Source organism: Hymenobacter negativus (assembly GCF_017571495.1).
Lineage (GTDB): Bacteria > Bacteroidota > Bacteroidia > Cytophagales > Hymenobacteraceae > Hymenobacter > Hymenobacter negativus.
Genome location: NZ_JAGETZ010000018.1, coordinates 1 through 57,671 on the forward strand (window position 1 = coordinate 1; position 57,671 = coordinate 57,671).

The 57,671-nt window shown below is 58.6% G+C and carries 47 protein-coding genes; 35 read left to right on the top strand and 12 right to left on the bottom strand.

Going from position 1 to position 57,671, the window contains the following annotated elements; genetic code table 11:
- Window positions 1-189: 189 nt before the first annotated feature.
- The 4 genes from pnp (at window position 190) to J4E00_RS25810 (ending at window position 5,750) form a co-directional block, all read left to right on the top strand.
- Window positions 190-2,361, top strand: coding sequence for a polyribonucleotide nucleotidyltransferase (gene pnp / locus J4E00_RS25795; RefSeq protein ID WP_208178233.1), 2,172 nt, complete (start codon window positions 190-192; stop codon window positions 2,359-2,361).
- Between the two features lie 120 nt (window positions 2,362-2,481).
- The gene (locus tag J4E00_RS25800; RefSeq protein WP_035566352.1) at window positions 2,482-3,345 is read left to right on the top strand and encodes an RNA polymerase sigma factor RpoD/SigA; all 864 of its coding nucleotides are present in this window, start codon (window positions 2,482-2,484) and stop codon (window positions 3,343-3,345) included.
- Window positions 3,346-3,551: 206 nt separating this feature from the next.
- The gene (gene trxB / locus J4E00_RS25805; protein ID WP_208178234.1) at window positions 3,552-4,487 is read left to right on the top strand and encodes a thioredoxin-disulfide reductase; all 936 of its coding nucleotides are present in this window, start codon (window positions 3,552-3,554) and stop codon (window positions 4,485-4,487) included.
- A 141-nt stretch (window positions 4,488-4,628) separates the two neighbouring features.
- Window positions 4,629-5,750: a peptidoglycan DD-metalloendopeptidase family protein gene (locus J4E00_RS25810; protein WP_236050169.1), complete on the top strand. Its 1,122-nt coding sequence runs from the start codon at window positions 4,629-4,631 to the stop codon at window positions 5,748-5,750.
- A 76-nt stretch (window positions 5,751-5,826) separates the two neighbouring features.
- Here the strand turns inward: J4E00_RS25810 and J4E00_RS25815 are convergent, their stop codons facing one another.
- Window positions 5,827-6,171, bottom strand: a complete 345-nt coding sequence (locus J4E00_RS25815; RefSeq protein WP_208178235.1) for a winged helix-turn-helix transcriptional regulator — start codon at window positions 6,169-6,171, stop codon at window positions 5,827-5,829.
- A gap of 121 nt (window positions 6,172-6,292) precedes the next feature.
- Here J4E00_RS25815 and J4E00_RS25820 point away from each other — a divergent pair, with 121 nt between their 5' ends.
- Both J4E00_RS25820 and bshB1 read left to right on the top strand, forming a co-directional pair.
- Window positions 6,293-7,303 (top strand): zinc-dependent alcohol dehydrogenase family protein, encoded by a 1,011-nt coding sequence (locus J4E00_RS25820; protein ID WP_208178236.1) that lies wholly within the window; start codon window positions 6,293-6,295, stop codon window positions 7,301-7,303.
- A gap of 336 nt (window positions 7,304-7,639) precedes the next feature.
- Entirely contained in the window at window positions 7,640-8,359 is a 720-nt protein-coding gene (gene bshB1 / locus J4E00_RS25825; protein ID WP_208178237.1) for a bacillithiol biosynthesis deacetylase BshB1, read from the top strand.
- 55 nt (window positions 8,360-8,414) lie between these two features.
- Here bshB1 and J4E00_RS25830 read toward each other — a convergent pair whose 3' ends face one another.
- The 3 genes from J4E00_RS25830 to J4E00_RS25840 form a co-directional block, all read right to left on the bottom strand.
- The gene (locus J4E00_RS25830) at window positions 8,415-9,518 is read right to left on the bottom strand and encodes a hypothetical protein (protein WP_208178238.1); all 1,104 of its coding nucleotides are present in this window, start codon (window positions 9,516-9,518) and stop codon (window positions 8,415-8,417) included.
- A gap of 186 nt (window positions 9,519-9,704) precedes the next feature.
- Complete coding sequence (locus tag J4E00_RS25835) at window positions 9,705-9,893, bottom strand: hypothetical protein (protein WP_208178239.1); 189 nt, start codon at window positions 9,891-9,893, stop codon at window positions 9,705-9,707.
- Window positions 9,894-10,223: 330 nt separating this feature from the next.
- Window positions 10,224-11,093 carry a class I SAM-dependent methyltransferase gene (locus J4E00_RS25840; RefSeq protein ID WP_208178240.1) on the bottom strand — a complete coding sequence of 290 codons (870 nt, stop codon included), beginning with the start codon at window positions 11,091-11,093 and terminating at the stop codon, window positions 10,224-10,226.
- A 256-nt stretch (window positions 11,094-11,349) separates the two neighbouring features.
- Here J4E00_RS25840 and J4E00_RS25845 point away from each other — a divergent pair, with 256 nt between their 5' ends.
- Window positions 11,350-12,171, top strand: a complete 822-nt coding sequence (locus J4E00_RS25845) for a helix-turn-helix domain-containing protein (RefSeq protein WP_208178241.1) — start codon at window positions 11,350-11,352, stop codon at window positions 12,169-12,171.
- 93 nt (window positions 12,172-12,264) lie between these two features.
- On the top strand, window positions 12,265-12,723 hold the full coding sequence (locus tag J4E00_RS25850; protein ID WP_208178242.1) for a hypothetical protein: 459 nt from the start codon (window positions 12,265-12,267) through the stop codon (window positions 12,721-12,723).
- A gap of 20 nt (window positions 12,724-12,743) precedes the next feature.
- On the opposite strand, the gene J4E00_RS30125 is transcribed toward J4E00_RS25850, so the two are convergent.
- Window positions 12,744-14,240, bottom strand: a complete 1,497-nt coding sequence (locus tag J4E00_RS30125; protein ID WP_208178243.1) for a tetratricopeptide repeat protein — start codon at window positions 14,238-14,240, stop codon at window positions 12,744-12,746.
- Window positions 14,241-14,497: 257 nt separating this feature from the next.
- Between J4E00_RS30125 and J4E00_RS25860 the strand changes: the two genes are divergently transcribed.
- On the top strand, window positions 14,498-14,695 hold the full coding sequence (locus J4E00_RS25860; RefSeq protein ID WP_208178244.1) for a hypothetical protein: 198 nt from the start codon (window positions 14,498-14,500) through the stop codon (window positions 14,693-14,695).
- Window positions 14,696-14,853: 158 nt separating this feature from the next.
- Here J4E00_RS25860 and J4E00_RS25865 read toward each other — a convergent pair whose 3' ends face one another.
- Window positions 14,854-15,402, bottom strand: a complete 549-nt coding sequence (locus tag J4E00_RS25865; RefSeq protein ID WP_208178245.1) for a 2'-5' RNA ligase family protein — start codon at window positions 15,400-15,402, stop codon at window positions 14,854-14,856.
- An 11-nt stretch (window positions 15,403-15,413) separates the two neighbouring features.
- A complete protein-coding gene (locus tag J4E00_RS25870; RefSeq protein ID WP_208178246.1) occupies window positions 15,414-15,953 on the bottom strand; it encodes a DUF4136 domain-containing protein in 540 nt (179 codons plus the stop codon).
- A gap of 138 nt (window positions 15,954-16,091) precedes the next feature.
- Here J4E00_RS25870 and J4E00_RS25875 point away from each other — a divergent pair, with 138 nt between their 5' ends.
- Entirely contained in the window at window positions 16,092-17,015 is a 924-nt protein-coding gene (locus tag J4E00_RS25875) for a hypothetical protein (RefSeq protein ID WP_208178247.1), read from the top strand.
- A 159-nt stretch (window positions 17,016-17,174) separates the two neighbouring features.
- Here the strand turns inward: J4E00_RS25875 and J4E00_RS25880 are convergent, their stop codons facing one another.
- Together J4E00_RS25880 and J4E00_RS25885 are read right to left on the bottom strand one after the other, a co-directional pair.
- Window positions 17,175-17,888 (bottom strand): ferritin-like domain-containing protein, encoded by a 714-nt coding sequence (locus J4E00_RS25880; protein ID WP_208178248.1) that lies wholly within the window; start codon window positions 17,886-17,888, stop codon window positions 17,175-17,177.
- Between the two features lie 208 nt (window positions 17,889-18,096).
- Window positions 18,097-19,653: a PQQ-dependent sugar dehydrogenase gene (locus tag J4E00_RS25885; protein WP_208178249.1), complete on the bottom strand. Its 1,557-nt coding sequence runs from the start codon at window positions 19,651-19,653 to the stop codon at window positions 18,097-18,099.
- Between the two features lie 486 nt (window positions 19,654-20,139).
- Between J4E00_RS25885 and J4E00_RS25890 the strand changes: the two genes are divergently transcribed.
- The 8 genes from J4E00_RS25890 to trmB all read left to right on the top strand — a co-directional run bounded on the left by J4E00_RS25890 (window position 20,140) and on the right by trmB (window position 30,934).
- Window positions 20,140-23,397: a tetratricopeptide repeat protein gene (locus J4E00_RS25890; protein WP_208178250.1), complete on the top strand. Its 3,258-nt coding sequence runs from the start codon at window positions 20,140-20,142 to the stop codon at window positions 23,395-23,397.
- Between the two features lie 44 nt (window positions 23,398-23,441).
- A complete protein-coding gene (locus J4E00_RS25895; protein ID WP_208178251.1) occupies window positions 23,442-25,235 on the top strand; it encodes a TonB-dependent receptor in 1,794 nt (597 codons plus the stop codon).
- A 112-nt stretch (window positions 25,236-25,347) separates the two neighbouring features.
- Entirely contained in the window at window positions 25,348-26,547 is a 1,200-nt protein-coding gene (locus J4E00_RS25900) for an SPOR domain-containing protein (RefSeq protein WP_208178252.1), read from the top strand.
- Between the two features lie 8 nt (window positions 26,548-26,555).
- Entirely contained in the window at window positions 26,556-27,251 is a 696-nt protein-coding gene (locus tag J4E00_RS25905; RefSeq protein WP_208178253.1) for a MotA/TolQ/ExbB proton channel family protein, read from the top strand.
- 112 nt (window positions 27,252-27,363) lie between these two features.
- Complete coding sequence (locus J4E00_RS25910; protein ID WP_208178254.1) at window positions 27,364-27,783, top strand: ExbD/TolR family protein; 420 nt, start codon at window positions 27,364-27,366, stop codon at window positions 27,781-27,783.
- Window positions 27,784-27,865: 82 nt separating this feature from the next.
- Entirely contained in the window at window positions 27,866-28,750 is an 885-nt protein-coding gene (locus tag J4E00_RS25915) for a hypothetical protein (protein WP_208178255.1), read from the top strand.
- Between the two features lie 117 nt (window positions 28,751-28,867).
- On the top strand, window positions 28,868-30,178 hold the full coding sequence (locus tag J4E00_RS25920; RefSeq protein ID WP_208178256.1) for a bifunctional folylpolyglutamate synthase/dihydrofolate synthase: 1,311 nt from the start codon (window positions 28,868-28,870) through the stop codon (window positions 30,176-30,178).
- A 90-nt stretch (window positions 30,179-30,268) separates the two neighbouring features.
- Window positions 30,269-30,934, top strand: a complete 666-nt coding sequence (gene trmB / locus J4E00_RS25925) for a tRNA (guanosine(46)-N7)-methyltransferase TrmB (RefSeq protein WP_208178257.1) — start codon at window positions 30,269-30,271, stop codon at window positions 30,932-30,934.
- Between the two features lie 74 nt (window positions 30,935-31,008).
- On the opposite strand, the gene J4E00_RS25930 is transcribed toward trmB, so the two are convergent.
- Window positions 31,009-31,602, bottom strand: coding sequence for a hypothetical protein (locus tag J4E00_RS25930; protein ID WP_208178258.1), 594 nt, complete (start codon window positions 31,600-31,602; stop codon window positions 31,009-31,011).
- A gap of 172 nt (window positions 31,603-31,774) precedes the next feature.
- On the opposite strand from J4E00_RS25930, the gene rpe reads away from it, so the two are divergent.
- From rpe to cobA, 10 genes are all read left to right on the top strand, one after another.
- Window positions 31,775-32,485 carry a ribulose-phosphate 3-epimerase gene (rpe, locus tag J4E00_RS25935; RefSeq protein WP_208178259.1) on the top strand — a complete coding sequence of 237 codons (711 nt, stop codon included), beginning with the start codon at window positions 31,775-31,777 and terminating at the stop codon, window positions 32,483-32,485.
- 28 nt (window positions 32,486-32,513) lie between these two features.
- Complete coding sequence (locus tag J4E00_RS25940; RefSeq protein ID WP_317196673.1) at window positions 32,514-35,123, top strand: TonB-dependent receptor plug domain-containing protein; 2,610 nt, start codon at window positions 32,514-32,516, stop codon at window positions 35,121-35,123.
- A 359-nt stretch (window positions 35,124-35,482) separates the two neighbouring features.
- Window positions 35,483-37,987: a nitrite reductase large subunit NirB gene (nirB, locus tag J4E00_RS25945; protein WP_208178260.1), complete on the top strand. Its 2,505-nt coding sequence runs from the start codon at window positions 35,483-35,485 to the stop codon at window positions 37,985-37,987.
- 154 nt (window positions 37,988-38,141) lie between these two features.
- Window positions 38,142-38,498 carry a nitrite reductase small subunit NirD gene (gene nirD / locus J4E00_RS25950; RefSeq protein ID WP_208178261.1) on the top strand — a complete coding sequence of 119 codons (357 nt, stop codon included), beginning with the start codon at window positions 38,142-38,144 and terminating at the stop codon, window positions 38,496-38,498.
- A 67-nt stretch (window positions 38,499-38,565) separates the two neighbouring features.
- Entirely contained in the window at window positions 38,566-39,831 is a 1,266-nt protein-coding gene (locus J4E00_RS25955) for an alginate export family protein (RefSeq protein WP_236050171.1), read from the top strand.
- Window positions 39,832-39,891: 60 nt separating this feature from the next.
- The gene (locus tag J4E00_RS25960; protein ID WP_208178263.1) at window positions 39,892-41,202 is read left to right on the top strand and encodes an MFS transporter; all 1,311 of its coding nucleotides are present in this window, start codon (window positions 39,892-39,894) and stop codon (window positions 41,200-41,202) included.
- Between the two features lie 111 nt (window positions 41,203-41,313).
- Window positions 41,314-44,883: a nitrate reductase gene (locus tag J4E00_RS25965; protein ID WP_208178264.1), complete on the top strand. Its 3,570-nt coding sequence runs from the start codon at window positions 41,314-41,316 to the stop codon at window positions 44,881-44,883.
- A 19-nt stretch (window positions 44,884-44,902) separates the two neighbouring features.
- A complete protein-coding gene (locus J4E00_RS25970) occupies window positions 44,903-46,402 on the top strand; it encodes a rubredoxin (RefSeq protein ID WP_208178265.1) in 1,500 nt (499 codons plus the stop codon).
- Between the two features lie 35 nt (window positions 46,403-46,437).
- The gene (locus J4E00_RS25975; protein WP_208178266.1) at window positions 46,438-47,145 is read left to right on the top strand and encodes a bifunctional precorrin-2 dehydrogenase/sirohydrochlorin ferrochelatase; all 708 of its coding nucleotides are present in this window, start codon (window positions 46,438-46,440) and stop codon (window positions 47,143-47,145) included.
- Between the two features lie 27 nt (window positions 47,146-47,172).
- Entirely contained in the window at window positions 47,173-47,910 is a 738-nt protein-coding gene (gene cobA / locus J4E00_RS25980; RefSeq protein ID WP_208178267.1) for a uroporphyrinogen-III C-methyltransferase, read from the top strand.
- A 1-nt stretch (window position 47,911) separates the two neighbouring features.
- Here cobA and J4E00_RS25985 read toward each other — a convergent pair whose 3' ends face one another.
- Window positions 47,912-48,511, bottom strand: coding sequence for a DUF4202 domain-containing protein (locus J4E00_RS25985; protein WP_208178268.1), 600 nt, complete (start codon window positions 48,509-48,511; stop codon window positions 47,912-47,914).
- A gap of 448 nt (window positions 48,512-48,959) precedes the next feature.
- Here J4E00_RS25985 and hisG point away from each other — a divergent pair, with 448 nt between their 5' ends.
- The 7 genes from hisG (at window position 48,960) to hisIE (ending at window position 56,289) form a co-directional block, all read left to right on the top strand.
- On the top strand, window positions 48,960-49,811 hold the full coding sequence (gene hisG, locus J4E00_RS25990) for an ATP phosphoribosyltransferase (RefSeq protein WP_208178269.1): 852 nt from the start codon (window positions 48,960-48,962) through the stop codon (window positions 49,809-49,811).
- A gap of 2 nt (window positions 49,812-49,813) precedes the next feature.
- Window positions 49,814-52,234 carry a histidinol dehydrogenase gene (hisD, locus tag J4E00_RS30130; RefSeq protein ID WP_317196674.1) on the top strand — a complete coding sequence of 807 codons (2,421 nt, stop codon included), beginning with the start codon at window positions 49,814-49,816 and terminating at the stop codon, window positions 52,232-52,234.
- 42 nt (window positions 52,235-52,276) lie between these two features.
- Window positions 52,277-53,383 (top strand): bifunctional histidinol-phosphatase/imidazoleglycerol-phosphate dehydratase HisB, encoded by a 1,107-nt coding sequence (hisB, locus tag J4E00_RS26000; protein ID WP_208178270.1) that lies wholly within the window; start codon window positions 52,277-52,279, stop codon window positions 53,381-53,383.
- A gap of 69 nt (window positions 53,384-53,452) precedes the next feature.
- Complete coding sequence (gene hisH / locus J4E00_RS26005) at window positions 53,453-54,040, top strand: imidazole glycerol phosphate synthase subunit HisH (protein ID WP_208178271.1); 588 nt, start codon at window positions 53,453-53,455, stop codon at window positions 54,038-54,040.
- A 25-nt stretch (window positions 54,041-54,065) separates the two neighbouring features.
- On the top strand, window positions 54,066-54,782 hold the full coding sequence (locus tag J4E00_RS26010; RefSeq protein WP_208178272.1) for a HisA/HisF-related TIM barrel protein: 717 nt from the start codon (window positions 54,066-54,068) through the stop codon (window positions 54,780-54,782).
- A gap of 40 nt (window positions 54,783-54,822) precedes the next feature.
- The gene (hisF, locus tag J4E00_RS26015; RefSeq protein ID WP_208178273.1) at window positions 54,823-55,578 is read left to right on the top strand and encodes an imidazole glycerol phosphate synthase subunit HisF; all 756 of its coding nucleotides are present in this window, start codon (window positions 54,823-54,825) and stop codon (window positions 55,576-55,578) included.
- Window positions 55,579-55,620: 42 nt separating this feature from the next.
- Complete coding sequence (gene hisIE / locus J4E00_RS26020; RefSeq protein ID WP_208178274.1) at window positions 55,621-56,289, top strand: bifunctional phosphoribosyl-AMP cyclohydrolase/phosphoribosyl-ATP diphosphatase HisIE; 669 nt, start codon at window positions 55,621-55,623, stop codon at window positions 56,287-56,289.
- A gap of 79 nt (window positions 56,290-56,368) precedes the next feature.
- On the opposite strand, the gene J4E00_RS26025 is transcribed toward hisIE, so the two are convergent.
- Window positions 56,369-57,391 carry a hypothetical protein gene (locus J4E00_RS26025; RefSeq protein ID WP_208178275.1) on the bottom strand — a complete coding sequence of 341 codons (1,023 nt, stop codon included), beginning with the start codon at window positions 57,389-57,391 and terminating at the stop codon, window positions 56,369-56,371.
- Between the last annotated feature and the right edge of the window lie 280 nt (window positions 57,392-57,671).

Here is a 57,671-nt window from a genome sequence, read left to right on the forward strand (position 1 = left end):
GAGTAGGGAGCCTTCCAACGAAGGTTCCCTACTCTTTTTTTGTTCGGGTTGGTTTGGCGCCGAGGCCGCTCCCGACGGTTGGTTTTATCGGCGCACTGCTGTTGTCATTTATTACGAGTAACGAAGGCCGCTGGCGGCACTCGTTTTTGGTTGCTCGCCCGCTGTCGCTTTTCTAAGCAAACCCCGCTGATGTCCCAACCCCACGCCATTACCAAAACCCTGGCGCTGCCCGACGGCCGCGTCATCTCCATCGAAACCGGCAAGCTGGCCAAATTCGCCGACGGCGCGGTTGTGGTTCGCCTCGGCGATACCATGCTGCTCGCTACGGTGGTATCAGCCCCGAGCCAGCGCGAAGGCGTTGACTTCCTGCCGCTGTCGGTGGACTACCAGGAAAAATTTGGCTCGGCCGGCAAGATTCCCGGTTCGTTTCAGCGCCGTGAAGGCCGCCTGAGCGACTACGAAATCTTGATATGCCGCCTTGTCGACCGTATCCTGCGGCCGATGTTCCCCAAGGACTACCACTACGAAGTGCAGGTGATGATTACCCTCATCTCGGCCGATAAAGAAGTACAGCCCGATGCGCTGGCCGCGTTGGCTGCCTCGGCTGCGCTGTCGATTTCTGACATTCCGTTTGCTGGCCCGATTTCCGAAGTGCGCGTGGCGCGCATCGATGGCCAGTTCCAGATTAACCCCAAGACTTCTGACCTGGAGCGCGCCGACATGGACCTGATGGTGGGCGCAACTGCCGACTCGGTGGCCATGGTGGAAGGCGCCATGAAGGAAGTGAGCGAAGAGGAAATGGTGGCGGCCATTGCCTTCGGCCACGAAGCCATTAAGGCCCAGTGCCAACTGCAGAAAGAACTGGCGGAGGCCGTGGGCCGCACGCCGGAGTCGGCTCCCCGTGAGTATCCGAAGTACGAAGAAAACGAGGCGCTCAAGAAGCTGATTCACGAAGGCATTTACCAAGGCGCTTATGATGTAGCCCGCTCGGGCAACACCAAGAAGGCCGGCCGCAAGGAAGGTTTCTCGGCGGTGAAAAAGGCATTTCTGGACAAGCTCGTGGCTGAGCAGCCGGAGTTGGACATGAAGATGTTTGGTCGCTACTATGGCTCGGCTGAAAAGAAGGCTATCCGCGACATGATGGTGAAGGAGCGGGTTCGTCTCGACGGTCGGCAGCTTACCGAAATCCGTCCTATCTGGTCAGAAATCAACTATCTGCCCGGTGCTCATGGCTCGGCTATCTTCACCCGTGGCGAAACCCAGAGCTTGACCACAGCCACGTTGGGCACCAAACTCGATGAGCAAATCATCGACCAGCCGTTGACCAAGGGTTACTCAAAATTCATGCTGCACTACAACTTCCCTGGTTTCTCAACTGGTGAAGTGAAGCCTAACCGGGGCGCTGGCCGCCGCGAAATTGGCCATGGCAACCTGGCGTTACGCTCGCTGAAGCAGGTGCTGCCGGCTGAGGAGGAAAACCCTTACACCATCCGCATCGTGTCGGATATTCTGGAGTCGAACGGTTCCAGCTCGATGGCCACTGTTTGCGCCGGCTCGCTGGCGCTGATGGATGCCGGGGTGAAAATCACGGGTGCCGTGGCGGGTATCGCCATGGGCTTGGTGCAGGACAAGGAAACCGGTGAGTACGCGGTATTGAGCGACATTCTCGGCGACGAGGACCACCTTGGTGACATGGACTTCAAAGTAACTGGCACAGAGAAAGGTATTTGTGCCTGCCAGATGGACATCAAAATCCAGGGCTTGAGCAATGAGATTCTGACGGCCGCTTTGCATCAGGCGCGTGAAGGCCGTTTGCACATCCTGCGTGAGATGGCAAAGACGATTTCGGCCCCAGCGCCGGAGTTGAAGCCTCACACCCCGCGCTCGCACAAGATGCTTATCGACAAAGAGTTTATTGGTGCGGTAATCGGGCCGGGTGGCAAAGTCATCCAGCAGATTCAGAAGGATACCAATGCCACGGTGATTATTGAGGAGAAGGACGAGAAGGGACACGTAAGCATTTACGCCTCTAACCAGGAGGACATGCAGGGTGCCATCGACCGGATTCGCGCCATCGCGGCGCAGCCTGAAGTAGGCGAGGTGTACAAAGGCAAAGTGCGCAGCATTCAGCCCTACGGCGCTTTCGTGGAGATTATGCCGGGCAAAGACGGCCTGTTGCACATCTCGGAAGTGACGCACGAGCGGATTCAGACACTGGAAGGCTTGTTGGAGGTAGGGCAGGACATTGACGTGAAACTGGTGGAAATCGACAAGAAAACCGGCAAGTACCGGCTCTCGCGCAAGGTGTTGTTGCCAAAGCCCGAAGCTGCTGCGGCCAGCAACGGCGAAGCGAAAGCCTAGCCAACGTGTTGGGCCTAGAACTTATCTCAGAGGAAGCCTGTTGGCTTCCTCTGACTTAGGGACTGCCCGGACGGACTTTTCTTACGTATAACCCCCCAGATATCGTTCTTACCTAGTCCCATGAGACAGCTAAAAATTAGTAAGCAGATTACCAACCGCGAAAGCCAGTCGCTGGACAAATACCTCCAGGAAATCGGCAAGGTTGATTTGCTCACGCCCGACGAGGAGGTAACGCTCGCGCAGCGTATCCGTGACGGGGACCAGCAAGCCTTGGAGAAACTGACGAAGGCCAACCTGCGCTTCGTGGTATCGGTTGCAAAACAGTATCAGAACCAAGGTCTTAGCCTTGGTGACCTCATCAACGAGGGCAACCTTGGTCTTATCAAAGCTGCCAAGCGTTTTGATGAAACCCGGGGTTTTAAATTCATTTCCTACGCTGTATGGTGGATTCGTCAGTCCATTCTGCAGGCCCTTGCCGAGCAAAGCCGTATCGTGCGTCTGCCTCTGAATCGGGTGGGTTCGCTGAATAAAATCAGCAAGTCCTTCTCGGAGCTGGAGCAGAAATTTGAACGTGAGCCTTCGCCCGAGGAAATTGCGGAAGTACTGGAATTGACCACTTCGGAAGTAGTGGATACCTTGAAAATCAGTGGCCGCCACGTGTCCGTTGATGCGCCGTTTGTGCAGGGCGAGGAAAACCGGCTGCTCGACGTGCTCGAAAACGAGGACGAAGAGTCGCCGGATATGGCCCTGATGAACGATTCGCTCCGCAAGGAGGTGCAACGCGCCTTGAGCACGCTAACTAAGCGTGAAGCCGACGTTATCACGTTATACTTCGGCCTCAATGGCGAAGCGGCCCTGACGCTGGAAGAAATTGGCGAGAAATTTAACCTGACCCGTGAGCGCGTTCGTCAGATTAAAGAGAAGGCTATCCGTCGTTTGCGGCATACGTCGCGCTCGAAAGCGCTGAAGCCTTATCTCGGCTAATCAATTAGTTTTGCAGAATGAAAAACCCCGACCGTTAGGTTGGGGTTTTTTGTACGGTTTCGCGCTTATTGGCGGCTATCGGACTGCATTCGCAGCCTTGGTTGTGCGTGCCGGTTGCGCCGTTAGCTATTGACTATTCATCGTTCAACGATACGCGAAGCAGAGCTTGGCCATGCCGAACTTCGTTTCGCACTACCTCACCTGAAATGTCTGAACACATCAAATGCCTGATTATAGGCTCTGGTCCGGCTGGTTACACGGCGGCCATTTATGCGGCCCGTGCTAACATGGCGCCTGTTATGTACATGGGTTTGCAGCCTGGCGGGCAGCTTACCATCACCAACGACGTCGAGAATTTTCCCGGCTACCCAGACGGGATTATGGGCCCGGAAATGATGGAGGACCTGAAAAAGCAGGCCACCCGCTTCGGCACGGATATTCGCTATGGCATTGCGACGGCAGTGGATTTCTCAGTGATGCCGCGCAAGGTAACCATCGACGAAACTATTGAGCTGACAGCTGACGCGGTTATTATTGCCACGGGTGCCTCGGCCAAGTGGCTGGGGCTGCCTTCAGAGGCCAAGCTCAACGGCTCGGGCGTATCGGCCTGCGCGGTGTGCGACGGGTTCTTCTATCGCGGGCAGGAAGTGGCCATCGTGGGTGCCGGCGACACGGCGGCGGAAGAGGCTACGTACTTGGCCAACCTGGCAAGCAAGGTGACCATGATTGTGCGCAAAAGCGAGATGAAAGCCTCGCGCATTATGCAGCAGCGCGTGTTGGACAACCCCAAGATTGAGGTGTTGTTTGATACGGTGACGGATGAGATTCTGGGCGAGCACAGTGTAGAAGGTGTGCGCGTGAAGAACCTAATGACCCATGAAACCCGCGAAATTCCGCTGACGGGCTTCTTCGTGGCCATCGGGCACGAGCCGAATTCGAAAATCTTCCAGCCTTACCTGCACCACGACGAGCAGGGTTACCTGAAAACCATCCCTGGCAGCAGCAAAACGAATATTGACGGCGTGTTTGCGTGTGGCGATGTGCAGGACTACACCTACCGCCAGGCCGTGACGGCCGCCGGCTCCGGCTGCATGGCTGCGTTGGATGCGGAGCGGTATCTGGCTGCACTGGGCATACACTAATTTTGTGTTGCTGTGTTCGTAATGACGTGTTAGGAAAGACGAGCTTTGCAGTCCGTCCTTTCTAACCGTTTTGTTTTAGACCAAACGGCCCGGTAGCTGAGGGGATAAGTTCCTGGGCTGCCGGCCTTTTTCTGTTTGCTTTTGACCTTCCTGAAAACATCTTATTGGCGCCCAGCCCTGCTATTGCTGGCGCTGTTGCTGCTGCTGGCGGGGCTAAACCCGGCACAGGCCCAGCGCCGCAAGCCGCGCACCAAAGCCAAGACTGGCAGCACGACCGGCAAGTCGGATTTCTTCCGCATTAAAACGCCCAAGATGCGCTACGTGCGCCCGGATACCACCACGGTTATTGAGACGGAGGAAATACCGGATGACAACTCGGACGCCGCGAAATCCATTTATTTCAACCCGGCCAAGAAGCTCAGCATCGTGAGTGAAGACACGACGACGCTGAACGAGGGCGGGCAGGAAATCGTGGAGATGTCGGAAGAGGTGCTCATTGATTCGTCGTGGGTGAAGGTGGCGGGCTACTATTCCATCTGGGACACCCACCGCGTGAACCCTTACCGCGTGGACGGCCGCAGCTACCGCGACTCGCTGAAGCTGCACCTCACCGACCCGCCCCGGCAACGCTACGCCAAAATGCCGCTCAACACCACGCCCATTACCTCGGGTTTTGCCTTCCGAGGCTACCGCTGGCACTACGGCATGGACCTGGATTTGGAAACCGGCGACTCAGTGAAGGCCGTGTTTGATGGCGTGGTCCGGATTCAGGCCTGGGACGGTGGTGGCTACGGCAACTACATTCTGGTGCGCCATTACAACGGCTTGGAAACCGTGTACGGCCACTTGAGCAAGGCACTGGTACCGGTGGGCACCTTTGTGAAAGCTGGCCAACTTATCGGGTACGGCGGTAGCACGGGGCGCAGCACGGGCTCCCACCTGCACTTTGAAGTGCGTTATCAGGGCAACCCCATCAACCCGGTGCTGATGTATGACTTCCCAGGCTACAAGCTGCGGAAGGACAACTTTACCATTACAGCGGCGCTGTTCAACTACTACAGCCGGGCGCTGGGGCGCAGCCGGAGTAGCGGCAGTAGGAGCGGAGGGCCCTCACGGGCGCGCCAGACGGTGACGCACCGGGTGCGCTCAGGCGATACGCTTTCGGAAGTAGCCGAAAAATATGGGGTGCGGGTAAGCACCTTGCGCAAGCTGAACCCAGGCGTGAAAACCCTGCAGCCCGGCAAAAGATTACGGATTAAGTAATGAACTTTCGGAGCGACAGTCGCCCGTCATGCAGAGTCAAACTCTGCGTGACGGGCGACTGTCGTTTTACTGCAGGTCAAGCCAGCTGCGGTACGGCCTGCTGCTCTTTGAGCTGGCGGCCCCAGGCGCCGATGGCCTTGAGCACCGGCAGGAGGGAAAGGCCCATTTGCGTGAGGGTGTACTCGACCCGGGCGGGCACTTCGGCGAAAACCTGGCGGTGCAGCAGGCCGTCGCGCTCCAGCTCGCGGAGCTGCTGGGTGAGCATGGTTTTGCTGATGGTGGGAATGCGGCGCTGCAAGCTGCCAAAGCGCGGCGCCCCGGAGTAGATGTGGTATACCACCAGCGGCTTCCACTTGCCGCCGATAACCTCCAGGGCCGGCACGATGGGACAATAGTCTAAATCAAACAGCGGAGGGTTCATTTTTTAAGACTTGGTTTTCAGCAGAAGTGCGGAATCCGGACCTATGACCGGAAAGCCAAACTACTTGTTTGGGCTACGGGGCGACGGTTGCTTTGCGGTACACTTACTCAGTTGATTACCCATGAAAAAATATGAATTGTTACCCGTTGCCGCCCCTGCTAGCCCTCAGGGCTGGCAGCTCACCGAAACGGAGATGCCGCAGCCTGGTCCCGGCCAGGTGCTGGTGCGGGTGCGGGCCGTGTCGTTGAACTACCGCGACCTGGGCGTGGCCCAAAGCCCCAGCCGCCAGAAACCCGTAATACCCTGCTCCGACGGCGCCGGCGAAGTTGCCGCCGTCGGAGTAGGCGTGACGCGGGTGCAAGCCGGTGACCGGGTTGCGGGCATCTTCTTTCAAACCTGGTTCGATGGTCCCCTGGTAGCCGAAGTGCACGCCCAAGCCCTTGGTGGCTCGGCCGATGGCATGCTGGCCGAATATGTGGTACTGAGCGAGCAGGGCCTGGTGAAGCTGCCCGATTTCCTAACCTACGAAGAAGCCGCCTGCCTGCCCTGCGCGGGCGTGACGGCCTGGAACAGCCTCTTCGAACAAGGCCAGCTCAAGCCGGGCCAGACGGTAGTGCTTCAGGGCACAGGTGGCGTATCCATTCTGAGCCTGCAGCTGGCCAAGGCGGCGGGGGCCCGCGTCATCATCACCTCCTCATCGGATGAGAAGCTGGCCCGCGCCCGCGAGCTGGGGGCCGACGAAACCATCAACTACCGCACCACACCCGACTGGGAAAAGGAAGTGCTGCGCCTCACCCACGGCCTCGGAGCCGACCATGTGGTGGAAGTGGGCGGCGCGGGTACCCTCGACAAGTCATTGGGGGCTACCCGGGCCAGCGGCCATATTGCCTTTGTGGGCGTGCTCACGGGCGTTGCAGCGCCCATTACCACTGCCCAGATTCTCAGCAAAAGCCTGCGCCTGACGGGCATCTACGTGGGCAGCCGCGCCATGTTTGAGCGCTACCTCCAGGCCCTCACCCAAATGCAACTCCGCCCGGTTATCGACCGAGTATTCTCGTTCGACGAAGCCCCGGCCGCCCTGGCCCATCTCAAGAGCGGTGCGCATTTTGGCAAAATCGTAGTGCGGATGTAAGGCTGCAAAAGAAGGCGGAATGGGTTGAAAACGCAATAGGTGGGTCTCGGCGTTGGGTAGTGCCATCCGAACAGCGCGAACCCCGCCGTGCGATGACAAGACGGGCAGGGGGCAGTGATACATCATTCAACAACTGCTAAGCGGGGCGCTTCTCCGCGTTTTACCGTTCCTTTGTCGTCCCGTTCGGGGCTTGCAACTGCTGCTTCGGCAGGTAGGGCAAGCCCCGAATTTGCTGCCAGTTGTTGGTTTGGTATTGCCAGTTGATTAGCAGCAGGCTACCAACCCGTTCCCCAATAAAGTCCTCCAATAATCAAATGCTGCCTTGAGCAGAATTGCATGAAACTTGATGTTCTGGCCCTTGGCGCCCACCCCGACGACGTAGAAATGTCCTGCACCGGCACGCTGCTGGCCAGCATGACCATTGGCAAGAAGGTCGGCATTGTTGACTTTACACGAGGCGAACTGGGCACCCGCGGCACGCCCGAAATCCGGGCGGCCGAAGCGGCGGCTTCAAATAAAATCCTCAACATCGACATCCGCGAGAACCTGGGCTTGCCCGATGGCTTCTTTCGCAACGACCGGGAACACCAGCTGCCACTCATTGCCGCCATCCGTCGCTATCAGCCCGATGTGGTGCTGGCTAATGCCATTGATGACCGGCACCCCGACCACGGGCGGGCTGCCCAGCTGGCCATTGATGCCTGTTTCCTGGCTGGCCTGCGCATGATTGAAACCCTCGGGCCCGACGGCCAGCCCCAGGAAGCCTGGCGACCCAAAAACGTGTACCACTACATCCAAGACCGGCAGCTGCCGCCGGCTTTCGTGGTCGACATCACACCGCATTGGAAGAAGAAATGGGAGGCCATTCAAGCCTTCAAAACCCAGTTCTTCAACCCGGATTTGGATGCGCCCCAAACCTACCTTTCCAGCCAGGCCTTTGGCAGGTTTATGGAGGCGCGGGCGCGGGAGTTCGGCCACATCATCGGTGTGGAGTTTGGCGAAGGCTTCACCGTGGCGCGCCCGGTGGGTGTGCGCGAGGTGGGAGATTTACTGTAGCAAGGAGCGCAATTATTCTCTGCACGCTGAGCTACAGGCCGCTACTTTCCCTTGATTAGGGTTTGAGCTTGAGGCCCCGGTCCCGGAGTAGCGCGGTCAATGGAGACCGGGGCCTCAGTAGGGGCAGTAATTCCGCATATGGAACGATAACCTCCTGACCTGGACAGGGCCACGAAGCCACTCCATCTCCTTCATCGTACGAGAATGACATGCCCTCGCTGGTGAGGCCAAAGCCGACTTGGGGCAGCCGTGGCTCCCAGTCAAGCTTGCGGATTTCCCGGTCCTCAAAATCGGCCATGTAACGCTCTAATCGAGGAATAAGGAGCTGCAGTAGCAACGAATCCGTGGCGGGGCGTAGGAAATCAGACAGCGCCAATGCCCGGCCGGTGTGTAGGTCGTATACCGTTTCCATTCCACTGTAAGACGGGTGGGGACGCCCAAATCCTTCTTCGGTTTTGAGCTTGTAAGTGGAAAGTAGGCCGTAGCCATTCAGCCGCACGCCTACTTCTTCGCTGAGGTACACGCAGTCTGCCTGCCGCACGTCCCGGCGGAGCTGCGCGTGGCGGCGAGCGGGCCCGGGGCATTGCAGGCGGCGCAGGCCGGGGCGGATGGTATCGGGGCCGAGGAAGTGCAGATAGTCGCGGTGCAGGGTTGCATTAGGGCCGTTGACTCCTCCCTGCAAATCGTCGGGGTCGCAGAGGCGGCCCGTCGCAGATGCCGCTGGCAGCACTTCGTACCGCACAGCATCCTCGTAGTCTTCCCGCAACACAAAAGGCAACTTTCGCTTGCCGTCGACGCTGGTCCAGGTCCCTGATATTACCATCCCAACCGGCTGAAGCGCCTGCCACCGGCCCGTAATGGCCTGGCGGTCGAGGAACTGTGTTTCCTCCAGCACCAGCGGCTTGCCGGGCGAAAAGGCCTTGGCGTACATGGAAAGTAGTTTTCCGCTGTGGTCGTAAGAATAACTTCCCTCACATGCCAAACTGTCGCCGTGCAGAAACGCCCATTGCGACCCAATCGTTAGCTCTACAGTCACCGGCAGGTTACCCACCGTGCCCCGGTAACGGCGGTAACCCCGGAAGTCGGGCAGCGCAACGGGCTCATTTTGCAATGCCGGAGCCGTATGCTGCCCGACTGGGGCGGCAGGATGCTCAGCCACAGCCTGCTCCGGCTTCCTGGCGTCACACCCCGCCAATACCCATACGGTTACGGTTAACCCTAGCCACGACACCGTTTTTTTCATAGCCGAAGCTACGCCTTCGTATCCCTCATTTTTGCCTTGGCAGTTAAAAAATGCCCCGGTCGCAAGCACGGCCGGGGCGGTTTTTCATTCCAGCTGCCGCGCTTACGGATTAGAAGTGGCCTCTGGCTTACCGGCATGGCCCGCGTCCACTAGGCGGGCTTTGTGGTAGGAAGCTACCAGCTCCGGCAGGGCGCTTTTCAGGTTGGGCACGCGCACGCCGAGTTGGTCGCGGCCCGCGCGGGCTTCGCCGAGGTAGCGCACCGCGTCGTCGCGTAACAGGGTGCCGCCCATTGTGTCAGCCGCCAGCAGTCATTCCAGCCTTGCCAGTAGGATATCTGCGGGTGTCAGTAAGATATCTGCAGGGCAGAGCACGTGTCGGAAGCTGGCAGTAGGATATCTTTTAGGGGAAGTAGGATATCTGCGGCTACCAGTAGCGCGTCGGCGGACGTTAGGGCTGTGTCGGCGGGTGGCAGCACCGTGTCGGCGGTATAACTGGCTACTGCCCGCCCAGTTTTCGGTGGGACGGCTTCCACTTTTTCTTCTATACGCTACCACGCACCTGACTTGGCGCGGGATGCGTTAAGCCTTCCGCGCCCTCCCAAGTGTTGTGGAGCAGGAAAATCATACCGCCCGTAGCATCCAGGTAGCCTGCACTTTGGGGGGCTGTTCCTGACGGTTGCGTGCTTCTTCCGGCAATACCTGCAGCAGTTGAGGCAGCACCGTCAGGCTCTGATAGTCCGGCACCGCTTCGGCGGCTACCTCAAAGCCCTGCGCCGCGAAGAAAGCGCGGGCGGCATCGTAGTCGTCAAACTTGTTTTCTTCGATGTGGTGCTGCTCAAAAAAGCGGCGCTCCCCTTCGCGTTGAGGCAGCTCAGCTTGCATGTCGGCCGGCCGTTTTACGTAGATATCGGCCGTTATCCAGCAGCCGCCCTGCTGCTGCAGCACGGCGTGGATGGTCCGGCACAGGCGTACTTTTTCGTCGAGGTTCAAGTACATCAGCAAGCCCTCGTTAACGATGCTGAGCGGCCCAGCGCCAAACTTCTGAACGACGCTACGAAAGGCTGACTCGTCTAAGGCATTCAGGGGCAGCAACTCGAATTGCTGGTTTGGATGCTGGTCCAGGTGCAGCCGCGTCATCATGTCGCGCTTGGTGGCCACCACTTCCGGCAGGTCGGTATCGATGTAGTGAAGGCTATTGTCGTGCTCACACAGGGCGAGACCTCGGAACGAGTAGCCGGATGACAGCTCCAGAATGTTCTTATTATCCGCCTGCCGCAGCAACTGGTCGATGCTCCAGTAGCGCAACTCAAAATGCACCACCCGCATCCAGAACCAGAAGTCTTTCGTCCCAAAGTCTAAGTCGAATACTTCAGCGCCTTGCATAAGCGCCGCCGTTTCCTTGGCGTACGGGATGCCGGTATGGCCTTTTAGCAGCAGGAGCGACTTAGCCGAGGGACTGATGCTGCTGTAATCTTTGGGTTGCTGGTCCATGAGTGAAGCTTGGGGTTGTGGATGCGCCCCGAAGTTATTTATGACAGCGCCAACCAAGGAAGTTGTTTGCTGTATAATGCAAAGCGGCTGCTTCCAGTGCAGTTACAGGCAGAAAATCTAGCCCCTACCCAATGTCTTGGTCGCTGTGCTCCGGAGGCATATGGAGCGGGAGCGGACGTGTATAAAATAACTGTTGCTGCTTAGCTTGTGGTATGGAAAGCACGAAGGCTTCTCCATTCTATTTAACGCCGGGAGCATGAAGCCGGAATATTATCAAGTGCAACGGGCTTTGCAGCCATTTGTAAGCCACATTATGGTGGTTGATGTTCGGCTTGACGGCGCGGCATATGGTCGGGTGGCCCCGTTCCCGCCCACACCTCAAAACTGCCTCAACTTCTATCCCGCCGACGCTACCCGCAGCCGGCAGGGCCAGCAGGCGTTTCAAGACCTGCCAGTTTGCACCATCGTGGGACCCCAAACCACCAAAGTCGACTTGGCGATGGGCCCACGGCACCGGTTTGTGTCGGTGGCCTTCCATCCCGGCGGATTGTTTCGCCTGCTGCGCCTGCCCCTGCACGAACTGCTCGATACGCCCCTTGACGGGGCCGACGTACTGGGCCCGGAGCTGCGCGAAGTAAGCGAACAGCTTCAGGCGGCCACCCAGCCCCTGGCCATGAAAAACATTGTGGAGGCTTATCTGCTGCGTAAAATGTGTCTCGATGCCACCATTCCGTTTGAGCACGCCCTCCGCGTAATGCTGCGCAGAAATCCGGCGCCTACTATCGACGAACTCGCGGCCTTGGCGTGCCTCAGCAACCGGCAGTTTGAGCGCAAGTCGAAAGATGTGCTGGGGTATTCGCCCAAACTCTTCGCCCGCTTGGTACGCTTCTCTAAAGCCTACCGCCTGAAAGTGAACCACCCGCACGCCCGCTGGACCACCATCAGTCACCAAAGCGGCTACTACGACCAGATGCACCTCATCCGTGACTTCAAAGCATTCACCGCAACCACCCCCAAGCTGCTGGCCTTGGAAATACAGGGTTCCCCAATGAAAATCCAGGACGACCTCTGGCTGTAGCGTCGGCCCTGGACTCAGAAAAACGTCGTTTTCATACTATTTCCGGCCTTCAGTGTCCGCTACTTTTGGCCCACACCAATGCCACAATCAGTAATGAAAACAACTATAGCCACGACGCTCTTCCTGCTAGCTACCACCAGCGCTTTCGCCCAGATGGATACGGTGAGCTACGCCAAAGAGCGGCGGGAAATAAAGGCCCTGCTGCACACCCCTAGCGGTGCCAATGGCCCAGTTGCCTGCAACGACCTCATCATGGTGGGCGCCAAAGGCGATATTTCCTTTTCGGCGCAAGCGCACAAAGCAGTGCAGACCAAGGAAAAAATCGTGTTCAAATCCGTAAAGCCCGTGCCTGGTACCGAAATCATCCGCGTCTACGATGGCACCTCGGCCGTTGTCAACTGGCTAGCCGACGTGCAGTTGAACGTGGATGGGCGCGACATTGCCCTCAAAGTTCGCCGGCTCGAAGTGTACGTCAAGAAAGCCGCAGGCTGGTGCCGCGTCGCCGGCCAGGGGACCGAAGTAGATGAAAAGATGTTTCCCATCCGCCCCTGAGTCGGACAGGCCCTCCCAGTTCAGGCAAACCGCTGCCGGATGCGCGTTAGGTACAGCTGCGCCACTTGGCTACCAGGCACCAGCCGGAGCAGTTTCTCGCCCAGGCCACGGGCCTGCCAGTAGTCGCCTTGTTCCATAGCCAGGCGGAGTTGGCTTTCGGAAGCATCTATTGTGCGGGCCCGCACCACCGGGTCGTTGGGATTTTGCTGGCTGAGGAAGGTCAGGTATCTTTTATAGTAAATACCGGCCGGCGGGTATTCGGCCAACTCGTAGAAATAGGCATCGGCTAGCTCCTTGTATAATTCATTCACTTCCAGCACCCGCACGCGGGCGGCTGGGTCGTACCAGCCCCAGGCGTTGGGGTAGGTGTCCAGTTTTTGCGGCCCGGGGTTGGCGGGGTCGTAATGGAAGTAGCTGCCGATGCCCATCATGCGGCTGCCATAGTGGTGCACCACGGTTTGGGTGCATGCCTCGGCCTTGCGTGCCAGCCAGGGCAGGGCGGCCGCCGGTTCGCCCTGCGCGCGCAGCAAATGGGCTATGCGCTCATAGGGCGCCTGGAAATTATCGGGCCGCAGGGCAATGGCCTGTTCGAAGGCAGCGCGGGCGGCTGGCAGTTGCCCCTGTTGCAGGTAGCAGTTGCCCATTTCCGTGCGGGCTTCCTGGGTGCTGGGCGGGTAGCTGCGTGCGGTAGCGTCGCGTTCGAAAAGGTAAAACCGGTTGTCGGGCAGGCAAGCAGGCTCGGCGGCCAGAAAGCGCTGGTAGTACGTTAGGGCCGTGGCGTAGTCTTGGCGGTGATACTGGCAGTACTGCGCGTAGTAGAAATACGTGAGCCCGAGCCCCGACTGCAATGCCAGTTCCTGCCCGGTGCCGGCCGGCTCGGCTTCGCCGTACACCGGCAGCTGCCGATAGAAGTAGTAATACTGAATAGGGTAGGGTGACTGCAACGTCACGGCGTGCGCCAGCAAATAATCGCAAGCCGGCTCGCTGAATGTGCCGTAAAACCAGTCGTCGGCCTGCCAGCGGAAGTGTGACCAGTAAACCTGCGCCAGTGTAATCCACTCGCGCCGCAGGCCTTCCGACAGTGGTAGGGCCTCGGCAAACCATTCCCGGTAGGGCGCAAAGTCCTGCCACAGCCGCTGGCAGTCGAGGGTGTAGCCGCCGGTATCGCCGTTGCCGATGTACACTTCCACCGGAAAAATGCCGTTGAAAATGGCCGCTGCCGCCACCAATCCTTCCCACTGCGTTGGCAACTGCGCCCGCAACACCTCGGCCAGCTCTGCTTGGATGTCATCAGCCGCCGTCCAATCGTCGGCCGTACGCCAGCCCAGTCGGTTCACCTGAAACAACTGAAACCGGTGGCTCCGCCGGCTAGCGGGGTCGCCGCTGGCCCAGCGTTGCCAAGCTACCGCACACAAGGCTAGCGCCGGCTGCGGCAGGGCCAGCGACGCTAATCCGGCCACCGCCCCACGCATCAACTGGCTTTCGGGGCATTCCAACGCTTCCAAGAGTGCTTTCACCATGCAATAATAGGTGGCCTGCGGTCAAGGAGGGCAGCACAGCTTTTGCCTACCCCCAACGCTACGGCATGCGCATGGAAACCCGCCCATGTGGCCTTTGAACAACAAACTTCTGTCTTCATGCCTGACGCTGAATTATAGAACGGGCCCTGGCATGGAGGAGTAACAACTGCAGAACGTCAAAGGAACATAAAAGCAACATCATCGCCCGGCCGACCGTAAAGAACCGGGTGTTTCACCCTAAGCCTATTTTACTCATGAGCCAAGAATTTGAAAAGCCAAGTGGCACGTTGGGCGGTATGTTGTCGAGCCTATTCAGGGGCGGTTCCGCGCCGGTCACTTCCAGTGGTTCCGGTATCTCTCGTAAGGTGATAGGCGGTGCGCTGCTGGCCGCCGGTGCTGCTTACCTATACAACCGCTCCAAGGGCCGTAGCGCCGCTGAGATAACTAAATAGCGTAGGTCAGTTCTGACCTGATTACAATACGCCCGCTTACCTGTGCCGCCAGTCCGGCCCTTACAGGTAGGCGGGCGTTTTTACAATGGTCATTTGGGAGAATCAGTCACTAAATGCGATTCCTCGCATGGCCACTCCGTCGGGCCGGGAAACAGACATCAACTGGAGAACTGGTCTAACTCAAACGTGGCCCGGGCCTGCCATTGCTGCCCATCGTGCCGAAATAAAGTGAGGTTGTCTACCATAAACGTGGCGGCGTAGGAGCGGGCTGCAAACTGCTCCCGAAGTGCGGGCACCTGCGCCGGCGGCAGGTCGCGGGTGGCCAGCGTAAGGTGTGGGGTGAAAGCGCGGGTTTCCGGTGGAACTTCAGGCAAATGCTTACTGCACCACGCCATGAGCGCCGCATGGAATTGCTTTAGCGCCGCTGCTTCGCTGACGTGTATGAATAGCGTACGGTCGCCAAACCAGGCAAAGCCATCGAGGCCTACTTGAAAGCTGGCCTGAGTAGCAGCAAAAGCGGAAAGAGCGGTCGTGCAAGCGGCTTCAAACTCATCGGACTGCAATAGAGGGGGAATGAGCGTGATGTGGGGCGGTAGACGCACCGCGTTGCGGCTCCCGGTGAGCTGATGCACTTCCTGCTTAAGGGCCCTGGTCTGGGAAAAAACCGGCTCTGGAGGCAGCAGAGCAACTAAATAACGGGGTTTCATTAGCGAAATGCTTATTGCGCAGGCGGTACCGGATACTTCTCAAACAAAGCAGCTACAGCCTCATCAATGCGTTTGGTAAGCTTGCTTGCATCGGGCGTCAGGACGCTGTTGACGGCACCCTGCCAGATGAGGTCCTTGCGGGCAGCGTCGACGATTTCCACGGTAGCGGTACCTTCTTCGTAGTGACCCACTACTACGTTTTGGCTTTGCCAATGGTAGTTGCGCTGCCCAATGTAGAGCGGAGCGTCGCGCAGGGTCGTCTCACGAGTCTGCACCTTATCCTTGGTCACCACACCAATGTTCACCCACAAGTCCGGGGTGTCCGACTGCTGGTAGCCCCGACGACCCATTTCCCGAACAATGGCCTGCTTTAGTGTTTCTACACCCGTGCCGGGCCCTTGGAAAGCGGCTTCGTTGCGGGCCGTCACATCCATAAAGTTGAAGGTCTTATAAGCTCTAAAGTTGACATTCGGTTCGGCATTGGTGTATTGGACCTGTTCCGAGGCACAAGCCGAAAGGCCCAGCAGGAGTAGCAGAAGGAAGGATTTCATGGCAAGGAATTGTGGTGGCTTTTCTATACGCTTGCTAGCGTCAGGAGGCTGCGGTCGTGCTTAAGGCAACTGCTGAGCTAAGAGCAGAAATACATGGTAGTTGCCGTCGTTATTTGCTTTTATATCAACTCGTTTTATATGAAAGTCTGCATCTTATACTGGGCAATTGGGCTGGTGGCGCTAGGGCTGGGCAGCTGGAAATACTGGCAGCAGCAACAACGAATGCACACGTACTTGCAGCTACTGGATGCGACGCTGCAAGTGGCAAATGAGCGGGCGCAGGCCGATGCTGGGGACGTTTTGCACGACATCCAACAGGCAATACGCCATAACCAAAATCAGCCCCGAGACCTGCTGGTGCTACACCAAACGGAAGGGATTTGTCAACGCGCAGATTCAGCCATTGAGCTTATTCAACACTTACGCAGGGGTTTGTTAAAAAGAGGGTCCAGCGTAAATCAAGTCGATGATGCGTCGGTTCAGGGAGCTTCTGAAAAAGTAGCTGCTGCGAATGAGCAGGCAGAAAACGTGGTATTATCGGTTACTGCTTATGTAAAGCAATTGAGCCCTATCGATGAAGAACTGGCTCATCTTTACTACGTTCCTGTTGATGGGGGCCATTCGCAAGGCTTGTTTTATCAGAGGCTTTCCGTGCCCGAAACACTGGCGCTGCTAACGCAAAAAGAAGCCGTGATACGTGACTATGAATTGATGGCACTGGCAATCCAAAACCAAAAAATCGGCTGTGGCTTAAATACAACCTTTGATAGGGTAGGCGCTTTTGCCTCTGCAGAATCCAATGTCGTTTCAGCTGGAGAAACCTATAAAGCCGAGCTGTTTCTGACCTCATCGAGCGCGAATCTTTCTTCCCAAATGGCCGTCAATGGCAAGCCCATTTCAGTTGGCCCCGACGGGCATGGTCGTGTCGAGTTCATTGTGCCTGGCAATGCTGGAAAAGCATCACCAGCCCAAGCCTACTGGACCGGAACCATCCGGACGCGGGTGAGTGGTCGGGACTCAACGTTCAAAGTTCGCGTAAGCTACACCATCCGTCCGAACTAAGTGCCGTATGCCCGCTGCCGGGGCTGCTAGCGCGTGCCTTGTAGAGGGAGCATTATAGTGGACCTCCGATTGGTGGCCGGAGCAGCTCACAAGGCTGGACATGAAAAAGCCCTGCCATTTGCGAAACGGCAGGGCTTTGGAAAGCAAGGCAGGCGCGGGCTATTGCTGCGCCTCCAGTTGCTTCAGGCGCTTGTAGGTGCGCTGGGCGGTGTCGTACTGGTGCTGGATGGCCTGGCGGATGATGCTCGACAAGTTGTGGTTGCGCAGGGCATCTTGGTAGGCTTTAATGGCCCACTCTTCACCGTACACGTTGGAATTAAGAATAGCTTTTTCGTCGCTGCCCGTAACGGCGGCTTTCGTGTCCATCCACGTGCGATAGAGTTTGCCCTTGAGTGTGGTGCCAGTTTCGGGTGCCCCGCCTTCGCGCTGCAGTAGTGTGTTCAGGTTCGCGGCAAACTGCTGGCTTTGGCTCACCAACTGTTGATAATAGGTACGCAAGTCCAAGTCTTCGCTTTCGGCCACGGCGCGCTCATAACCCGCAATTCGGTCGTTGACGAAATGCAACAACTCCTGCACGGTAGTAGCAGTCTGGCTGTCACTTTTGTTGCTACCCTTTGAGCTGCTGCGAATCAGCAGGCCCACACCCAGCGCCAGGGCGGCTCCGCCCACTATTTTTTGCGTCGTGCTGAGCTTTTTGAAACTCTTGGCGCCTTTCGTGCCAACGTTTTTTAGCGAAGAGGGAACCTGGTCGAGTAATTCGCCCACGTTACTTTCCTTGACCCATTGCTGAGCTTTGTCGAGTACGTTGGCAGCGTTAGAGTGTGATGTTTCGGCGGTCCGGGCTCCGGGAGTGGAAGCGGTTTGTTGTTTCATGGCAAAAAGTATTATTAGAATGCTCACGGCTTACGGCCTGGGTAGTCAAGTTGTTAGGACGAGCTTGTGAATCGGCTCTGCTTAAAAAGCACGTTGCTGTCGGTACTGGCCTTGGTGGTGCAGCAGGGCCTTGAGCGTGTAGTGGCATCAGCTCAATGGTTTGGTGGCAGTCATGGTCGCGCTCAGTCACTGGTGCCTTTCAACCCCATTATTTATTCCTCTTTTTTGTTCTGGCGCGTTGCTCACCGGGCCGCACTGCCGGGGCCGGACGGTTGCTTTTGGGCTGGCCCGGTAATGACTTTTCCGAAGCCTGCCCGCCGCGCAGGTACGTGAATTCCATAATGCAGCCCTTACAGCTAGTGCCTTTGGGGTCTTCCTTTGAAGGTCCTGACGTGACGGACGCGCTATCTGTGGCCAGGTAGATGCGCATGCCATCCGGTGCTAGGACCACATCGCGGTAGCGCACCGGCGCTTTGAAGTACGTCAGTGTATCGCCTACAATGTGTGTGCCGGCCGCGTCCAACTGCAGCCGGATGAGTTTGCCGTGCTTGAGCGTGGGCAGCAGCAGCGAGTTCTGCCAGCCGGGAATGGCCGTGCCCGTGTAAACCGTGAGGCTGCTGGGCGCCTCCGAAGGCCACTCCGGCGCATCGGGCGCGTGGGCGCGGGTTTTGGTAAACAACGTGGTCAGAAAGGCAGTTGAATTTGGGTAAAGCGTCTTGATGGGGTCGTGGTAAGTGGCCGCGCCAATAGCCGCTGCATTGGCGTTTTCGCTTTTGATGAAGGGATAAGTGGTGTGCCAGGTGCCCGGCAGCGAAGCGTGTGCCGATACGCCGGCCGCCAGCCCATTGTAGTTATTGTCGTTGTAGCCGATGACGAGCGGGTGGCCGTAGTTGCCGCCCCGGTCGATGATGTTCACCTCGTCATCAGAAAAAGGACCGTGCTCTGTCTCATATAAATGGCCTGTGCCGCCCACCACGGCATACGCCAGGCCCTGCGGGTTGCGGTGCCCATAGCTCCACACGGCCGACTGCCGGCTGGCCGTGCCGAAGGGGTTGTCGTTGGGCAGCCACTGGTCGCCGGGCCCGGTGTCAGCATCAGGCGCAAGGTTGAAACGCAGGACTTTGCCTGCGTATCGGGTGGGCTCCTGCGCGTGGTTGGGCCGGCCAGCGTTGTCAAACTGCCCCGCGCCCAGGTCGCCGATGCTGTAGAACAAATAGTCTTTGCCCTCCACGGGGGCAATGAGCAAGCGGCCACCGTTGTGGTCGTTGCTGCCGGGAATGGTGTCGCAAAGCGTGACTGGGCGCACGAGCTTCCCGGCTTGCGCCTCGTATTCATAGCGGACCAGGCGCGTAGTGAAGAAATTGCCACCAAAGTTGGCCCCGCTGCCCTTGCCCGGTTGGCTGGCTCCGGCAAAGCGGTAGAGGTACACCAAGTACACATAGGGCTGGCCCTGCAACAGCTCCGGGTGCAGCGCCAGGCCCATCAGTCCGCCCTGGGGCCAGGGCTTGCCGCCGTCCACGGCGTCCGGAATTTTGTCGTAACGGGGAAATTCACGCTGACGGCTCAGGTCTAGTAGCACGGTTTTGGTGCCGGTAGCGGGGTCGAGGCGACTGACACGGTAGCCCTTTGCTTCCGTTAGCCAGAGGTGGTTATCGGGGCCATACACCACGGCCCAGGGGTCGCTCAGCTGCCGGGCCAGCACTCGCACACTAAATACCTCACCTGTGGGGCCTGCCACCGTTTGGGCCGCAGCTGATTGAAGCAATAATAAAAGAAATAAGCTGCTTAAAAGGTTAATAAACCGCATAATATGGTCGCATGGTGAGCACCTGTTTACCTTGATTGGGGAGGGCTTGTTGCTACGCTTCGGCTTAGTGCGATGGCAGACAAAACAGTTGAAGCGCATTAACGCAGTGCCCGGTTGGTGCACGGGCTCGGCGGAGCCGTCCGGCCAGCTATAAAAGGGCGCACCGTCTCAATGGCTCCACCGTAAGCGCATCGGGCAACGACAGCCGGCCGGCTCCGCCATCGAACCGAACCCAACCGTGCGCCAACCCACAAACTGCTCTGGTTGAAACGAGGCCTAGCCCGCACGCAACACAGAGGAGCTCGAAGTCACAATTGCCTGCGCTGCCGACTAAGCTGGCAATGTCAGGCGCGTTTCTGCGTTGCTTGGGCAACCTACGGGCATTTATCGCTACTTTTGGCGAGTTCCCGGGCCCGGTGCGGCCCTTCCATGACAGGTATTTACATGAAGCTATTTCCCCGGCTGGCGCTGGCCGCCGCCCTGAGTGCCGCGGCGCCCATGGTAGCCCAGGCCCAGCAAACCCAGGTTTTCGCGGCCGATGAGCGGCATTTTCAGGAGGGTTTAGAATTGTTTGACCGTGCTCAGTACGGCGCGGCGCAGGAGGCTTTCCGGCAGTACCTGGCCACCGAGCCGGTGCACAGCAGCCAGGGCGGGCCCGCCGCTGGCGACCGCACCGCCGATGCTGAATACTATTACGCCGTGAGCGGCCTCTACCTCTCACACCCCGATGCCGAGGGCCTGATTCTGGATTTTGCTGCCAAACATCCGGCCCACCCGCAGGCCGCATCGGCTTACTTCGAGCTCGGTAAGTTCTATTTCGACCAGAAGGACTACGAGGGAGCCATCCGCTACTTCACCAAAGTAGCCCCCGATAACCTGAGCAACGACCAGCGCGCCGAAGCCGATTTCAAGCTCGGCTACAGCTATTTTGAGCAGAAGGACTACGAAAAATCCCGCCTGCTGTTCGACCGCAACAAGCAGGTGCAGAGCCAGTACAAGTACGCCAGCTCTTACTACGCCGGTTACCTCGGCTACCGCGCCGGCGACTACGCCGCCGCCCGCGCCGACCTTGGCGTGGCCGAGCAGAACGACGCCTACAAGCCGGTGGTGCCGGCCATCATTACCCAGATTTACTACAAGGAAGGTAACTACGACGGCCTGATTGGCTACGCTACCAAAGCGCTGCAAAACACCCCGCCGCCCCAGAATTCCGACGAAATTCAACTGCTGGTGGGCGATGCCTACTATCAGAAGCAGCAATACAAAGAGGCCGCCGAGTACTTTGACAAGTACGCTGCCGTGCATAAAAACAAGATTGAGCCGGCGCTGCAATACAAGATTGGTTTTGCCAATTACAAGATGGGCGACTTCCCAGGAGCCATTGCCAGCCTGCGCAACGTGGCCGTGCGCCGCGACTCACTGGGCCAGAATGCCGCCTACCACTTGGGCTTGAGCTACGTGCAGGCCAACCAGAAGCCCCAGGCTGTGACGGCCTTCGAGGCCGCCCGCCAGAGCACTTTCGATAAGAACATCGCCGAAAATGCCACCCTCAAGCTGGGCCAGGTGCAGTACGAACAGGGCAACCTGCCCGAGGTGATTAACGTGCTGAAGGACTTCCGCAAGAAATTTCCCCGTTCGAAAAACCAGGCTACAGTGGATGATTTGCTGGGCAATAGCTTCCTGGCTTCTACTGACTACAACCAGGCGCTGACCTACCTCGAAGGCATCGACGACCGGAGCGCCAAGCTCGATGCCACTTATCAGCGGGTGGCCTATTCGCAGGCCGCCACGTTGTACAACAACGGCGACTACTCCGAGGCGCTGCCGCTGCTGGACAAGTCGCTGAAATACCCGTCGGATGATGCCTTGCGCGCCGCCGCCCAGGTGCTGCGCGGCGAGATTTACAGCGTCGGCCAGCAGTACCCCGATGCCATCAATGCCTACGTGGCGGCGGCCCGCTCGGCCCGCCAGGGCGGCGTGAGCCCCGAGGAAAAGGACTTTGAGCAGAAGGCTCGCTACGGTCTCGGCTATGCTTACTACAATACCAAGCAGTATGAGCGCGCCCGGCCCCAGTTCCAGGCTTTCCTGAACGACGAAGCCGCCAAGCCCGCCGACCCCAACTACTACGACGCCACCCTCCGCCTGGCTGATACTTACTACGTAGCCAAAAGCTACAATCAAGCCCTGCCGCTCTACGACAAAGTCATAACGGCCAACGCGGCCGATAAGGACTATGCCTACTACCAGAAAGGCCGCACGCTGGGCTTGATGGGGCGCCGCGAGGAAGCCAACAGTACGCTCGCCGCCTTGCTCAAAACCAGCCCCAACTCGCGCTACGCCGAGGAAGCAGTGTTCCAGCAAGCCCAGCTTTCATTTGAAGCGGGCGAGTATCAGCCGGCCGTCACTGGCTTCACGAAGCTGATTGACAACCGCCCCAATAGCCCGCTCGTTCCGCAGGCTTTGCAAAAGCGCGGTGTGGCCTATGCCAACCTCGAACAGCAGGACAAAGCCGTGGCTGACTTCCAGAAAGTGCTTACCGATTACCCCCGTAGCGATGCCGCCTCCCAGGCCATCTACAGCTTGCAGGAGAGCCTGACGGCCCTGGGCCGCACGGAGGAGTTTGATGCTGCATTGGCTTCGTTCAAGATTCAAAACCCCGATAGCAAGGCTACCGAAAGCGTCGAGTTCGAGGCAGCGAAATCGTTGTATCTGGCTGAAAAATACCAGCCTGCTATTCTGCGCCTGGAGTCTTACTTGAAGCAGTACCCGGAGTCGCCGCTCGGCCCGGATGCCCGGTTCTTCCTGGCGGATTCGTACCTGAAAACCGGCGACCGGCAGCAGGGCCTGACCCGCCTGCGCGCCGTGCTCACCGAAGGCAAAACCGAGTTCCTGAACCGCGCCGTGGGCCGCCTCGCCGACCTGGAGTTCGAAAATAAGAACTACGCCGAAGCCGCTAAGCTCTACGAGCGCCTGCGTGGCGCCAGCACCAACAAGCGTGAAGTGGCCAATGCCACCCTGGGCCAGATGCGCAGCCTCTACGAAACCGGCGATTACGCCGGCACCCGCCGCGTGGCCGAAGACCTTCGCGCCCTGGCCGGCGCAACTGCCAATGCCACGAATGCCGCATTGCTCTACTTAGGCAAAACCAGCCTGCGCACCGAGAACTACGAGCAGGCGGCTACTGAGTTGGCCGCAGCCGTCGCAGCCGCTCCCAACGACGTGAACGGTGCCGAAGCTCAGTATTATCTGGCCGAAACCCTGTTCAAACAAAAGAAAAACGAGGAGGCCATTACAGCCGCTTTAAAAGTTAACTCAGACTTCAGCAGCTACCCGCTGTGGCAGGGTCGCGCTTTCCTGCTGGTAGCCGAGGTGTACGCGGCCGAGGGCGACAACTTCCAGGCCCGGGGCACCCTAAACTCGCTTATCGATAATAACTTCCCGGTGCCTGAAGTGCTGGAAGCCGCCAAACAGCGCATCAAAACGCTGGGAGCTGACCAGCCCGAGGAAACCGAGCCGGCGCCAACGAAACCCGCGCCCACTAAGGCTCCGACCAAAACGCCCACCAAGGCCCCGGCTGCACCCGCCAAAACGCCGACTACTACGCCTGCTAAAACGCCGGCGGCTACGCCCGCCACTGCTCCGGCCAAAACACCCGCTAAAACCACGCCCGCTCCGACGACTAAGCCGGCGCCCAAGCGCTAGGCTGGCCTAATCTTTTATTGAATAAGAACTTGCTGATGAAGCGTTTGTCGAGATACAATTCTAAAGAGGACCAGCAGCCGGGCTCAGGGCTGTCTGCTGGTCTGGTGCTGGCGGCCGTGCTGATAAGCGCCGTCGCACCTACCGCTACGGCTCAAGCCCAGCCCACCAAAAAGAAGACGGGTAAGATTGAAGAGGCCGAGATTGAAATTGTGAAGGAGCGGGTAAACCAGTTGCCGGAATCCACGCGCAACTTCGATAAAATCAAGCTGCCGGCCGCCCCCAAGCTCGACCGTAAAGTAGCCTACACGTTCCCTGATTTCCGCCTGCCCGCCGACCGCCTCAACCCTTCGGTTAAAGTGCTGACCATCCGTGCTGAAGAGCCCACGCCGCTCACCGGCAACTTCGTGAAGGCTGCCATTGGCAACTACGGCACGTTCTACGGCCGGGGCTATTTTCACAGCACTCGCAACACCGACCACGCCTACGGTCTGGACATCAAGCACATCAGTTCCATTCAGGGGCCGGTGGATGGTAAGAATTCGCGCATGTCGGAAACCAGCGCCCACCTCATGGGCGAGCTATACCGGGGCACGGCAGCTTTCGGAGCCAATCTGGACCTGGGCCGCGAGCGCTACAACTTCTACGGCTACGAAAAAGCCGCCAACGGCAGCCCGGTAGCCACGCCCGAATCCGCCGACATCAAGCAGGTGTTCAACCGCTTTGGCGTGAAGGCCTACGCCCACAACCGCGCCCCCGACCAGCAGCTGACCTACGATGCCAGCATCGGCTACCGCTATTGGGGCGACAGCTTTGACGCCAGCGAAAATGATGTGCGCCTGAATGCCAAAGTCGGCTATGCCTTGGGCGAAACCAGCCGCATCACCGTAGCTGCCGATGCGTCGTTTATTTCGGATAAATCAGTCGAGGCCCTTGATATTCAGCCCGTACCCAACACACGCGAGCTGAGCAGGAGCCGCACCTTTGTGCAGGCCACGCCGGCGTATGAGTTTATCAATAAGAACATTGCCTTCTCACTGGGGGCCACGGTTGGGTATTCATCCGATACGGCCACCAGCGTGAGCAAAGGCGTGATATACCCGGCCGTGCGGCTGGGCTATACCATCGAGCCCGAGAAGTTTATGGTGTATGCCGGCTTGGGTGGGGCCTTGCAGCGCGTGACCCGCTACGACCTCACCACCGAAAATCCCTGGCTGAACAGCAACCTGAACGTAGCCGATACCCACCGCGGCCCGACGATTTACGCCGGATTTACGTCCACGCCCGCCCGGGGCCTGGAGTTCAACGTAAAAGCCACCTACGCCCGTGACCGCAACCTGTATTTCTACCTCAACAACCCCATCGACCCCACCAAATTCGACTTGGTGTATGACCAACATGCCACCGGTGTGCTGAACATCCACGGCGAGGTACTATACAATGCGGCGGAGAAATTCCGCCTCGGCACCCGGATGGACTACAATAAGTACGCCCTCAAAAACCTGCCACAGCCGTTCCACCGCCCCGAATTCCAAGGCTCGGTGTTCGGCACCTACAATGTTTTTGACAAGCTGATGGTAGGTGTCGAAGGCTATTTCTTCTCGGCCAGCTACGGCATCAGCTACCGTCCGGCCACCACGCCTGGGGACGTGCGAACCCCCGATTTCTACCGCGCCACCGACCCGATTGTCGACCTGAATTTGCGCGCCGACTACCGCGTTACGCCAAAAATATCCATCTTTGCAATGGGTAACAACCTCGCAAACCGCCAGTACCAGCGCTTCTACGGCTATCCGGTGAAGGGCATCAACGTACTGGGCGGGGCTACTTATACCTTTTAAGTTTTGAATGCTGAAGGTTAAGCGTTGAACAAATTTTGTGATAAAGGTGGCCAAGTTAGCTACTTACCTTTTGACTCGATATTCAACACTTGACCCTTAAAACTCCCACTGAATGCACCTTGCTGACCACATCCGTCCCTTGCTCCGTGACCACGACTGCGTGATTATTCCGGATTTTGGGGGACTTGTGGCCGATGTGTCGTCCGCACGCGCCCAGCCCGGACGGCAAGCCCTGAGCCCACCAACCAAATTAGTGGCCTTTAATCAGGCGCTGACCCGCAACGACGGCCTGCTGGTTGACGCTCTGAGTCAGCACACCGGTTTGCCCATTGCCCAAGCCCGCGAAGCCGTGCGTACCGCCGTGGCTAACCTGCAGCAGGAACTCGACGAAACCAACCGCACGGAGCTGCCCGGCATCGGTATTTTTCGCCGCGCAGCCGGCCGTGGGCTGGCTTTCGAATACACCGGGACCGATAACCTCTTGGCCTCCGCCTTTGGCCTTCCCGAGCTCGCCGCTCGTCCCGTGCGGGCCAATGATAACCGACCTACGCGCATCCAACCGGCCCTTCGTGGTGCTGCCACCCGCCGCACGCGTCTGGCCCGCTTGCTGCCGGGGGGAGTCATTGCCATGGCTGTGGGCTTGTTGCTGCTGGCCAACTATCAGATAGCACGCAATGTGGGCTACCTGCCTACCAACTGGCAGGCACCCAAGTGGGAGTGGCCCTCCCAGAGTGCGGCACCCGCCGGCTTGGTTACCGAGCCGCAGCAAGCCACGCTCGCCCAACACGATTTCACCCCCCGAAGCATGGCTACTGAAGGCATGACGCCAGTCGAAGAAGCCGCCTCAACACCCACAGTCGCCAGCCTGGAGTCGCAGCCCACTACTGCGTCACTTCCGGAAACAGCTCCTGGCCCGGCACCCGCTCCGGTTGCTGTCACCAGCCCGGCACCGGAGAAAACTGCTCCGATTGCTGCCGAAATACCCAAGACAACTGAAACCATCACGCCCACTGCTCCCGTAGCTGTGACTGCTCCGGCTGAGGCTTCGGTCGCTGCCAACTCCGTTACAATTAAAGCTCGGACTGGCCGTTACTACGTCATCGCGGGAGCATACAGCAGCTTGAAGAGTGCCGAAATCGGCCGCAAAACCCTGATTCAATCCGGGCACCAGTCCCATATTATTCTGCCACCCTATGGCAGCCGCCTGTTCCGCCTCACGGCTGCTGATTTTTCCGATGAGACTTCGGCGAAGCGGGAAGCCCAGCGTCTGCGTGCAAGCACCCGGAGCGACTATAATACTTTGAAATTCTAACCGTCCGCATGTCCGTATTCCTTTTGCAAGCACCTGTTGCCGCAGTCGATACCGTAAATACTGCTCTCTCCGCGGCTCCCGTTGCCGACACCAGTGTCCCCGTTATCGACCTGCTGCTGCGCGGCGGTTTAATCATGATACCGCTGGTGTTGCTTTCCCTCGTTTCGGTCTACATCATTCTCGAACGGTATTTCACCATCCGCAAAGCCGCCGGTAATCCCGACGCTTTTATGGCCAGCATTCGCTCCCTCATGGTGAAAGGTGACCTGGCCGGCGCCAAGCTGCTGTGTGCCCAAACAGCCTCGCCGCTGGCCCGCATGGTGGAGAAAGGCCTGCGCCGCATCGGCCTGCCGCTGAAAGAAATTGAAACCAGCGTAGAGAACGTGGGCAAGATTGAAATTGCCCGCCTCGAAAAGAACATCAGCATCTTGGGCATCATCGCCGGTGTGGCCCCCATGATTGGTTTCGTAGGTACCATCATCGGGGTAATCAAGATTTTCTACTCCATTGCCGCCACCAAGGAATTTGGTATCCCGCAGGTGGCCGATGGCTTGTATGTGAAGCTGGTAACCTCGGCTACGGGCCTGATTGTCGGCATCATCGCCCACATCGGTTACCACTGGTTGAGCATCCTTGTAGAGCGTATGGTGTTCCGCATGGAGAACTCTGCCATCGAGTTCATGGACATTCTCCAAGACAACTAAATTTAGCCGTTAGCTGGAAGCTATTAGCTGTTTGCTTTCGTGATAATTCGATTGCAGGAGAAAGCGATAGCAGGAACTAATGGCTAATAGCTAACAGCTAATAGCTCAAAGAATGAATCTTTCCCGCCGTCATCGCCTCACGTCGCACGTCGAGACTGGAGCCATGAACGACATCATGTTCTTCCTGATGTTGTTCTTTCTGATTGCCTCCACGCTGGTTAATCCCAACGTTATTAAGCTCTTGCTGCCGAATGCTAAATCAAGCAAGCAAGTGATGAAGCAGCCCATCACCATTTCGGTTGATGCAGCCGGGCAGTACTTCGTTAATAAAAAGCAGGTCAATCCGGCAGATGTTGAATCTTCGCTGGTAGCCCTTGTTGGCACGGCCCCCACGGCAGAGCAGCCCACCGTAGTGCTACGCGTCGATGCTTCATTGAACGTTCAAAAGCTAGTTGACATTCTGGAAATAGGCAACCGCCTTAAATTGAAAATGGTGATGGCCACCGCAGCCCAACAAGCCGCCGGGAAATAATGAGGAACGAAGAGTGAGTAATGGCCTTCTTCGCTTCTCATGCGTAATTCTTCATTCCTGACGCTTCATTCCTCATTGAAAAATGGCTATTGATTATCCCGAACCGCACCGCCGCGAGGCGCTGATTGGCACCCTGGTTGTCCATGGGGTACTGTTGCTGCTGTTCATTTTCATGGTGTTCAAGGGGCCCAATCCGCCGCTGGCTCCGCTCGGCGGGGGCGATGGGGTGGAATTGAACTACGGTCTCGACCCGGCTGGCTCGGGCGATATCCAGAGCATGGCCCCGGCCAATGCCTCGCAAAACCGCGAAGACAGCCGCCCGCCCAAAGCCAGCACCGAACCCGCTCCGCGCCCAGTTGCCGAAGCAACCCCGACACCTACGCCGCCCTCGCAGGAGAAAATTATTACCAGCGACGCTGAAGAAAGCCCAGTATCTGAAGCCAAAGTAGAAACACCTGCGCCCGCTCGGGAAGAAGTGAAAGTGGCCCCCAAGCCCAAGCGCCAGGTAGCCGTAGCTTTCTCGCCCAATGGCAGCGCCACCGGCGGGGGCAACGGTGTAAATGGCACCAGCAATACGCCGACTGGCAACAACAATGGCGACCGGCCCGGCACCGTGGGCGACCAAGGCGACCCCAACGGCTCACTCGATGCCAAAGCGTTGTACGGCAGCCCCGGCCGGGGTGGTTCTGGTAGCAGCCCGGGCAGTGGCGGACTGGAAATGGCCGGCTGGCGCTTCGACCGGCAACCGGTAGTAGAAGCCATTGACGATAATCCGGGCACGGTTCGCTTCAAGATTAAAATCTCGGCCGATGGTGAGGTTGAATCTGTGACGAAGGTTTCCGGCAACGTGTCGGCGGCCCAGGAAAAGCTCTGCCGTGACAAGCTGTTGAACGCGGATTTCGTTAAAACCAACGTTGCGGTGGGAGGTGCCACTGGCTTCTACACCTTTAAGATTGTAGTCCGTTAATCCTTCTGATTATCAGTTCAAGCCCCGTGGTCTGTTGTGCAGGCCACGGGGCTTTTGGCTGTTATTAAGTCTGCTGGCCGTTAATTTGTGGCTTGCTAACCCTATTCACACTAACCCGTGAGCTATCAAGAAACGCTGACTTACCTGTACGAGCAGCTGCCCATGTTTCAACGGGTGGGCGCGGCGGGCTTCAAAAAAGGTTTGGGAAACACGCTGATGCTGGCCGAAGCGCTGGGCAACCCGGAACAGAAATTTCGGAGCGTGCACGTAGCCGGCACCAATGGCAAGGGGAGTAGCTCGCACCTGCTGGCAGCGGTGTTGCAGGCGGCGGGCTACAAAGTGGGCCTCTACACCTCGCCCCACCTGCGCGAATTCACTGAGCGCATCCGGGTGAATGGACAGGAGCTACCGGCCGGGTACTTAGTTGAATGGGTGGAGCGCTGGCGGCCTCTGTTTGAGCAGGTGCAGCCGTCGTTCTTTGAAATGTGTGTAGCGCTAGCCTTTGCCTACTTTGCTGAGCAGCGTGTGGACATCGCCATCATTGAAGTGGGCCTCGGTGGCCGTTTCGATTCCACAAACATCATTACACCGCTGGTTTCGCTTATCACCAATATCAGCTTCGACCACCAGGCGCTGTTAGGCAATACGTTGCCCGAAATAGCGGCGGAAAAAGCGGGAATCATCAAATCCGGCGTGCCGGTGGTGGTGAGCCAGACCCAACCGGAAGTGGCCGACGTGTTTCGGCGTGAAGCAACCGCCAAGCTCGCGCACCTGGTTTTTGCTGATGAGGTTTATCAGGCCACTTTCTCCGCCGAAGCCTCGTCCGAAACCGGGTTGCGCCCCCTGACCATCACCCAGCACGGCCGGCCCTACCTGGCCAATGCTGAACTGGGCCTGCCCGGCGATTACCAACAGTTCAACATTCCTGGCGTACTGGCCACGCTGGATGAGTTGCGGGCCTTGGGCTTCCGTAGCACGGAAGCAGCTGTGCGTACCGGCTTGCGGCAGGTAACGCAACTGACGGGACTGCGTGGGCGCTGGAGCATTATCGGGCGCCGCCCATTGGTGGTGTGTGATACGGGCCACAACGCCGCCGGGTTGGGAATGGTGATGGAGCAGTTGCACCGCGTGCCGTATCGGCGTTTACATTTGGTTATCGGTACCGTCAATGATAAAGATGTGGCTTCCATGTTGGCCCTGTTGCCAGCAGAGGGCGTGTTTTACTTTTGTGCGGCCAATATTCCCCGCGCCCTGCCAGCTGCTGAGCTGGCACAGCAGGCGAGTGAACTAGGCTTAAAAGGCCAGGCATACGAATCGGTCGCGGCAGCCGTAGCGGCTGCTCGCGCCGCCGCCAGCCCCGAGGACGCTGTCTTTATTGGTGGCAGTACCTTTGTAGTGGCTGAAGTTGAAGAACTCTACTCCAATTAATTAAGAATAAAGAATGAGGAATAAAGAATTGGCAAGTGCGTCGTTCGACAATTCCTCATTTTTCACTCCTCATTCTCATTAAAAAAGCCTTTGTCCCGCGTTAAGCTTCAGCGTTTCAACGATAACGCCACCCGTCCTGACATTATTGAACCTGGCAAGCCCGAATATGAGCAGTTGGGTGGCCGCTGGCAGACTGATTTTTTTAAGGCTCCGTACCCATTGACCTTGGAAGTAGGCTGTGGCAAAGGCGAATACACCGTGGGCCTGGCCCAACGTCACCCCAACCGTAATTTCCTGGGGCTCGATATTAAGGGCGAGCGGATTTGGCGGGGGAGCACCCGGGCCGAAGCAATGGGCCTCACCAATGTGGGCTTCGTGCGGATGCGGGCCGAGGCGCTGGCCGCCCAATTTGACCCTGGTGAACTGGATGAAATCTGGATTACCTTTCCCGACCCGCGGCCCCGCGACCGCGACATTAAGCGCCGGCTCACTTCCCCGCGCTTCCTGGCGCTGTACGAACAATTGTTAACTCCCGGCGGCCTGCTCCATCTCAAAACCGACAACGAAGGTCTGTTTGAATACACGCTGGAAACGCTGGCTGCCCGGCCTGGTGCCGTGATTGAGCGCTTTACGCGGGACCTGTATTCGGAAACCGACTTGGCGTTTACCGAAGCGCAAGCCATTCAGACTAATTTCGAAGGCAAGTACCGGGCCGTGGGCGTGCCCATTAAGTACGTGCAGTTTCGGGTTAGCTAGTTAGCGTGAACTTTCCAATTTGCATCCCCGCATCGTTGGCAAGGCATGGGGGGCGGAATAGAAAGTTCGTGCTGCTAATTTTCCAATGCCTCGAATACAGCTTCGAGCTGGTCGAAATCCCGCAGGCCCGGCTTCACTTCATCACCCGAAGGTAATGACAGGCCGGCCGGCTGCACGGCCTCAACCATGGCCAACGCCCGCTCAGGGTTGAGGCCGGGGCCGAGCCAGAGCGGCTTTTGGCTGCTGAGCTCACGTAGCGTTTCGAGGGTTTCAATGGTCGTGATTTCGGGTAGTTCTATTACCAGGCCAACAAGGGAGTCGGGTAATGGCTGAACTGATTGTGCATCCTCGGAGGCAAGCTCGAGGTAGACGGGTGGCGCAATGTGGGCCAGTTCAATAGCGCTGCGGAAGGAGTGGAGTAGCACCGCATCGAGGCCGCATTCGGCAGCTATTCCGTTTATCTCATGGGCGCTAAGCTGGTCAAATTCACCTATTAGTTCAACTCCGGCAATCCAGCCGGCCAGCTCTTTCACGGTCTTGGTGTCGAGGTGACCTGGCAGGGCGGGGTCGAGTACGAAGGTGAGTTTTTCGGCACCCATGCCGGCGCAGTAGCGGGCATCGGAGAGGTTGTTGATACCGCGAATGAGAAGGGGAACGAGGTGGGGCACGCTGCTATTTCAATTAATAATGAGCAATCAGGAATGAGCAATTGGCGGCCATGCCGCTCAATTCCGTAGCCCACGCCGCGAGGATTCTATGCGCGGGCCGGGCACAAAAGTAGAGCCGAAGCTTCGGCCCGGCTGCGTTTGGGTAGGGCGCGGCGGCTGTATCTTCGTCGCCATGAATTCAACCCGCCGCGCCCCTCTGCTGGCCCCGTCGTTTCTGGCCGCTGATTTGGCCAACCTACAAGCCGAAACCGAACGCCTAGCTAACAGCGCCGCCGACTGGCTGCACTTTGATGTGATGGACGGCCGCTTCGTGCCCAATATCTCGTTCGGGCTGCCCGTGCTGCAAGCGGTGGCCCGCTACGCCAAGCAGCCCATCGACGTGCATTTGATGATTGAAGAGCCCCAGAATTACCTGGCCGCTTTCCGCGATGCCGGGGCCAGCAGCATTACGGTGCACTACGAGGCCTGCCCGCACCTGCACCGGGTAGTGCAGCAAATCAAGCAGCTGGGTCTTCGGGCCGGAGTGGCACTGAACCCGGCCACACCCGTGTCGCTGCTCGAAGACATTGCCGCCGACCTCGACGTGGTGCTGGTGATGTCGGTAAACCCTGGTTTTGGGGGCCAGGCTTTTATTCCCAACACCCTCAAAAAAGTGGCCATGCTGAAAGAACTGTTGCTCGACACCGGTTCGGACGCCCTGATTGAAGTGGACGGCGGCGTGAACATGAGCAATGTCGGCCCGCTGGTAGAAGCCGGGGCCGACGTGTTGGTGGCCGGTAATTTCGTGTTCAGCGCGCCGGAAGGCCCGGTAGCCACGCTGGCTGCTATGCGCGACCACCTGGCCGGCCTGGAGCTGAGCCTTTCGCCCAGCCGGGCGCAATAACCGCACGGTTCATCCGTTTTTGAGCACTGTGAGAAAAACTGCTACTCCGCGTCGGCTGTCATTGAAAGTAACTACGAACAGCCGTCTGGCGGCTACAACGGTCTGGAGCTTCGCGGCACTGCTGCTGCTACCGGCGGCTGTCCAGGCGCAAACGCCCAATCCAGAGCCAGTGCAGGCGGCCCTTACCACGGTTGTAACCATCACCGGTACCCTGCGTGATGCCAGCGGACAGCCTCTCGAACTGGCCGCGGTGGCTGTGGAAGGCCAGCCGGGCGGCACCAATACGGCAGCCGACGGCACCTTTTCCTTATCGGTGCGGGTGCCGGCAACTGGTCAGCTGGCCGTGCTGGTGGTACGCCGGCTGGGCTACCTCACGCTTCGCCAGCCCCTGAAGCTGCCCGCCGATGCCAGCCGGCCGTTGCGCTTAAGCATGCGCCTGGATACCAAGGCCCTGAGCGGCGTGCGCGTGACCGGCCGTTCTGACCAGGCCGATACCAGGGAACAAGTTAGTATCACCCGCATCGACCCGCGCTCGGCCAAGGAATTGCCCTCGCCATTTGGCGATTTCAACGCCATTCTGAAGACGCTGCCCGGCGTGGTTTCCAACAATGAGTTGAGCAGCACCTACAACGTGCGCGGCGGCAACTATGATGAAAACCTAGTGTACGTCAACGGATTCGAGATTTATCGGCCGTTTCTAGTCAGTTCGGCGCAGCAGGAAGGACTGAGCTTCATCAACCCCGATTTGGTGAAGCAGATTGAGTTTAGCAGCGGCGGCTGGCAGCCCAAGTATGGCGACAAGCTGGCCTCGGTGCTGAGCGTGGATTATAAGACCCCAGAGAAATTCGCGGCTTCGTTCACCGCCAGCCTGGTGGGTGGCGCGGCCCATGCAGAAGCCCGCTCGGCCAATGGACGGGTGAGCTACCTGGCTGGCGTGCGCTACAAGAACGCGCAGTACGTACTTAGCTCACTAAAACAGCAGCAGGGGGGGTACAACCCGACATTTTACGATGGTCAGGCGTTCGTAACTATTGGCCTCGGCAAGAAGGAGGATATGCAGCGCACCACGCTGGGGCTGCTGGGTGTGGTGGCGCACAACGATTACCGCTTCTCGCCCGAAACCGGGCAATCCACGTTTTCAACCGGTACCAACCAGCTCACCCGCGTGTTCATTGCCTACGACGGCCGCGAGCGCATGCAGTACGATACCTACCAGGGTGGGCTGAACCTGAAGCATGACTTCTCCTCGAAGCTGCAAATGGAGCTGCTGGGCTCAGCCTTGGTGTCGCGGGAGTTTGAGTTGCGCGATGTGGAAGCGGCCTACACCTTCGCCGAAATCAACCGCGACCCAAGTTCGCCTGATTTCAACCAGGCCGTGCGGCAACGCGACATTGGCTCGCAATTCAAGCACTCGCGCAATTTTCTCACGGCCCGCATTTTTACGGCCGAAACCCGGGGCCGCTGGACGCCCAGCCTGAACCACACCGTGCGCTGGGGCGCAAAAATCGGCCGCGAAAAAATTACCGATACGCTCAACGAGTACAGCTTTGCCGACTCCGCCGATTTTGTGCCCGATGCCCGCCGCACCCGGCTGGTGTCGGATTTGAGCTTGGAAAGTACCCGTACGCAGGGCTTTTTGCAGGATACCTGGAGCCTCGATTCGCTGCGTACGCTCACCTACGGGGCCCGTGTTCACTACTGGAGCACAAATGGACAGTTGGTCATCAGCCCGCGTCTTCAGTATTCGCAAATCAGCCGCTCGCACCCCAACCGCTCGTTTAGGGCGGCCGTGGGTGTGTACTACCAGCCGCCGTTTTATCGGGAACTGCGCAACCAAGCCGGCGACCGCACCGACCCCACGCAGCCCCTTATCCAAACTGCTAACCTGAACCTGGAGCTTCGGGCCCAAAAGTCTTACCACTTTATTTTGGGGAAGGAAATCAACTTTGAGAAGTACGGCCGGCCCTTCAAGTTTTCGACGGAACTCTATTATAAGTACCTAACCGATGTTGTGCCGTACGACATCGACAACGTGCGGCTGCGCTATTTTGCCAAGAACAATGCCCGGGCCTACGCCGCCGGCTTCGATGCTCGGTTGAGTGGCGAGTTTGTGAAAGGGGCCGAATCGTGGTTTAGCCTCGGCGTACTCACTACCCAGGAAAACATTGCCGACGACTCTATGAACGTGGTCGATGCCAGCGGCAAAGTAACCGGCCGCGAGCCCAAGGGCTTTATCCGCCGTCCGCAAGACCAGCGGCTGAACGTGGGCGTGTTCTTTCAGGACCACCTGCCCAACAATCCTTCGGTGCGCGGCTACGTGAATCTGGTGTTTGGCACCGGCCTGCCGTTCAGCCCACCCAACGAACCCGATTTGCGCGGTACCGACGCCCTGACTGTCAGCTACAAGCGGGTTGATTTAGGCTTTTCCAAAGTCGTTGGCCTGAAAAACAATAACGCTCCCAAAGCTCATTTCTACAGCTTCGACAGCTTGTGGATTGGACTAGAAATCCTCAATGTATTGGCTGCCAACAATGTGGCTGGCTACAGCTACCTGCAGGATGTGAACGGTGTGACGTATTCTGTGCCCAGCTACCTCTCACAACGCATTGTCAACCTGCGCCTGATAGCCCGGTTTTAGCGGCGAGCAACATACCTTCTAATCTGTCTGAAAGCGGGCGGGTGGCAGTAGCCACTCGCCCGCTTTTTGTGCGTGTGAGTCATGGAAGGCGCTTTGCTTGTTGGTTCCAGGTATGGAATAACAAGCTGACTTTGTAAAATAGGGTATATGCTAATAAAATAAAGGTGATTATCGACAGATGACATTGCGATGAGAGGGGGTAGTGGCTATATTTGTTTGCATATGTTTAAAACACCCCATAGATTTATGGGGTATATTTTAAAATAGCCTTCTACGCCTTTGTCCCCAAAGGTCTTCCAAATCCCACCCATTCATCATAGTTCCTGCCTATTCAGTATTCCTAACTAATCCCGGTCAGTATGGTACCGCAGCACCTTCCCACCGTCGTTGTCATCGGCAATGGCATGGTTGGCTATAAGTTTTGCGAAAAGCTTCTTGCCAAATCCACGGCCTTTAATCTGATAGTCTTTGGAGAGGAGCCCCGCGTGGCCTACGACCGGGTGCATTTGAGCGAATACTTCGGCGGCAAAACGGCCGACGACCTGCTCATGGCCCCGCTGCAGTGGTACCACGACAACGGTATCACCTTGCACCTCGGCGATGCTGTGCAGGAAATAAACCGAGATGCCCGCACCGTACATGCCCACAGCGGCCTGGTACAGCCCTACGACTACTTGGTGCTCGCCACGGGCTCATCAGCCTTTGTACCAGATATTCCGGGTGTGGAGAAAGCGGGCGTGATGGTGTACCGCACCATTGAAGACCTGGAAAAAATAAAGGCTTATGCGGGTAGCGCCCACAGCGGAGCCGTTCTTGGTGGTGGCCTACTGGGCCTGGAGGCTGCCAAAGCGCTGCTCGATTTGGGTGTGGCCGAAACCCATGTGGTAGAGTTTGCCCCGCGGCTGATGCCCCGGCAGATTGACGATGCGGGCAGCCAGATGCTGCAAAGCAAGCTGAAAGCGCTGGGCCTGCAAATCCACTTAAACAAGGCCACCTCCAGTATCGGCGGCGAGGAAAAGATTGACGCGCTGCACTTCGGCAACGGCTCCATTCTGCCCGTCGACATGCTGGTGATTTCGGCCGGCATCCGGCCCCGCGACGAACTGGCCCGGTTGGCCGGCCTCGACGTGGGCCTGCGCGGCGGCATTGTGGTTAACGACGAGATGCGCACCAGCGACGCAAGCATCTTCGCTATTGGCGAGTGTGCCCTGCACGGCGGCATGATTTACGGCTTGGTAGCGCCGGGCTACGACATGGCCGAAGTAGTAGTGAGCCAGCTTACACAGGGCGCCCGCGCCTTTGGCGGCTACGACATGAGCAGCAAGCTCAAGCTGATTGGGGTGGACGTGGCCAGCTTCGGCGACCCCTTTATTGCTGTGCCGCACAGCCGCAGCATCGTGTTCGAAGATGCTCACAGCGGCGTGTACAAGCGCATTAACGTCAGCCCCGATGGCAAGTACCTGCTCGGTGGCGTGCTCATCGGCGACGCCGAAGCCTACAACATGCTGCTGCAAACCGTGAACAACAAGCTCGCCCTGCCACCGCACCCCGAGGACCTGATGCTGGGCGCCCGCGGCGGCGAGGCAGCCGAAGGCGCGGGCGTGATGAGCTTGCCCGACGAGGCCCTGGTGTGCTCCTGCGAAGCCGTGACCAAAGGTGCTATCTGCGCGGCCGTGACGGAGCAAAGCGTAACCACCGTAGACGCGATGAAGAAATGCAATAAGGCCGGCACCGGCTGCGGCGGTTGCGTCCCCCTGGTAAAGGACCTTATCAACGGCACGCTCACGGCCCAGGGCGCCTACATCAAAAACGTGCTGTGCGAGCATTTCGACTACTCGCGACAGGAGCTGTTCGACTTATTGAAAATCAACAACATTCGCACGTATGATGCGGCCCTCGACCACTTTGGCAAGGGTGACGGCTGCGAAACCTGCAAGCCGGCCCTGGGCAGCATTCTGGCGGGCCTCTGGAACGACCTGATTGTGAAGCAGCACACCATTCAGGACACCAACGACCGGTACCTGGCCAATATCCAGAAAGGCGGGAGCTACTCGGTGGTGCCGCGCATTGCGGGCGGCGAGGTGACGCCCGAGCAGCTGATGGTGATTGGGAGCGTGGCGAAGAAGTTCGGCCTCTACACCAAAATCACGGGTGGGCAGCGCATCGACATGTTTGGGGCCCACGTGGGCGACTTGCCCGATATCTGGGAGGAGCTGATTAACGCCGGGTTTGAGAGCGGGCATGCCTACGGCAAGTCGTTGCGCACCGTGAAAAGCTGCGTGGGCAGCACCTGGTGCCGGTTTGGCCTGCACGACAGTGTGTCGTTTGCCATCGAAATTGAAAACCGCTACAAGGGCATCCGCTCGCCCCACAAGCTGAAGGGCGGCGTGAGCGGCTGCGTGCGCGAGTGCGCCGAAGCGCAGGCCAAGGACTTCGGCATCATTGCCACCGAGAAAGGGTGGAACCTGTATGTGTGCGGCAACGGCGGCGCCAAACCCCAGCACGCCCAGCTGCTGGCCACCGACCTGGACAGCGCCACGCTGATTCAATACCTCGACCGGTTCCTGATGTTCTACATCAAAACCGCCGACCCCCTGGCCCGCACCGCCACCTGGCTCAACAAGATGGAGGGCGGCATGGCCTACCTCAAAAATGTCGTCGTCAACGACAGCCTCGGCATCGCGGCCGATTTAGAGGCCGAAATGGCGCTACTCATCAACACCTACCACTGCGAATGGCGCGAAGTGGTGGAGAATCCGGAGCTACGCAAGCAGTTCACCCACTTCGTGAACGTGCCCAGGGCGAAAGACCCGAACGTGGAGTTCGAGGAAATGCGCGGGCAGAAAAAGGTGAAAGCCTGGTAGGAAGCCGCGTGATGGTGCAGGGCTTCGCCCTGAGCCGACTATTCGAGGGCCTCTGGCCCGCATCGCCAGTACAATTCCAACGCACGTCGCTCGCACGTCGCAGGCCTGCCCATAACCGGCACGGGGCAGCACCCCGCGTCATCATTGCTACAACATGGAAACTACAACCGACATCACTTGGCTGCCCGTGTGCAAAACCACCGACATTCCCGCCGACGGCGGTGCCTGCGCCCTGGTAGAAGGCAAGCAGGTGGCCATTTTCAACTTCGCGCGGCGCGGCGAGTGGTACGCCACCCAGAACCTGTGCCCGCACAAGCAGCAAATGGCCCTGGCCCGCGGCATGATTGGCAGCACCGGTGAAGCCTGCGAGCCCAAAGTGGCCTGCCCGTTCCACAAGCGTACGTTTTCGCTGCTGACGGGCGAGTGCCTGAACGGTGATGAGTGCAGCATCCGAACCTACCCGGTGAAAGTGGAGGGCGACAACGTGTACATCGGCTGGGAAGCGGACTGAAACCGGATAATGCTCCTGCACTACGCACGCCAGACACCTTCTTATGCAAAAAACGTTTACGAAAAATTTGCTGAGAGCCTCCGGGTTCCTGGGCGCCCTTTTGTGGGCACCGGCTGCCTTTGGGCAGTTGGTATTATCGGCTGAAATTCGGCCGCGGGCAGAGCTGCGCGACGGTTTTCGGACGGTGAACACCCACGCAGAAAAGCCGGCGGCTTTTGTGGAGCAGCGCTCGCGCCTCAACGTGGGCTATGGCCACGAGAAGCTGCAAGTGCGACTTTCGGTGCAGGACGTGCGCATTTGGGGTAGTACCAATCAGGTATATAAAACCGACCCCAACCTGTTCAACGTGTTTGAGGCCTACGGCGAATACGCCCTCACGCCACACTTGGCAGTGCGGGCTGGCCGGCAAGTGCTCGACTACGACAACGCACGGTTTCTGGGCGGCCTCGACTGGGCGCAGCAGGGGCGGAGCCACGATGCGGTGAAGTTTATGTACGCCGACAGCAGCGGGTTTGCTGCCCACGCAGGGGCGGCCTTCAACCAGTCGTTTTCACTGGAGCCCAACAAGCTGGCCGATACATTTTACGGCGGCCTTGACAACTACAAGGCCATGCAATACCTGTGGCTGCACAAGGATTGGGCGCGTGGCAAGCTCTCGGTCCTGCTGTTTAATGACGTCCGGCAGCGGCCCGATTCCAGCATGTACGCGCGGCAGACCTACGGCGTAGTAGGCGAAAGACTACTGGGTAAGACCACGCTGGCCGGCGAGTTTTATTACCAGACCGGCGACGACGTGGCCCGCCGCCAGGTCCGCGCCTACCTGGCAGCCGTGAGCGCAACGGTGCCCACCAAGTTTACCCCGCTCACCTTCGGCGTCGATTTCCTGTCCGGTTCCGATGCTACCGATACCAAAAACCGCGCTTTTTTGCCCCTCTACGGCACCAACCATGCTTTTTACGGGCACATGGACTACTTCTACGTGGGCAACAACCACGGCCAGGGTGGTCGCACCGCCGGTCTGGCCGATTTCTACCTCAAAACCACCTTTAAGCTAGGTGCCAAAACCAGTCTGCTGGCCCACCTGCACCACTTTGAGTCGCCGGCCACGGTGTATGCGCCCGGCACCACCGACCAGCGGCTGGAATCCCGTCTCGGCGAAGAGCTGGACCTGGTACTGAACGCCAACGTGAGCCCGGAATTCAACTTCAAGCTGGGCTATTCGCATTTCCTGGCCACTTCTTCGCTCGATGCCCTGAAGGGGCGCGATGGCCAGCAGCATAACCAGTGGGCCTGGGCCATGCTCACCTTCAAGCCGGTGCTGTTCAAAAACTGACCCGGCTGGGTGGCCCAACTCATTCCACTGCTCACACCTGCTTAACCACTGACTGCAAATATGGAAGCTCCCCTAAGTGTCCAGCCGCTCAATAAGCTCAACATCTTCGCCACCAAGGGGGTGCAGATGCGCACATTTCACCTCACCTGGCTCACGTTTTTCTTCTGCTTTTTCGGCTGGTTTGGCATTGCGCCGCTCATGCCGCTGGTGCGCGAGCAGCTGCACCTGGATAAGAGCCAAGTGGGTAACATCGTTATCGCGTCGGTATCGGCTACTATTCTGGCCCGGCTGGTAATGGGCAAGCTTTGTGATACGCTGGGGCCACGCCTGGCCTATACCATTCTGCTGGTGGTGGGCGCTATTCCGGTGCTGCTCATTGGCACCAGCCATAGCTACGAAAGCTTTTTGCTGTTCCGGCTGGCCATTGGGGTCATTGGCGCTTCGTTCGTCATCACGCAGTTTCACACGTCCATGATGTTCGCGCCCAACGTGGTGGGCACGGCCAACGCCGTGGCCGGCGGCTGGGGCAACCTCGGCGGCGGCATCGCCAACATGCTGATGCCGCTGGTGGCCGCCACTTTCGTGGCCCTGGGCTACGTGGACAAGGCCAATTCCTGGCGCCCGGCCATGGTGGTGCCCGGCGTTATCCTGCTGATTATGGCCGTGCTATACTACCGCTACACCGTGGACACGCCGCGCGGCAACTACGCCGACATCGAGCGCAACGCAACGGCAAGCAAAGCCGGGACTTTCCTGCTGGCCCTGCGTGACTACCGCACCTGGCTGCTGGCGCTGGCTTACGGGGCCTGCTTCGGTATCGAAATTACCATTGACAACGTGGCCGCCGTGTACTTCGTCGACCATTTTGGGGCCTCGCTGGTAATGGCCGGGGTGCTGGCTGGCATTTTTGGCTTCATGAATATTTTCGCCCGCGGCCTGGGCGGTATCGTGAGCGACCGTGCCGGCCGCGCCTACGGCCTGAAAGGAAAATGGCTGCTGTTGAGCGGCCTCCTGGTGCTGGAAGGCATCGGCATTGCCATTTTTTCGCTGGCTCCTAGCCTCACACTGGCCATTGCGGCCATGCTGCTGTTTGCGTTGTTTCTGAAAATGGCCAACGGCTGCACCTACTCCATTGTGCCCTTTGTGAACAAGCGGGCCATTGGCAGCGTGAGCGGGGTGGTGGGCGCGGGCGGTAACCTGGGGGCCATGCTGGTGGGGTTCCTGTTCAAATCGGCTACCATCAGCTACAGCACGGCTTTCCTCTACATCGGCGTGGGGGTAGCGGCCGTGGGCGGCATGGTCTTGCTGGTGCGTTTGGTGGTGAGAGAAGCCGTTGCAGAGGCTCCCGAATCCCCACTCGCGCTGGCATAACCTCACTCGGCCCCCTGACGACTGCTTCGTTTTTTAACTTATAAGCCGCGCCGCTTGGCTCTCCTTTCCGCCTGGGGAGGGGCCGGGGCGAGGTTTCCGACCGAAAATTCAATGTCCACCCATTCCGCTCCACTTCCTTCCACCTGCTGTTATTGTGGGGTGGGCTGCGGGGTGCTGATAACGCCGGAAAAGAACGGCGATGTCACCGTAGCCGGTAACCCGGACTACCCCGTGAACCGGGGCGCGCTGTGCAGCAAAGGCCTCAACCTGCAATACACCGTGAACGACCGGAGCGACCGGCTGCTGTATCCGCAGATGCGCTACAGCAAAAGCCGTCCGCTCCAGCGCGTGAGCTGGGACGATGCCCTGGCCCGTACCGCCGCCGTATTCAAAACCTTCATCGAGCGCTACGGGCCCGATTCGGTGGCTTTCTACGCCTCGGGCCAGTGCCTGACCGAGGAATATTACGTGCTCAATAAGCTCATGAAGGGTTTTATTGGCAGCAACAACCTCGACACCAATTCCCGCCTGTGCATGAGCAGCGCGGTGGTGGGCTACAAAATGGCGTTGGGCGAAGACAGTGTGCCGGTGTGCTACGACGACATCGAACTGGCCGACTGTTTCCTCATCACGGGTGCGAACCCGGCCTGGTGCCACCCCATTTTGTGGCGGCGCGTGGAGGCCCACAAAGCCGCCAATCCCGCCACCAAAGTCATTGTGGTAGACCCGCGCGCCACCGATTCTACTGCCCTGGCCGACCTGCATTTGCAGCTCATCCCCGGCACCGATGTGGTGCTGCACCAAGCCCTGGCGCGAGCCCTGATTGAGGCTGGTGATATTGATTTGGCTTTCATCGAGCAGCATGCCGAAGGATTTGAGGCCTACCGTGCAATTGTTATGGCGCGGCCCCTGGCCGAGTCGGCTGCGCAGTGCGGCGTGCCGGAGGCTGATATTCGGCTGGCGGCAAGCTACCTCGGGTCGGCCCGGGCGTTTCTGTCGATGTGGACCATGGGCCTGAACCAGAGCGCTGTGGGCGTTGACAAAAACCTGAGTTTGCTGAACCTGCACCTGATAACCGGCCAGATTGGGCGGCCGGGCGCGGGGCCGCTCTCGCTCACGGGCCAGCCCAACGCCATGGGCGGGCGCGAAGTAGGCGGCCTGAGCAACCTGCTGCCCGCTCACCGCGACCTGGCCAATCCCGCGCACCGGGCCGAGGTGCAGCAGTTCTGGGGCAGCGGGCCGTTGGCGGCCACGCCGGGCTACACGGCCACCGAAATGTTTGAGGCCCTGGAAGACGGCCGCCTCAAAGCCATCTGGATACTCTGCACCAACCCGCTTACCAGCCTGCCCAACGTGCGCCAGGCCGAAGCCGCGCTGGCCAAAGCTAAATTCGTAGTGGTGCAGGAAATTAGCAACCAGCCCGAAACGCTGGCCTACGCCGACGTGATATTGCCCGCTGCCGCCTGGGCCGAAAAGGAAGGCACCATGACCAACTCGGAGCGTCGCATCAGCCACCTGGCTAAGGTAGTAGACGCGCCCGGCGAGGCCCTGCCCGATGCCGAAATCATCTGCCGCTTTGCGCGGGCCATGGGCTTTGCGGGCTTCGATTTCGCCAATACCGAGGCCATTTACCAGGAGCATACCCGCCTGACGGCCGGCACCCGACTCGACATTTCGGGTCTGAATTACGCGGTGCTGCGGGCGCGGTGCTCGGTGCAATGGCCCTACCGCGCCGGGCAGGCCGCACCCGAAACGGCCCGGTTGTTCACCGACCAGCAGTTTGCCACACCCAGCGGCCGGGCCCGGATTCAGCCGGTGGCAGTCGCTTTCCGCAGTGAAGCGCCCGATGCGGATTTCCCCTTCATCCTCACCACCGGCCGCATCCGCGACCAATGGCACACCATGTCCAAAACCGGCAAGGTGAGCAAGCTCAGGCAGCACATTCCGCGGGCGTTTCTCGAAATTCACCCCGATGACGCGGCGTCGCTGGGCGTGCGCGAGGACGACCTGGTGGTGGTAAGCTCGCGCCGGGGCGAGGTACGGGTAGCGGCGCGGCTCTCAGCCGCCATCCGGCCGGGCGTGGTGCTGCTGCCCATGCACTGGGGCCGCAGCCTGGGCTCCGACCTCAACCGGGCCAACAACGTAACATCCGGTACCATTGACCCCATTTCCAAGGAACCCGATTTCAAGTTCTGTGCGGTGCAGGTGCTGAAGTACCGCAAGCCCAGGCAGCGTATTGTGGTGGTGGGGGCGGGGGCCGGGGCGTTTGGCTTCGTGAAATCGTACCGCGAGCTGAACCAGGACGACGACATCACGATTTTTAGCAAGGAAGATTTCCCGTTCTACAACCGCGTGATGCTGCCCGACTACATCAGCGGGCACCAGAACTGGGCGCAGCTGGTGAAAATGCAGGACGCCGAGGAGCCCGCCTACAACATCCGGCTGCTGCGCGGCGTGAGCGTGGAAACCATCAATCGGGACGAGAAATTCGTGCTGGACTCACGCGGGCTGCGCACCGACTTCGACGTACTCATCCTGGCTACCGGCAGCCGGGCAGCGGTGCCGCGCAACGTGCCCAGGCTGCCCGGCATTTTCACGATGCGCAGCCGCACCGATGCCGACAGTTTCAAAAACCATCTGCCGTCCAACCCGCACGTCGTCATTGTGGGCGGCGGGCTGCTGGGACTGGAAATGGCGGCTTCGCTGCGTGAGGTGGGCACGAGAGTGAGCATCATCCAGCGCATTTCGCGGTTTCTGGACCGTCAGCTCGACCCGCTCGGCAGCCAGCTGCTGCAGGACGAAATGGTGGACCAGGGTTGTGACCTCTATTTCAACGACGAAGTGGAACTGTTCTACGGCCGCACCCGCCTCACGGGCGTGGGCCTGAAAAGTGGCCGGCGCATCAACTGCGACGCCCTGATAATGGCCATCGGCACGGCTCCCAACCTGGAGCTGGCCCGCGACAGTGGCCTGACCTGTCGCCGCGGCGTGGTGGTCGATGCTCACCTGCAAACCTCCGCCCCCAACGTATTTGCCCTGGGTGAAATCGCTGAGTTTGAAGGCACGCTCTACGGTATCACGGCCGCCGCCGAACAGCAGGCCGCGGTGCTGGCCCGCTACCTGAGCGGCGACGTGGGCAGCTGCTACCAAGGCAGCACCTTCATGAACATCATCAAAATTCACGGTTTCGACCTGTGCAGCATCGGCCTGCCCGAGTGCCCGAATCCGACGGATTACGAGGAAATTGTGTTTATCGACAAGGCCAAGCGCTACTACAAGAAGTGCATCATCCACCAGGACCGGCTGGTGGGCGCCATTCTCATCGGCGACAAAAGTGAGTTCCTGGAATTCCGCGACCTGATTGCCAACAAAACCGAGCTCAGCGACAAGCGCCTTCAGCTGCTGCGTAGCGGCACCAAAGCCGCGCCGGTGCTGGGCAAGCTGGTGTGCAGCTGCAACAACGTGGGTGCCGACAACCTGCGCCAAGCCATAGCTGCGGGCTGCGACAACCTCAAGCAGCTGTGCGCCACTACCGGCGCGAGTACCGGCTGCGGCTCCTGCCGCCCCGAGGTGCAGCAGATTTTGGCGGCGGAGCTAGTGGCGCTGGCCGGGGTGGTGCCCGCGCCAACTGCCCATGGAACAGTCCTGCTGCACGCAGCAGGACCTTCAGTCTCAGCTTAAGCTTATCATTTCGTTGAAAATGTCTTCTTCCGATTCCTCAACTTCCACCATTGCCGTAAACTTTGCCGGCGGCATCATCCCCGCCGGCGATTTGCTGGCCGTGTTGGCTGCTGCCGAGGAAGCCGGTGTTGAGCAGGTGCAGCTAGGGCACCGCCAGCAGTTGCTGCTGGCGGTGGTGCCGGCCCGCTGCAAAGCCTTGTTGCAGGCGCTGAATACGGCCGGCCTGCTGGGCGAAACCGACCCGGAGGCTTATCCCAACATCGTGAGCTCCTACGTGGGCGAAGACGTGTTTTATAATGCTGCCTGGCTGCGCGAAGGCGTTTACCGGGACATTCTGGACCTGTTTGACTACCGGCCACGCCTGAAAATCAACCTCGTCGACAGCCGTCAGAGCTTCGTGCCGTTCTTCACCGGTCACCTCAATTTTATTGCCTCCGATACCCCCAATTACTGGTATCTGTACGTGCGTTTTCCCCGCTCTGGTGGGCTCTATGCCTGGCCGCAGCTGGTATACTCCGAGGACTTAGCCGCGCTGAGCACTGCCATTGAGCGCTACGTGCTGGGTGGCATGGGGCCAGCAACTGCGTCGGAGCTGGCCGGGGCTTGGCTCTATGCACAAGTCAGCGCCGCCTTGCCGCTGGTGCAACAGCCCGTAACAACCCCGCTGGTGCTGCCCGCGTTCACGCTGCCCTATTACGAAGGCTTCAACCGGGCCGGGCAGCAGCTGTGGCTGGGCATTTACCGCCGCGACGAGCTGTTTGCGGTGGCTTTTCTGAAGGCGCTGGGTCAGGTCTGTCTGCACACGCGTGTGGGACAGGTGTGCACCACGCCGTGGAAGTCGTTGGTAATAAAGGGCATCGCACCTGCCGACCGGCCGCGTTGGGATGCCGTGCTTTGCGGCCATCGCATCAATGTGCGCCACGCCGCCAACGAGTTGAACTGGCAAGTGGAAGACCGTTGCCCCGAGGGCCTGGCCCTCAAGCACGAGCTGGTACGCCACCTCAACGAGGAAGACGTGCGTACCTACCAGCTCAGCTTCGCCATCAAAACCCGCCCCCAGACCGGCTTGTTCGGCTCCATTATCGTGCGGCGGCAGGCGACGCGGGCCAGCGAGCAGTATGAAATCCTGCACACCCGCGACTTCAACCCCAATTCCCGCGACTTTATCCTCTTCCGCCAGCTGGTGCAACGCGAAAGCCTGGGCTGGTACCTGGCCGAGCTTTGCCATCAGTTTTACGCCCAGCTCGGCACCGTCCCATCGGAAGAATTGCCGCCCATTGCCGCCGATGAAACGCTGACGGTGCCCCCCATCAACGCGGTGGTTTTGCCTCGCTGCCGCCACTGCCTCAGCGTGTATGATGCGGTCTACGGTGACCCCGCGCAGGGCATCATGCCGGGCACTGCCTGGCAGGTACTGGCCGCCTACGTCTGTCCCACCTGCGAGGCTCCCGCGGCCGATTTTGAATGGTGGCAGGAGCCGTTGGCGGCCGTTGGGACCGATGCGCGGGTGGCGTCGTGACTGGCATGCTGTTCAATTTAACACCCCCTAAAAGAATGTCCGTCGCCAATCCCTTATTTCCCGTTTTTCTAAAGCTGGAGCAGCTCCGGGTGCTGCTGGTGGGCGGCGGCAACGTGGGCCTTGAAAAACTGAGCGCCATTCTGCGCAACAGCCCCAAAACGGCCGTGACCGTGGTCAGCCTCACGTTTTTGCCCGCTCTGCGCGACTTGGCCGCCCGGCACCCCGCGGTGCGCCTGCATGTCGGGGCCTATTCCGATGCCTACCTGGACGAGGCCGACATCGTGTTTGCCGCCACCGACGACCCGGCCTTGCACCGCCGCATCAAAGCCGCCGCCCGTACCCGTCGCCTCCTCGTGAACGTGGCCGACACGCCCGCGCAGTGCGATTTTTACCTGTCTTCAGTCGTACAGAAAGGGGCATTGAAAGTAGCGGTGTCTACCAACGGGCAATCGCCTACGGTGGCCAAGCGCCTGCGCGCCGTGCTGGAAGCAGCCTTGCCCGACGAGCTGGATGCCGTGCTGCAAAAGATGCCTGCCATCCGCCAGCAGTTATCCGGCGATTTTGCCCAAAAAGTAAAAGCTCTCGATGCCGTAACGGCTGGCCTCGCGGGCGGCTCCGGCTACGTGGCCCCTGCCACCCGGCGCTGGCGGGCCGTGGCCATGGGGGCGCTGCTGGCCGCCGGAGCGCTGGCCGCTGCCCGGTGGGGAGCCTCATCCAGCCACCCAGCCGGGCAAAAAGACTAGCACGGGGCGTTACCTAACCAGATGCTTATGAGCGAAATCATTCCTGAGCTATTCGTCGTCGGGGCGGGCCCTGGCGACCCGGAGCTGCTGACAATTAAGGCGTACAAAGTGCTGCAAACCGCTGCCGTTATCCTTTACGACAACCTGGCCAACCAGGAGCTGCTGGCGCTGGCACCCGCCGCCTGCGAGTGCATTTACGTGGGTAAAAAGCCCTATGGCGAGTACACGCCGCAGGAAACCATCCACGGCCTGATTCTGGAAAAGGCCCGTAGCCATGGTCGGGTTGTGCGCCTGAAAGGGGGCGACCCCTTCATTTTCGGGCGCGGGTTTGAGGAGGTGTTGTTTGCCCGGGCGCACGGCATTGCTACGCACTACGTGCCGGGCATTTCAAGCATGCAGGCACTGGGCTTTGAAGACATTCCGCTTACCCACCGCCTGGTGAGCGAGGGGGTTTGGATGGTGACCGGCACCAAAAAGGACGGCGCGCTCTCCGCCGACCTGCGCCTGGCCATGCAGAGCAACGCCACGGTGGTTATTTACATGGGCCTGAAAAAAGCCGCCGAAATCGCCGCTACCTACCTCGAAATGGGGAAAGGTGATACCCCGGCCGCCGTGGTGCAGCACATCTCGCTGCCGCAGCAAAAAGTTGCCATTGGCCGGGTCGAGAACCTGCCCGCGCTGGTGGCGGCGCACGGCATCACCTATCCCGCGCTGATTGTAGTGGGCTGGGTGGTGGGCGTGGGGCGCGAGGATGCCGTGGTTTAAATCAGGTCAGGGCCTTCGCCACCAACGTCTGCGCTTCGGGCACCAAAGGAAGCTGTAAGGCCCATTCGTGGCCTTGCGGCGTCATTTTACGCCAGGTTTTCTGCACGATGTCAATCACTTTTTCTTCGGGGTGCTGCCGGGCAAAATCAAGGAAATAATACTCCAGGAAAACCAGGCAAATGACATCTTCGAGCAGCTGCACGTCGGCGTCCTGAGCTAGCTGCTGCTTTTGCACCAGGGCCTGTACGCGGGCAATAACTGCAGCATCGTAGCCCACTGCCGCCAGCACCTGGCCGGCCTGCTCGGCGTGGTATTGCTTGAGCGAGTTGCGCCACTGGTGGTAGCCGGGCCGCGTCATCGGAAAGCTCTGGCGCGGAATGGCCCAGCGTCGGATGTGCTGGCAGCGGGCGGCCAGTCGCAGCGCCTCCGGAGCGGCGGGGGCCACGCGGTCCAGGCAGGCACTCATGCGGTAGGCATACAACAGCTCTTTGGGCCAGTGGCGGCCGGCAGCGTCCGAATCCTGGTTGGGGTCTTCCGCATTAATGGCATCGAACTGCGCCAGGGCAGCCGTGAAGCGGGTAGAGTCGGGGAGGAGGCTCATGAAAACAAGGAGTATTGCGCGGCTGCAAAATAGCCTGTGCAGTTTGGAAGGCCGCATCAATTGGAGCACAAGAACGTCATCCGCATACAGGCACCAGTGATAACTTCTTACAAAACCTTTCGTTGGGGTTGCCCGTTTGCCATTCCGAATTACCTTTGCTGCCGAAATGAGTGCTCCTGCTTTCCCGTTTTGCTTTCTTATGCTAGCCGTTTCGGCTGCGAACGGGGCCGTTGTGGGCGTGCATCATCACCACCATCTGTGGGGGGCCGGGCTGCGCGCCGGGTGCTAAGCTAGCACCGGCCGCCCGCGCCTCCGCCGCCGCGTTCCGGAGTGCGTTTGCGCCGGACTCATCTTCTCAATTTTCGGGAAATTCCGCTGCCAGTCGTTGTGATGGCACCGAATGCACGCGTATCCTTCGCTGAGGTCCGGCCCGTTGTTACCCCATTCCATGCTCCGTTTAGCCATTCAAAAATCCGGTCGCCTGAGCGAGGATTCCCTTGCCCTCATTCGCGAATGCGGCATCAACTTCCTGAGTACTTCCTACAAGCTCAAAACGGAAGCCACCAATTTTCCGCTTGAAATCCTGTTTCTGCGCGACGATGACATCCCCGGTTATGTGAAAGACGGCGTGGCCGACCTCGGCATCGTGGGCCAGAACGTGCTCGTTGAAGCTGGCTACCCCAACCTTGAAGTCGAAGCCCTAGGCTTCAGCAAGTGCCGCCTGAGCCTGGCTGTGCCGCGTGCCGATGCTTATCCATCCATCGAGGCACTACAGGGCAAGAACATTGCCACGTCATACCCCAATATTCTGGGCCGCTACCTGGCCGGGCAAGGCGTGCAGGCTACCCTGCACACCATCAGCGGTTCGGTTGAAATTGCGCCGAGCATTGGGTTGGCCGAAGCCATCTGCGACATCGTGAGCAGTGGCTCGACGCTGCTGGGCAACGGCCTGCGCGAGGTCGAAACCGTGTTTCGCTCCGAAGCCGTGCTCATCGCCCAACCCAATCTCACGGCCGAGCAAACCGACCTGTTGGAGCAGCTTCGTTTCCGCATGCAGGCCGTGCGCCGGGCCAAGCGCAGCAAATACATCCTGCTGAATGCCCCCGTAACGGCCCTTGAGGAAGTGCGCCGCCTGTTGCCGGGCATCAAGTCGCCCACGGTCACGCCGCTGGCGGAAGCTGGTTGGGTATCGGTGCAGTCGGTGGTGCAGGAAGACGATTTCTGGCACATCACCAGCCAGTTGAAAGCTGTGGGTGCCGAAGGCATCCTGGTTCTGCCCATCGAAAAAATGATTTCCTAGTCATGCAGGTCTATTCCAATCCCGCCCCCAGCGCCTGGTCCGCACTGCTCCAGCGCCCGGCTGCGGCCGAAGCGCCTCAGGTTGCGGCCCGCGTCCGCGCTATTTTTGACCAAGTACGTGCCGGCGGCGATGCTGCCTTGTTGTCGCTGGCCAGTGAGCTGGATAAAGCCACGCTCACCAGGCTTTTGGTTTCCGAAGCCGAGTTTGCGGCCGCCGCCGCTCAGGTTCCGGCCGAGCTGCAAGCCGCAATTGGTCAGGCCAAAGCCAATATCGAAGCCTTTCATGCCGCCCAGCGCGAGCCGGAGCTACGCCTCGAAACCGCACCCGGCGTAGTCTGCTCGCGGCGGGCGGTACCGGTGCAGCGCGTGGGCTTGTACGTGCCGGGCGGCTCGGCGCCGCTGTTCAGCACCTTGCTGATGTTGGGTGTGCCGGCCCAACTGGCCGGCTGCCCGGAAGTAGTGGTCTGTACCCCGCCGCAACCCGATGGCTCGGTAAGCCCGGTTATCTTGTTTGTGGCGCAGCTGCTGGGAATCTCGAAAGTGGTAAAAGCCGGCGGCGCGCAGGCCATCGCCGCGCTGGCCATTGGTACCGAAACCGTAGCAGCGGTGGATAAAATCTTCGGTCCCGGCAACCGCTACGTAACGGCTGCCAAGCAATTGGCCGCTGCCGAATTTGGCGTCGGGATTGACATGCCCGCCGGTCCCTCAGAAGTTCTGGTAATTGCTGATTCCAGTGCCAACCCGGCCTTTGTAGCCGCCGATTTGCTCTCGCAAGCCGAGCACGGGCCCGATTCGCAAGTAATACTACTGAGTGACTCGAGCCTAGTATTAGAGCAGGTTCAGGTGGAAATCACGCGCCAGCTGGCCACGCTGCCCCGGCGCGATGTAGCCACTCAGGCTCTGGAGACCAGCCGCGCTATTCTACTGCCGGATGCTGCCGCTATGCTGGCCTTCTCTAACCAGTACGCCCCCGAACACCTCATCTTGGCGACCGATAACGCCGAGGCGCTGGCCGCCGGGGTAACCAATGCGGGCTCCGTATTCCTGGGGCACCTCACGCCCGAAGCCGTCGGCGATTATGCTTCAGGTACCAACCACACGCTGCCCACCAGTGGCTATGCCCGCCAATACAGCGGCGTTTCGCTCGATTCGTTTGTCAAAAAAATCACGTTCCAGCGCCTCACCGCCGTCGGGCTGCGGGGCATTGGCCCGGTGGTAGAAACCATGGCCGAAGCCGAAGGGCTGGCTGCACACGCCCGGGCCGTATCGGTCCGCTTGGCTGCCCTGAGCACGGAGGCTGAAGCAACGCCCGCCGCCACAGAAGCTACTGCAGCAAATCCTTACGCCGGCCTTATCCGTCCCAGCGTGGAGCGAATGCAGGCGTATTCTTCGGCGCGGGATGAGTTCGAAGGCATGGCTCCGGTGATGCTGGATGCGAACGAAAATAGCCTTGGTTCCGTCGGGCCCGACGATTTTAGCCGTTACCCCGACCCGCATCAGCGTGCCATCAAAACAGCCCTGGCAAAGTTAAAAGACGTTGCTCCGAACCAGATTTTTCTGGGCAACGGTTCTGATGAGGCCATTGATTTGTTAGTGCGCCTCACCTGCACGCCCGGTCAGGATAGCATCGTCATCTGCCCGCCCACCTACGGCATGTATGAGGTGGCAGCCAACCTTAATGATGTCCGCGTGGAGCGCCTGCCGCTCACTCCGGACTTTCAGCTTCCGGCCAATGCGGCCCAGACGCTGGCCGCGTCCACCGCAAAATTGGTTTTCCTGTGCTCGCCCAATAATCCCACCGGCAACCTGCTCGCACTCGAAGCCCTGGAGACCATTCTGCGCAGCTTCAAAGGCCTCGTAGTGGTCGATGAAGCCTACGCCGACTTCGCCGATACCCCCAGCTGGACCACCCGGTTGGCCGAGTTTCCGCGCCTGGTAGTACTCCAAACTTTCTCCAAAGCTTGGGGCCTGGCTGGCCTGCGGCTGGGCGTCGCCTATGCGGCGCCGGCGCTCATTGCCTACTTCGATAAAATCAAGCCGCCCTATAACATCTCGGCCGCCACTCAGCAGCACGCGCATGCTGCCCTGGCTGCAGCACCCAGCCTGTCTGAAATGCGCGCCGAGCTGTTGGCCGGCCGGACTTGGCTGCTTGAGCACCTGCCGCAAGTTTCCATCGTTGAGCACATCTTTCCTTCGGATGCCAACTTTCTCCTCGTGCGCTTCACGATGGATGCAACGGTCGTCTACGACCAGCTACAGGCAAGGGGAATCGTGGTACGCAACCGGACTAGCCAGCCCGGCTGCGCCGGCTGCCTGCGTCTCACCGTCGGGACCCCCGACGAGAACACCCGGCTGGTAGCGGCCCTCCATGAAATCAGCCAGTTGGCAGGAGTGGGGCAGCCCCTTGTTGTTGCTGCTGAGTAAATCATCTGCGTTTTCGCTGCTTACCTATTAACCAATACTGATTTGAAAAAGGCGCTTTTCATCGACCGCGACGGGACCATCCTGATTGAGCCGCAACCCAGCCAGCAGATTGACGGCCTCACGCCCGATAAGTTTCAGTTCCTGCCGGGAGCTATCAGTGGCTTGGCGCGTATTGCCCGCGACCTGCCGGAGTACGAACTGGTGCTGGTGACCAATCAGGACGGCCTGGGCACGGCCAGCTTCCCCGAAGATACCTTCTGGCCCGCGCATCAGCTCATGCTCGATATTCTGGCGGGCGAAGGCGTGCATTTTGCTGCTGAGCTCATCGACCGCAGCTTCCCGCACGAAAACCTCCCCACTCGCAAACCAGGCATTGGACTCCTGGGCCGCTACCTCGACCCCGCCAATGACTATGACCTGGCTAATTCCTATGTCATCGGCGACCGGCTCACCGATGTGCAGCTTGCCGCGAATCTGGGAAGCCAGGCAATTTTGATAGGAGAGGAACCCAACCCCAGCGTTGCGCTGACCACCACCGATTGGAACGCTCTCTACCACTTTCTTCGGTATCCCGCCCGCATTGCCGTCATTGAGCGCAACACCAACGAAACTCAAATTGCTATTCGTCTAAACCTCGACGGTACTGGCCAAACGGACATACATACTGGCTTGGGATTTTTTGACCACATGCTTGAGCAGTTGGGCCGGCACAGCGGCATAGACTTACACATTAGTGTAAAAGGCGACTTGCATATTGACGAGCACCATACGGTAGAAGATACGGCACTGGCACTGGGCACTGCTTTTTCGCAGGCACTTGGTGACAAGCGTGGATTGGCTCGCTACGGCTTTCTATTGCCAATGGACGAGGCTCTGGCGCAAGCTGCTATTGACTTCTCGGGCCGGCCGTGGCTGGTTTGGGAGGCAGAATTCAAGCGCGAGCGGGTAGGGGATTTGCCTACCGAATTGTTTTTTCACTTCTTCAAGTCGTTCACCGACAATGCCCGCGCCACGCTGAATATCTCCTGCACCGGCGACAATGAGCATCACAAGATAGAGGCGATTTTCAAGGCCGTCGCCAAAGCCATCAAAATGGCTCTGCAGCGAGACGAGTCTACGGGTATTCCCAGCACAAAGGGCATTTTGTAATAATCAACACATTGTACAAATGAATAATATCGCTTGTTGTCCATTTGTGCAATAACTAAGTTTCGTGCAATGGAAATAGCAGTTGTGGATTATAAGGGTGGAAACGTTCAGTCCGTCCTATTTGCATTAGAACGATTGGGCGCTAGCCCTGTCCTGACGGCTGACCCGGAAGTTCTTCGTAAAGCCGATAAGGTCTTGTTTCCCGGTGAAGGGGAGGCGTCGTCAGCAATGGAAGCTTTGCGGGCCGCTGGACTGGACTTGGTGTTGCCCACCCTTACTCAGCCGTTTCTGGGCATTTGCCTGGGCATGCAGTTGCTCGGTGAGCACAGCGAAGAAAACAACACGTCCATGTTGGGACTGTTGCCCTTTAAAGTGCAGCGCTTTGTACCCGATACTCACCACAAAGTCCCGCACATGGGCTGGAACAATCTGCAAGCGCTGCAAGGGCCTTTGTTTACCGGTTTAACGGAGGCTGACCACGTTTACTTTGTCCACAGCTACTATGCACCCGTTGGGGCCTATACTACGGCCCAGGCTTCTCATCCTGCGCCTTTCAGCGCTGCCGTGCAATACCATAACTTTTACGGTGTGCAATTCCATACCGAGAAAAGTGGTGCAGTAGGCACACGCATCTTGTCCAACTTTCTGGCTCTATAATTCAGCTCGCTTTCCCGCTTCTTCCGTGGAGATTATTCCTGCTATCGACCTTATCAATGGCCAGTGTGTCCGCCTCAGCGCGGGCGACTTCAGCCGTCAGACAACCTACGACACCGACCCCGTGTCCGTAGCCCAACGCTTTGCCGATGCCGGGTTGCGCCGTCTGCACTTGGTGGACCTCGATGGTGCCCGCGCCGGCCATCCCATTAATCTGTCGGTACTGGAATCTATTGCAAGCAAAACTGCACTGGAGATTGATGCTGGCGGCGGGATTCAAACGGCGGAGGCTTTGGCTCAGGTCTTACAGGCTGGGGCGGCCCATGCTACAGCCGGGAGCCTAGCAGTGCGTGAGCCTGCAACGGTACAAGCCTGGCTTGCCCAACACGGTGCTGACACCATCTTTATTGGTGCTGACTTTCGCGGAGAGTACATCCTTGTTAATGCATGGGCTGACCAGAGTACCTTAACATTGTCAGGCTTTATTGCAAGCTACCTATCTGCCGGAGCCAGTACATTTATCTGCACCGACGTAAGCAAAGACGGGTTGTTGCAGGGGCCTTCGTTGGCTACTTACCGCCAATTGGTTGCTGAATTTCCTGCCGCCCGCTTTGTGGCCAGTGGTGGTGTAACGACCATTGCCGACCTTGAGGCCCTGGCTGAAGCAGGAATGTATGGTGCAATTATTGGGAAAGCTCTTTACGAAGGAACCATTGTTCTACCGGACTTACTCCCTTTTTTATAAGGTTATTCATTTGTGATAAACCAGCCATAAATACTGTAACGTGGTTAAGAAACGACTTATTCCCTGCCTGGATGTTCGGGATGGACGAACGGTGAAAGGCATCCAGTTTGAGGGCCTCCGCGATGCTGGTGACCCTGTGGCCTTGGCCGAACGTTACGCCCGTGAAGGTGCCGACGAATTGGTGTTTCTCGATATTACAGCGACTAATCAGCGCCGTCAGCCTCTTACCGAGCTGGTGCGCAACGTTGCGCGTGTCTTAGATATTCCTTTCACTGTGGGTGGCGGCATCAACACCGTGGCTGATGTGGAATCCCTGCTGTTGAGTGGAGCCGATAAGGTGTCCATCAATTCCGCGGCATTGGCCCGGCCGGCATTCATTGCTGAGTTGGCCCGGCGTTTCGGCTCTCAATGCGTTGTGGTAGCCGTCGATGCCCGGCTCGTTGCAAATGAATGGCAGGTAATGACTCGTGCAGGTACTGTGGCTACCGGTCGCGAAGCCGTAGCTTGGTGCCGTGAAGCTGCTGATTTGGGTGCTGGGGAGCTACTATTGACTTCGATGAGCCACGACGGTACGAAATCAGGCTTCGCCCTTGACCTGACGCGGGCCGTGAGTGATGCAGTCGCAATTCCGGTAATTGCTTCCGGTGGAGCTGGCCAGCCGGCTGATTTTACGGCAGTTTTTGAGCAGGGAGGGGCCGATGCTGCTTTAGCTGCCAGTATTTTTCACTTCAATGAAACTGCATTGCCAGCCCTTAAGTCATACCTACACGCAGCTGGTATCCCAATTCGGCAATAGTTCCTTGTTGCTTCTTACCGTTTTCCTCAACGTTTTGTGTTCATGAGCTCATTACCTCCTTCTCTAGCTACTTTGCGTTTCGACGCCCAAACCGGTCTGGCACCAGCCATTATTCAGGATGCTGCTACCGGGCAGGTGCTCATGTTGGGGTACTTAAATGCCGAGGCGTGGGCCCAAACGCAACGGGAAGGGCGAGTGACGTTCTTTTCACGCTCGAAAAACCGTCTGTGGACGAAGGGCGAGTCCAGCGGCAATTACTTGAGCGTCGTTAGTCTGCACATCGATTGTGACGCGGACACCGTCCTGATTCGGGCAATTCCTGCCGGGCCTACCTGTCACCGGGGTACGGTCAGTTGCTTTGAGCAGGCCGACCAGGTTGCGGTGCCGTCGGTGCCAGTTGGTTTCTTGGCTGAGTTAGAACGCCTGATACAAGAACGTAAGTCTTTTCCGGAGCGTAGTCCTTCGTCCTATACTGTTTCGCTTTTCAAGAAAGGGATGCCTAAAATCGCCCAGAAAGTAGGAGAGGAGGCAGTCGAAACAGTAATTGATGCCGTTGCAGGCCACCGTGAGAGTCTGCCTGGTGAAATTGCTGACCTTCTGTACCATCTATTGGTCTTAATGGCAGCCGCGAATTTGCCGATGCAGGAGGTTATCGAAGTCTTACGCGAAAGACACCGTTTGCCCAATACACGGCATCTTCTCGGGGCTTAAGAGTCTCTTCTTAAAGAAATAAGTATGGCTCCCAAATCTAGCACAATAGTTAGGTTTGGGAGCCATACTTATTTACATATTATTGTGTAGCGCGTATTTGCCGGCGGATTTTCTCCAGTAAGGCAATAGCAATAGCTATGTCGTCTTCGTGGGTTACATCCAATGATGTGCTGACTCCCGGACCAGTGATACTTAGGCGGTAACCCGTCAGGCCGGTATCTTGGGCAGGCGGTGTAGGAGCCTTCTTCATTGCGGTGACGATAGGCTCATCATGTTGTAAGTCGCCATTAGAGAAGGTCGCTGGCGTGGTGTGCGAACGTTCGGGCAATACCGTTGATTCATTTGTTTCGGTAGGTTCTTGGGTTTGAGCCCTCCCAAAGCCGAATAGATTCGCTATTGCATCATCCTCTGGGCGTTTGGAGTTGTAGTTCTCGGGCTGCTGGGTGTTTCCGGTAGAATTGCTTGGCTCATCAGTTTGCTTATTTGCGGGTGTTGGCGTTGCAAGGAGGTCGTAAAGGTTGTTCTGGCTTTGGTAGCCTGTTGGTATACTGGTTGCTGCCTGATTGAAGTTGTTTGCAGTTGGGATTGGGCTAGCTATTTCGCGGCGTGGTGGTCGTTGAGCATTCAGTGCATCTATATCCGCCATGATGTTGTGGTCGTCGAGCAGCAGACACATACGGCAGCCTTCTACAAAGGCTTTGGCCACGCCTTGTGCGTTAATTTCTTCTACTCCAAACTCTCTTATAAGCATCACGTCGAGCATTTGGATAGGCAGTTCCCGGCCCCGGAATTTTCTGCATATCTGCGTAAAGAGGGGTGGAGTTAAAAAGGCTTCTCTGTGAAACTGCAGTTCTTCCTGTTTATCATAGGCATGTTTAATGCGCTTAAATAGGGTAGTTGTGCTCAGCAGTTCTCTCTTACTGGTCATGAGTCCAAACTTCACTGCGGAGCCAATGATTGCCTTGAAGGACCCGCTCACCTTTCGGTTTAGTTTTCGGGCTGCTGTATCGATAGCACATTTGCCACCGGTGTCATCAACAACTTCGGCTAGTTCCCAAGCCCCAGTATAATTCGTCCTAGGGTAATCAATCAGTTTAGGCATTTTATTGGTAAAAAAAAGTTTATTTTTAAGAAACATTTTGTACTTTTAAGTACTTGCTAGTATTCTAAAGTACGTGCCGCAGTGCTAAATCGTCAGCAGGTGTATTTTTTACAACTTAATACTGACATGCATGTTGGAGTTTTCAGCAGCTTTAGTTTCTTACGCTACTTTTGTGCCGAAAGATACAGCATCTGCACTCAGTAGTAATATTGCTACTAATAAAATATGGACTCAGAGCAATAAATGTTATAAGCACATTAAAGCACAAAAATATTGTAAA

What these genes read in the sequence shown, in the direction of transcription:
- J4E00_RS25975 (WP_208178266.1), top strand. Translation starts at nt 46,438, where the DNA reads ATGTCCGTCGCCAATCCCTTATTTCCCGTTTTTCTAAAGCTGGAGCAG.
- J4E00_RS25910 (WP_208178254.1), top strand. Translation starts at nt 27,364, where the DNA reads ATGAATCTTTCCCGCCGTCATCGCCTCACGTCGCACGTCGAGACTGGA.
- J4E00_RS25900 (WP_208178252.1), top strand. Translation starts at nt 25,348, where the DNA reads ATGCACCTTGCTGACCACATCCGTCCCTTGCTCCGTGACCACGACTGC.
- hisD (WP_317196674.1), top strand. Translation starts at nt 49,814, where the DNA reads ATGCAGGTCTATTCCAATCCCGCCCCCAGCGCCTGGTCCGCACTGCTC.
- cobA (WP_208178267.1), top strand. Translation starts at nt 47,173, where the DNA reads ATGAGCGAAATCATTCCTGAGCTATTCGTCGTCGGGGCGGGCCCTGGC.
- J4E00_RS25840 (WP_208178240.1), bottom strand. Translation starts at nt 11,093, where the DNA reads ATGGACCAGCAACCCAAAGATTACAGCAGCATCAGTCCCTCGGCTAAG.
- J4E00_RS25905 (WP_208178253.1), top strand. Translation starts at nt 26,556, where the DNA reads ATGTCCGTATTCCTTTTGCAAGCACCTGTTGCCGCAGTCGATACCGTA.
- hisIE (WP_208178274.1), top strand. Translation starts at nt 55,621, where the DNA reads ATGAGCTCATTACCTCCTTCTCTAGCTACTTTGCGTTTCGACGCCCAA.
- J4E00_RS26025 (WP_208178275.1), bottom strand. Translation starts at nt 57,391, where the DNA reads ATGCCTAAACTGATTGATTACCCTAGGACGAATTATACTGGGGCTTGG.
- J4E00_RS25860 (WP_208178244.1), top strand. Translation starts at nt 14,498, where the DNA reads ATGAGCCAAGAATTTGAAAAGCCAAGTGGCACGTTGGGCGGTATGTTG.
- J4E00_RS25870 (WP_208178246.1), bottom strand. Translation starts at nt 15,953, where the DNA reads ATGAAATCCTTCCTTCTGCTACTCCTGCTGGGCCTTTCGGCTTGTGCC.
- trxB (WP_208178234.1), top strand. Translation starts at nt 3,552, where the DNA reads ATGTCTGAACACATCAAATGCCTGATTATAGGCTCTGGTCCGGCTGGT.
- J4E00_RS25985 (WP_208178268.1), bottom strand. Translation starts at nt 48,511, where the DNA reads ATGAGCCTCCTCCCCGACTCTACCCGCTTCACGGCTGCCCTGGCGCAG.
- J4E00_RS25800 (WP_035566352.1), top strand. Translation starts at nt 2,482, where the DNA reads ATGAGACAGCTAAAAATTAGTAAGCAGATTACCAACCGCGAAAGCCAG.
- nirD (WP_208178261.1), top strand. Translation starts at nt 38,142, where the DNA reads ATGGAAACTACAACCGACATCACTTGGCTGCCCGTGTGCAAAACCACC.
- J4E00_RS25850 (WP_208178242.1), top strand. Translation starts at nt 12,265, where the DNA reads ATGAAAACAACTATAGCCACGACGCTCTTCCTGCTAGCTACCACCAGC.
- hisH (WP_208178271.1), top strand. Translation starts at nt 53,453, where the DNA reads ATGGAAATAGCAGTTGTGGATTATAAGGGTGGAAACGTTCAGTCCGTC.
- J4E00_RS25875 (WP_208178247.1), top strand. Translation starts at nt 16,092, where the DNA reads ATGAAAGTCTGCATCTTATACTGGGCAATTGGGCTGGTGGCGCTAGGG.
- hisG (WP_208178269.1), top strand. Translation starts at nt 48,960, where the DNA reads ATGCTCCGTTTAGCCATTCAAAAATCCGGTCGCCTGAGCGAGGATTCC.
- J4E00_RS25970 (WP_208178265.1), top strand. Translation starts at nt 44,903, where the DNA reads ATGTCTTCTTCCGATTCCTCAACTTCCACCATTGCCGTAAACTTTGCC.
- J4E00_RS25815 (WP_208178235.1), bottom strand. Translation starts at nt 6,171, where the DNA reads ATGAACCCTCCGCTGTTTGATTTAGACTATTGTCCCATCGTGCCGGCC.
- J4E00_RS25960 (WP_208178263.1), top strand. Translation starts at nt 39,892, where the DNA reads ATGGAAGCTCCCCTAAGTGTCCAGCCGCTCAATAAGCTCAACATCTTC.
- J4E00_RS25865 (WP_208178245.1), bottom strand. Translation starts at nt 15,402, where the DNA reads ATGAAACCCCGTTATTTAGTTGCTCTGCTGCCTCCAGAGCCGGTTTTT.
- J4E00_RS25845 (WP_208178241.1), top strand. Translation starts at nt 11,350, where the DNA reads ATGAAGCCGGAATATTATCAAGTGCAACGGGCTTTGCAGCCATTTGTA.
- pnp (WP_208178233.1), top strand. Translation starts at nt 190, where the DNA reads ATGTCCCAACCCCACGCCATTACCAAAACCCTGGCGCTGCCCGACGGC.
- bshB1 (WP_208178237.1), top strand. Translation starts at nt 7,640, where the DNA reads ATGAAACTTGATGTTCTGGCCCTTGGCGCCCACCCCGACGACGTAGAA.
- J4E00_RS25915 (WP_208178255.1), top strand. Translation starts at nt 27,866, where the DNA reads ATGGCTATTGATTATCCCGAACCGCACCGCCGCGAGGCGCTGATTGGC.
- J4E00_RS25890 (WP_208178250.1), top strand. Translation starts at nt 20,140, where the DNA reads ATGAAGCTATTTCCCCGGCTGGCGCTGGCCGCCGCCCTGAGTGCCGCG.
- J4E00_RS25965 (WP_208178264.1), top strand. Translation starts at nt 41,314, where the DNA reads ATGTCCACCCATTCCGCTCCACTTCCTTCCACCTGCTGTTATTGTGGG.
- J4E00_RS25835 (WP_208178239.1), bottom strand. Translation starts at nt 9,893, where the DNA reads ATGGGCGGCACCCTGTTACGCGACGACGCGGTGCGCTACCTCGGCGAA.
- J4E00_RS25820 (WP_208178236.1), top strand. Translation starts at nt 6,293, where the DNA reads ATGAAAAAATATGAATTGTTACCCGTTGCCGCCCCTGCTAGCCCTCAG.
- J4E00_RS25880 (WP_208178248.1), bottom strand. Translation starts at nt 17,888, where the DNA reads ATGAAACAACAAACCGCTTCCACTCCCGGAGCCCGGACCGCCGAAACA.
- rpe (WP_208178259.1), top strand. Translation starts at nt 31,775, where the DNA reads ATGAATTCAACCCGCCGCGCCCCTCTGCTGGCCCCGTCGTTTCTGGCC.
- nirB (WP_208178260.1), top strand. Translation starts at nt 35,483, where the DNA reads ATGGTACCGCAGCACCTTCCCACCGTCGTTGTCATCGGCAATGGCATG.